Origin of the sequence: Nonomuraea sp. NPDC050643, assembly GCF_040654715.1 — a bacterium.
In the GTDB taxonomy this organism is placed as follows: domain Bacteria; phylum Actinomycetota; class Actinomycetes; order Streptosporangiales; family Streptosporangiaceae; genus Nonomuraea.
This window is the reverse complement of sequence record NZ_JBFAIM010000009.1, coordinates 1-56559: the sequence shown is the minus strand read 5'-3', so window position 1 is coordinate 56559 and position 56559 is coordinate 1. Positions and strand designations below refer to the sequence as shown.

Sequence of the window (56559 nt, the reverse complement as noted above, 5' to 3'; positions counted from 1 at the left end):
TCGAGGAGTAGTAGGGGGCCGAGAACTTGAAGACCTTCTTGCGCGGCTCGGTGATCCCCGTCACGGTGGCGCCGAGGTCGTAGTCCTTGAAGGAGCCGGAGATGTACTGATCCCACGAGAGGTTGCGCACGACCATCCTCCCGAGGCCGGCGCGGTGCGCGATCTCCGCGACCATGCAGAACTCGAAGCCGCTCTTGAGGTTCTCCGGGCTCGTCCCGTTCCACCACCCGGGGTTGGGCAGGGCGGTCACCACCGTGAGCCGGCCGTCGACGGTGGGGTCGATCGTGATGCTGCCGGGCTTGCCCGTCAGCTTGCAGTCGCCGAAGCCCGTCGGGCCGCCGGCGTCGGGAGCCGCGTCGGTCGCCGTGCAGGCGGCGAGGGTGAGGGCGAGCACGGCGGCGAGTGCGACGGGGGTGATGCGTCTCTGCACGTGGGGTTCCTGTCTCTCGGGACGGCCGTGAGGAGTACGGCTCCCGGGGAGCGGCGTGGCCGGATCTGATCCGTGTCACCGCGTCCGGGCCGGGTGACCGGCCGCAGAGCCAGTCTCCGGGAGCCGCCGCGCGCTCCCTATGGGCGAATCGCCCACGTTTGCACCGTCGAGGTGTGGTGAAGCACCCACGGCGTCCGTGACCGGACGATCACCGGAGGTGGTGGGCCGCCGGGTCCGAAACCAGATGGGGGTCCCGTCCGTCCGGCGCGGCGACTCTCGCCTGGTGCCGGCGTGTCAAGGGGAGTTCTGCTCACCCGGCAACGGCCGAACCCTAATGCGCCGCTCGAAAGTTCAATATGTCGGCACTCATTGACATGACGATGGATGGCCGCCTAACGTCCCGGTCTGTCGAAGGCCACCAGAGGCGACGCGCCGCGGCCACGACACGCCCACGACCGAGTGAAGGAGACGACGATGCCAAGCGGTAAAGAGGGAGAGCTGTCCCCGCCCGACAGCGACTACGAGAGCGAGATCGAGGACAGTATCGAGGAGCTCGGCAAGGACACCGACGACCCCGACATGCAGATGGCCCGCAAGCTGGGCGAGGAGGTGGGCGATGACGTCAGCGTCATCGAGCTCGAGACCTTCGACGACCCCGTGGCGCAGAACATCGACGACGGGGTGGTGATCCTGAACTCGAACGAGGCCGTGCTGAACGACGACGGCGTCATCGCCGACCTGCGCGATAAGCTCTCCGCGCTCTCCCTGAAGTTCGCCGAGCAGGAGACGACGCGCAAGTCCTACAACCTGGCCCGGTTCCTGGCCGTGTTCAGCATCGCCAGCACGATCGGCACCCTGGCGACGCTGATCTACAACGCCCTGCGCAACGCGCAGCTCGACAGGTCCCTGCCGCCGCAGATCCCGGCGGACACCGCCGCCAAGATCCGGGACCTGGTCAAGCAGTGGAGCGACGACACCGACCCGTACTACTGGACCAGCCTGGCCGACTACGTCGAGCTGACCGGCAAGCAGGACAAGCCCCTCACACTGGCCGACCAGTTGCTGTTCATGGACTACACGATCGGGCTGTTCCCGAGCCAGCAGGCGTTCCTGTGGGCCTCGGGCAACGACATCGCCGGTTTCGTGGACCGGCTCGTGGCCGAATACCAGGGCAAGGGGAACAGCACGCCGGCGATGTACCGGCTCGTGGCCACCCTGACCTACCACGGAGACCCGCTGCCGCGCGGCGTCGCGGCCGGGCTGCTGCGGTACGCGCTCACCCGCATCCTCGTCCTGCTGACGACACCCGTGCTGGGCGCCGGCGGAAGCGGCGACGAGGGCGAGCTGTCCCCGCCGCCGAGCGAGGAGGAGCAGGAGGAGGCGAGCGACGAGGACGTCGACGAGTTCCGGGAGGAGAACCGATACGCCCAGCAGAACGCCCACACCGCCGACGACATCAGCAACGTCGTCAATGCGCTGACCCTCGTCAGCACGAACACCCAGGGCGTGGACGCGGCGACCAACTCGGTGGTCGACGTGACCAGCAGCGGCGTCATCAACCCCAGCCCCAGCCCCCGCAACGACCAGCTCCAGGACGCGGCCCAGAAGGCGGCCGACAAGACCGCCGACGCGAGCAAGGAGGCCAAGAACAACAACACGCGCCGCTACCTGGCCTGCATCGTGGGCCTGATCGCCGTCGGGTCCGCCGCCGCCGTGATCATGGAGTACCTGATCCGGCAGCAGCGCGGCCAGGACACGGGCGACCTGCCGCCCATCCCCGACGCCACGAAGCAGCAGCTCAAGAGCCTCGTCATGGCGTGGAACGCCCAGCCGGACACGCAGTACTGGAACTCGCTGGCCGACTACGCCGACGCCCACGCGTCGGAGCTCACCGCCGCCGACCAGATCCTGTTCTGCAACTACACGATCCAGCTCACCCAGGCGAGCGGGTTCTTCCTCTGGGACACCCTGAAGGACAAGACCGACACCGTGGACGTGCTCGTCAAGGCGTACAACGACGGGGGGAGCAAGGTCTCCGTCCTGTACCGGGCCGCGACGAAGCTCACGTACAAGAAGCAGCCGATCCCCAGGGCGGACACCGCCGACCTGCTGCGGCTGGCGCTGGCGTGGATCTTCCGGGTGTCGTTCCAGCCCGACGACCAGCTCCGGGCGCCTGATCTGGAGGGCTCGGCGCATCTGCGGCCGCGTGTCCACGTCCCTGCCGTGACGGAGGGGCACAACAGGGACGTGTACGCCCGCGGGCTGCTCCAGCGGCTCTACCCCGATCTGCCCCCGGGCGCCGCCGCCGCGGTCCGGCATCTCACCCTGCCGGACGGCGAGCCGTACGAGCTGCTCGACTCGGCGGCCGTCATGGCGACGCTGCCCCCCGCGGTCCGGGCCAGGCTGGCCGACCAGTACGGGCTCCTGCTGGCCAGGCTCAACCGGGTCTTCCCGCTCGCCGACGGTGAGAGGGTACGGCGCTCCACCCTGACCGCCCTGGCCAAGCCGGTCGGCGACAGCCCCGCCGGCACCGTCGTCCTGGTCCGCGAGACGAACCTGGCCACCGTCCGGTACCTCCTGCCCCACCTCGTCGTGGACGCCGCCACCGGCCGTCCCCGCATGAGGGCACTGCCGGGCGGGCTCGCCGCCGCCTGCCGGCCGGAGCCGCCGGTGAAGGAGCAGGTCGGCGGCGCCGCCGACGTCGCGCTCCAGGTGGCGGGCAGCCTCGTGTGGGGTCTGCCGGAGCCCTGGGGCCCGGTCGCCGCCGCCGGCATCACGCTCATCGAGGCGCTGTTCGGCGGGGCGGACAAGCCCGACCCGTTCGGCGCCGTGGTGACGCGGCTCGAGGACTTCATCAAGCAGCAGGAGATCAACGCCCAGGCCACCGCCATCAAGGGGTTCGCCGACTGGATGGTCCAGGAGCAGGGCGTGCTGGCCAGTACGCAGGGCGACAACTCCGGGTACATCACCGACGCCCTGCTGCCCGAGCTGCGCAAGATGACGGCGCCGGGGGACGAGAGCGTGTACAACGCCGTCTACTCCCTCGAGAACTACCTCGACGTCCCGGGCGCCTTCGACCTGCTGGTGCTCGGCGTCTCGGTGCACCTGCTCGGCCTGAAGATGATCGTCCAGCTCGACGCCCTGCTCGCCTCCACGGCGCGCAAGGCGGGCGACATGAACACCTACAACTCCAACAACCAGCTCTGGCGCAGCGACTACGCCAACTTCTACGCCGCGGTCATGGGCATCCAGGGCAACCCGGGGTGGGTGCAGCGCATCGGCAAGCACATCGCCGACTTCGAGAGCTCCAGGCTCAGCCAGATCACCGAGCCGTACCGGTACGACAACCGCATCTACATCACCGGCCCCGACGGCGTGTACGTCGACAACGACCTGGGCTGGACCTACCGCGACGCGGCCCAGGGCGACGGCGACATGACGCACTTCGTGGCCGACACGTTCGTCTACAGCGGCTGCTGCAACGGCACCTCGACCAGGGTCGAGCACCAGTCGGACGTCCAGGCCGCCCGCGACCAGCACGTGGCGGGGGTGGTCACGGAACTGGACGACCAGTACGGCGGCCACGTCCAGACGGTCAAGGCCTGGCAGTCGGCCATCGACCAGTGGAACGAGCACCTGCCGCCGCAGCGGCCCACGCAGGGGCCGTCCATCGACCAGACCACGTGGCAGTACGACAGCACGCCGCACGGGGCGTACTGGGTGGACGGCAACCAGGTGGCCTACGCCGTGGCGTTCGTCAACTCCAGCGGCCCGTCGCCGATCGGCGTCTGGTCGGACCCGGTCACCATCAAGGGCCACGCGGGCCCGAAGGTGGTCAACCTGCCTGACGACCCGCTGGGGATGTCGGTCTCACGGCAGATCTGGCGCCGGTTCGACCTGGCGGAGGGCGGCAGCAAGATGAGCCTCATCGGGCTGACGACCACCATGAGCCAGCACTCCTTCCAGGACGACGCGTCGACCTGACCACCCCCGGCGCCCCTCGGGGGACACCGCCGGCGAAGGAGATCGGCACGGAAACGGTCTCGTGATCACCTCGATGATCACGAGACCGTTTCCGTGCCGGGACCCGCGTGCCGATCCGGCTCCACCGCCCGGCAACCGCCTCATCGACCAACGCGACCCGGCCACCACCTGACGCCCTGACCTGGGCCGGTGGTGCTCCGGGAGCCAGGCCTCCAGCCTGGTGGGATTCATCGCAGCGGCGGCGAGGGACGACGGCCCGGCATTCGGTCGGTGCGGTCCAGTACTCTGCCGGACGTGCGGCGAATGATCATCTCCCGGAAGTGGTGGCTCGCGCTCGCGGCGGCCCTGGCGGCGGCGGCGATCGTCGTGATCGTACGGTCACGACGGCGCCCGGCCCCCGTCCCGTCCCCGGCGCGGCAGGCCACGACCGGCCCCGCCGTCGCGGGGACGGCGACGGCCGAGGACGGCACCGTCAGGCCGTGGCCCGCCGTCGCAGAGCCGGAGCCGGCCGAGGGCGCCCCTGTCGCCCCGTGGCCTGCCGTCCCGATCCTCGGCGTCCCCACCGCCCGCGACCTCGCCCGCCACACGGCCGGGCCGTCCGTCCTCGACCGGCCCGCGTTCACCCGCTTCGCGGCGGGCGGCGAGCCGAGGAAGCCGCTCACACCGGCCGCCCGCCGCCACCTGAACCGGTGGGGCGCGGTCGGCCTCGCCCTCGTCCTGCTGGCCGCCGGCACGCAGGCGCTGGAGACCGCGGTCTTCTCCAGCGGGCCCGCCGAACACCCGACCGGCTTACGCGCCCCCTGCGACGAGCCGGTCCCGGGCGTTCCGGTCACCTGCGCGGTGTTCGACGTCGAATCGCAGCAGGGCCCTGCCGCCCTGCCCACCGCGTACGGGCAGACTCAGGGACCTCCCCCGGCCGAGCCGTCACCGTCACCCCTCGATGCGGCCTGCGAGCCCCCGAGCACCGAGCCGCAGGTGCGCGAGCCGAGCGCGAAGACGACCCGGGCGGTCAACCGGCAGTGGCGGCGCATCGAGACCTGGCTGCGGGCCAACGCCCCGGCCAGCCACCGCACGCTCGGCCGGCCCGCCACGCCCGCGGCCGTCGCGGCGGCGGAGGCGCAGATGGGCATGAGGTTCCCCGACGACCTGAAAGCCTCGCTGCTGCGGCACGACGGATCTACCGGGTCCGACGACGCCTGGGCGTTCGGCCCGCTGGGGAACGAGAGCCTGTCCGTCGAGGAGATTCGCCGCACGTGGCGGATGCTGTGCGACATCGACGATGAGGACATCACCGACGGGCATTCCACCGATCCCCGCGCGGAGTGGTGGGACGGTCGCATGATCCCCTTCGGGTCCGACGGAGTGGGTGACCACCTCGTGATCGACTCCGTACGCCGTGACGTCGGCGGCACCGACCACGAGGGCTCGATGAGCTTCACGCCGGGAGGGATCCGGATCCGCTCCTACCATGCCCTGCTGAAGGCCACCGCCGACGCCCTGGAGAACGACGGGACCATCGGCCACTGGAAGCCCACGGCGGCCGGCGGCGCGGTCGTCTGGGACGTCGTCGGCTGAATCTCCGGGCTTGAACCCGCGCCGGAAGGATCCCTAGTCTCGATCTGGCCGCGGGCCGACCATCTCGGCCCCGGGGCATGGGAGGTACGGTGACACCGGACTCGATCTCCGCGATGGCGCACATCTCAGCCGGATACGACCCGGACCCTGCGCGGTCGATGTCGTTGCACGCCGATGCCTACACCGATCCGGCGTGGTTCGAGGTCGACCAGCGGGCGATCTTCGCTCGTACGTGGCAGTGGCTGTGCCATGCCGAGAAGCTGCGCGAGCCGGGCGCCTATGTGACGGGCACGGTGGCGGGCATGCCCATCGTCGCCGTCCGGGACGAGGCCCGTACGCTGCGGGCGTTCTACAACGTGTGCAAGCACCGGGCGCACGAACTCCTGTCCGGTTCCGGCGTCCGGCACAGCATCGTGTGCCCTTACCATGCCTGGAACTTCGACCTGACCGGCCGGTTACGGCGCGCGCGCAACACCGGTGACATGCCCGGCTTCGACATCTCCACGGTGTGCCTGGACCGGATCCAGGTCGCCGAGTTCGGCGGCATGGTCTACGTCAACCTCGACCCCGAGGCCGCCGCGCTGTCCGAGCAGGCCGGAGAGCTCGAGGCGGAGATCGAGGCGCGGGCACCCGACGTGGCGAAACTGACCCTCGCCCGCCGGCTCACCTATGACATCGCCTCCAACTGGAAGAACGTCGTCGACAATTTCCTGGAGTGCTACCACTGCCACGTGGCCCACAAGGACTTCGTGTCCCTGGTCGACATGAGCACCTACAAGGTCACCACGTACGGGATCTACTCCAGCCACATGGCCCAGGCCGGCACGGCGGCGAACTCCGCGTACGACGTGTCGGGCGCGACCGTCACCGAGCACGCGGTGTGGTGGCTGTGGCCCAACACCTGCCTGCTGCGCTATCCCGGCCGGGGGAACTTCATGGTGCTGCAGATCATCCCTGACGGCCCCGGACGGACCCGCGAGATCTGGGACTTCTACCTGGAGACCGCGGAGCCCGGCGAAGCCGAACTGGACGGCATCCGGTACATCGACGAGGTGCTCCAGGTGGAGGACATCGCCCTGGTGGAGAGCGTCCAGCGCGGAATGCGCACCCCCGCGTTCACCCAGGGGAAGATCGTCTACAATCCCGGCGGGTCCGGGCTGTCGGAGCACGCGGTTCACCATTTCCACGGGCTCGTCCTCGGCGCCTACCGCTGTGAGCTCGACCGGTCGTCCCGCAGCCCCGGAACACGCTGAGGGCCGGCGTCACCGTGCGCCCCGTCGTCCGCGAGCAGCGTTCGCCGGGCGTCGACCTTGCGAACCGCCCAGATGGTGATCAGGATCGCGAAGAGCGTGAGCGGCCAGCCCATGGCGACCCTGGCGATCCCGAGCCAGGTGGTGTCGTCGTTGACGTACAGCCAGTTCTGGACCGCGAAGCGGATGAAGCAGAGCGCCGTCCAGAACAGTGTCGCCAGGTCGTAGTAGAGGCGTGAGCGCCGATCCGCGCGCCATGAGGTGCCGTGGAGATTGCCGACCGACCAGACCAGGCCGATGAGCGGCCGGCGCACGATGACGGAGACCAGCAGCAGGATGCCGATGGCGAAGGTGATCCAGATGCCCCACAGGTAGTAGCCCTTGGCGGCGCCGACGAGCACGGCCACGGCGGAGGCGAGGACGGCCGTCGGCTTCTCCCTCCGGAGGAGCTGGACGATCCCGACGAGGACCGCCGCGCCGATCGAGGACCAGATCGCGGGCCACATCCCGCCGAGGGCGTTGCCGAGGACGAAGACGACGACCGGGATCGTGGTGAGGATCGTCCCGGAGACTCCGCCGATGTGGCGCCAGGCGAGGACGAGCTGCTCCTGCAACGTCTCCGGCGCCTTCTCGCGCTCCCCGCCGGAGCCCTCCCGCCCGGGGGCCGGGTCCGTGACCGGGCCGTTCATCGTTCCTCCCGCGGCCCGGCCGAACGGTCGCCGCCGTCGGTGAAGAGGCGGTCGAGGTAGGTCTGAAGCATGTGCCGGGAGGCCGCGGCGTCGTAGACGTCCGGGCACGTGAGCATGTAGTTGGCCAGGCCGTCGAGAAAGGCGGTGAGCTGCCTGGCCTCGAGAGCGGCGTCGAGGTGGTCGGGCAGCTCGTCCAGGGTCTGCGCCGCCGCCACGACCCGCTCGAAGCCGGTCAGCTGGTGGTCGACGGCGCCGCGGTGCAGGGCCGCCAGGTCGCCGTCGGTCAAGGTGAGGGGGAGGAACGACGCCCACACCGCGGCCTCGTTGCGCCGCTCGTCGTCCAACGGCAGGAGCGACTCCGCCAGACGGTAGAGCGCCACCCGGAGCGGCCGGACGGCCCTGATCTCGTCGATGCGCTCCTCGGCGCGCCGGCACAGGTGCTCGACGGCGAAGCGCAGGAGCTGGGACTTGGATCTGAAGTGATGCTGCACCAGGCCGACCGAGATCCCCGCGCGCTCGGCCACCGTCACCAGCTTGGCGCCCGCCAGGCCCTGCTCGGCCACCACCTCCAGCAGGGCCTCGGCCACCTGCCTTCTGCGCGTGTCGACGTCCGCTGTGGCTGTCATAGCGACAATATTACCATATTATTGTGAGGTGGCGGCCAGGGCGTCGGGGCGGCGGGAGTCGACCGTCCACCGGTTCAGGCCGGCCGGCCGGGGTGTCCGGCCGGTGTCAAGGCCGTGGCCGGGGTAGGGGTCACCTGACGCGGTGCGTGGCACCGCCGCGAGGGCGGCCGCAGGTTCTTGCGCAGGGGGCTCGCGGGGCGGCAACGGTCGCGGCGAGGGTGGCACCATGCCCGACGACGCCCGCGAACCCGAGTGAGGAGGTCACATCATGGACATGAAACTCGAGGTCATCGTCCTGCCCGTCGCCGACGTGGACAGGGCGGAGAAGTTCTACGCGGGCCTGGGCTGGCGGCTGGACGCCGATCTCGGCACCGACAGCCTGCGGGTGGTGCAGCTCACGCCGCCGGGCTCGCCGTGCTCGATCATCTTCGGTTCGGGCGTCACCACGGCCGCACCCGGCTCCGTCCAGGGCCTGCACCTGATCGTGACGGACGTCGAGGCGGCCCGCGCGGAGCTGGCCGACCGCGGCGTCGAGGTGAGCGAGGTGTTCCACGACGAGGACGGGCTGTTCCACCACGCGGGTACGACCGGGCGGCTGTCCGGCCCGGATCCGGAGCGCCACAGCTACGCGTCGTTCGCCTCGTTCAGCGATCCGGACGGCAACGGCTGGGTGCTCCAGGAGATCACCACCCGGCTCCCGGGAAGGTGATGACATGCCCGTGACGTACGACTCCGCGGCCGACCTGGCCGCGGCGCTGCGGCGCGCCGCCGAGGCCCACGGCCGCCACGAGGCGGAGATCGGCCACGAGGACCCCGACTGGCCGGACTGGTACGCCGAGTACATGGTGCGGGCGGCGACCGCCTTCGGTGGCTGAACGCTGAACTCCCCGCCATGGGATCGGCTCGGCCACTGGACTCTCCCTTACGGGGAGACCCCATGCTGGGGGCATGGACGAGGAGCTGCTGCCGATCGGGCGGTTCGCCAGGCTCGGCCGGCTGAGCGTCAAACAGGTGCGGCACTACGCCCAGCTCGGGCTGCTGGTGCCCGCGTACGTGGACGAGCACACCGGCTATCGCTACTTCCGGCGTGAGCAGGCGCGCGACGCGCTGTCGATCGGGCTGCTGCGCTCGCTCGACGTCCCCCTCGCCGTCATCGCCCAGGTGCTGTCCGGTACGTCCGGTGCCCTGGACGGGGTGCACGAGCGGCTGGAAGCCGAGCTGGCCAGGCGCCGGTCGACGCTGGCCGCCCTGGAGCGCGTCATGGCGGAGGGCCTGCCGTCCACCCCGGTCACGGTGGTCACGGAACCGGCGCGGCGCGTCGCGGTGGCCACGGCGACCGCGGCGGACCCGTCGGCCATCGGCGAGGCCACCTCGGCCGCCGTCGCCAGGCTGCGGGCGGTGCCGTCGGCCGCCGCTCCCGAGCTCATCGGCCTGTTCCCGCTCGACCTCGGCGAGCCCGTCACCGTCGCCGTCGCGTTGGTCAGCGACCAGCCGGTGGCAGGGGCCGAGTTCGACGTGCTGCCCGGTGGCCGGTTCGCCAGGGCCACCCACGTGGGGCCCTACGACCAGATCGGACTGACCGCGTACGCGCTGCTGTCCTGGTGCGCCGAGCGGCTCCACCCCGTCCGCGGCCCGATCCGCGAGGTGTACGTGTCCGACCCGGAAACCACCCCGCCCGACCGGCTGATCACCCACCTGATGATTCCCTTGGAGAAGCCATGACACCGCGATTGGTCCACTGCCCCCCCGTCACCTGCCTCAACGTCACCGGCATGGGCGAGCCAGGCGGCGCCGAGCACGTCTCGGCCATCGGCGCCCTGTACGCCGTGGCCTCCGCCATGGGCGGCCCCGCCGTACCGCTGGAGGGCCGTTGGTGGGTGGAGGACACCTCCCGGCCGCCGCTGGAGGTGCCGCGCGATCAGTGGCGGTGGCATCTGCTGCTGCCGCTGCCCGGCGCACCCGAGCCGGGGGCGGCCGAGGTGGCGCGTGAGCGGGCACGCGCGTCCGGCGCGGCCGTCGACCGCGTCCAGGTGGTCACCTTCGCCGAGGGCGAGTGCGTGGAGTTGCTCCACGAGGGGCCCTACAGCGAGGAGAAGGCGTCGCTCGACGTGATGGAGGCGTTCATGGCCGAGCACGACCTCGTACGCAACGGGCTGCACCACGAGATCTACCTGACCGATTTCACCGATCCCGATCCCAGGACGATGCTCAGGCAGCCGGTGGCACGCCCCACCGGTTGATCATCCAGGCAGCCCATGGTCGCCGGACCAGTGCGGGCGCCGGGGCGGTGGCGTTGAGCGCGGTCACGATCGCCTCCTCCTCGTAGCGGAAAGGGGCTCCAACTGAGCAGCCAGCCGGTCCGGCTCGGCGCGCAGGTGACACCAGGCCAGGAACGACTCCGACCACACCAGGGACACCAGTTCGCCGGAGTCGGTGGCCCGGTAGTCCACCCGCTCGACCTCCCCGGCCAGGACCGCGCCGCGGAGTCCACGCCCCCACACCTACCTCACGAGCGGACGCCACACGGCGCGGTGGGGTCCCCGTGGAACCCCACGCCCTCCGTGCGCCCCCGCGGGAGGCCTCGTTCTAGTCGGACGCCGCGGCCACCCCGCGCTCGATGGCCTCGATGATCCGCGGACGCAGCTCGGCGGCGCCGATGATCGCGTCGACCGAGCCCACCTCGACCGCGCGCTGGATGCTGTGCACCCGGTCGAACTCGGTGGCGACCTCGCCCAGCTTCTCCGCCCGGACCGCGGAGCGCACCTCGGTGAGCCGGGCGTTCAGCGCGGCCCGCTCCGCGCCGGCCGCCGCCGCGACCTGCTGCTGCAGCTCGGTCACGCGCGGGTCGGTCGCGGTGCGGTTGTTCACCTCGCCGGAGAACACCACGGCCGCCGCCGGCGCGCCGCCGAGCACCGAGGCGAACGAGCCCTCCAGCGCCAGCACGGTCATGTTCGGGTTGAGCGCCTTGGAGAACACGACGAACGCGCCGCCGTGGTAGCGGGAGATCACGCAGAACACGATCGGCCCGTCGAAGTTGACGATCGCCCGGCCGATCTCCGCGCCGTACTCGAGCTGGAGCTTGCGCATCGACTCCGGTGAGCCGTCGAAGCCCGACAGGTTCGCCAGCACCACCAGCGGCCGGTTGCCGGACGCCGCGTTGATCGCCCGCGCGGTCTTCTTCGACGAGCGCGGGAACAGCGTGCCCGCGGTGTAGGTGTCGGGTCCGTCGGTGGGAGGGAAGCCGAGCCGCGGCACCGAGCGCGACTCGATGCCGATCAGGCACACCGGCCGGCCGCCGATGTGCGCGTCCAGCACCGCGGAGGTCTCCGCGCCGGCCATGCCCGCCCACCGCTCCAGCACCGGGCGGTCCTGGTCGGACACGGCGCGCATCACCGTGCGGATGTCGAAGGGCTTCTTGCGGTCGGGGTTGTGCTCGGCCGAGAAGATCTGGCCGACGGTGGTGAAGTCGCTGCCCGCGATCACATGCGGGAAGTCGCGGACGTCGCGGTCGGCCGGGTCGGTGGTGGGGGCCGGCCGGGGCGAGGTCTCGCCGGGGGCGACGTAGGTGTGCTCGTAGTGGGCCATCAGCACGTCGCGGGCGGCCGGCAGGTCGGGCGCCCAGTATTGTGCCTGGCCGTTCGGCCCCATGACGCGGTCGTAGCCGCCGATGCCGAAGTTGTCCTCGGCCGACACGCCGCCGGAGAAGTCCAGCGACTGCTTGCCGGTGAGCACCATGGCCGAGTCGGGCGTCATCACCAGGACGCCCTTGGTGTGCATGAGCATCGTGGCCTCGGCGTTCCAGTACGGCTGGGCGCCGACGGTGATCCCGGCGACCACGATGTTGATCTCGCCGCCGCCCTGGGTGAAGGTGACGATGCGCTTGAGCGCCGCCGCGACCCAGTCCATGTTCTCGGTGCCCGAGGTCATCGAGATCCGGGCGCCCGCCGACAGCGCGTACCACTCCAGGGGGACGCGCATCCGCTCGGCGAGGTCGAGCGCGGCGATCACGCGCGAGCACTCCGGCTCCGACAGCGCGCCCAGCGCCTTCGTTGGGTCGCCGAGCAGGACCACGCGGGTGACGCCCTGCGGGTGCCGCTCGGTCGGCGTCGTGACGACGCCCGCCACGATCGCCGCGGTGTTCCTGCCCTTCGGCCGGTCCACCGGCACGAGCGCGCCACTGTCGTCGAGGTCGTGCTCGACGAAGCCGCCTCCCGGGCCGATGAGCAGGCCGGTCAGCTCGTACGGGTAGGCGTGCCCGCGCCGGGTCGCGCGTAGCACCTTCTGGCGGTAGTCGTCGAGCGGCTGCAGCGGCTCCGTCGACGGCTTGCCGACGTCCAGGCGCGCGCCGCGCCCCGGGTCGAGGGTGATCCGGACCGCGACCTCGGACAGCTCGTCGGCGGGGGTGCGCTGGCGGGCCACGAACTGGACCTCCTCCAGCCCCGCGCCCGCCGTCGTCGGCAGGATGCGCTGGACCAGCGCGTTGAGCTCGTCGGTGGACAGCTCGGTCGACGGCCAGACGTACATCATGATCCGGTTGCCGTCGAACCGCTTGTTCCGGGGGCGCTGCGCCTGGATGTTGCGGATGGAGTCGAGGCCCGCGGTGATCGCGTCCTCCACCGCGGGCAGCGCGACCAGCCTGCCGTCGGCCTCGCGCAGCGGCGTCAGATCCCGGACCTGGCCCATGGCGATGAGCCGCTCGTCGGCCGGGTTGCTGCGCGCCACGGCCTTGAACAGGTAGATCTCCTCGTCGGCGGACGGCAGCCGGGTCAGGTCGAACTCGCGCAGCCGCTGGAGCTGCAGGCGCCGCGCGATCTGCGGATGCAGGCCGCGGATCAGCCGGTCTTCGGCGAAACCCGCCCCGTCGGGACGGAAGGTGAAGTGGTGGTGGATCACGGCGCCGCTGGTGCCGGCGATCGTGGTGGTGATGCGGCGCGTGCCCGCCGGCCACGGCTGGTCGGCGAGAATCCGGGCGAGCCGGGTCGCCATCGCGTCGGCGTCGGGCTGATCGTCCCACGTGACGTACAGGTCGGCCACCAGCTCATGGCCGCCGCCGGTGAAGGTGCCGAGGGCGGCGATGGCGGCGGGCAGGGCGGCGATGTCGACGGCGGTGGCGGCCACCCGGGTCACGCCCGCCGGGCCGGTGTGCTCGGCGGTGACGAAACGGCAGCCCTCCACCTCGCGCGCGGTGACCTCGGACAGCCCGCGGTTGCCGTAGTAGCGGCGGGTCAGCACCTCCAGCAGCGGCACGTGGTCGCGGCCCGGCGCGCCGATCCGCTGGCCGATCAGCCGGACCAGCGGCTCGGCACTGGCCACCATGGCCTGGATCCGCTCGTCACGGTCGGGCGCGTCGGGGTGGCGGTCGAGGTGGCGCAGGTGGTCGCGTACCGCGGCGTAGACCTTGGCGCGGTTGCGGCGCAGCAGCGGCTGCGCGAACCAGCGGAACACCACCCCGCGGGCCAGGTCGGACACCGCGGGGAAGCGCACCTGCGTGGCCTCGATCACGTGCTCGAGGGTGATCCCGGCGCGTTCGCCGAGCGGCTCCAGCGGCGGCACGCCCGCCAGCCACTGGCGCAGCAGCTCCGACACGATCGCGACGCCGGAGCTCGCGTGCTGCTGGGCCAGGAAGATGCGGAAGACCGCGGCCTCCAGCTCCGGCGTACGGTCGAGCCCGGCGACGCCGTAATGGGCGAAGACCTGGGTGAGCTTGGCCCGGAAGCTCTCGCTCACCCCCGCCCGCTCGGCGTCGAGGCTCTGCAGGTAGCTGTGGAAGAACTCACGCGGGCTGTGCACCTGGCTGTCGGACTCGGCGTCGAGCGCGCCGTCGGGCCGGTTGCGGGTCAGCTCGGACAGGTCGGCGAACACGGTCAGCAGGTCGAGCTCGCCCTCGAGCGGCCGCCCGCCCAGCTCGGCGCGCGCGGCCAGGTAGGCCGCCAGCGCCCGCTCGGGCTCGTGCGGGTCGGCGTCGAAGCCGAGCAGCAGGCTGCGCAGGTCCTGCAGGCCGCGCTCGGCGCGCTCGGCGGCGGACACCCCCTCGGGCTCCGCGGGCAGCTCGATCTCGACGCTCTCGCCGTCCGGCTCGGCCACCTCGGCGGCCTCGTCGGGCAGCGGCTCCAGCCGCATCAGCGGGGCGCCGGTCTCGACCTGGCCGCCCACCGACACCGGGCACTCACGGACGCGGGCGCGGAACGGCGCGCGCAGCACCGTCTCCATCTTCATGCTCTCCAGGACGAGGAGCGGCGCGCCCGGCTCGACCTCGTCGCCCACCGACAACGGCGTCGCGACCACGAGGGCCGGCGCGGGGGAGCGGACGACTCCGCCCTCGTCGCGGCTGATCCGGTGCGTGACGCCGTCGATCTCGACCAGGTGGATCGGCCCGTGCGTGTCCGACACCAGCCGGAATCTGTGGCCGTTGACCACGAGCCGGCCGCTGTGCTCGTCGAATCGCTCCAGCTCGACGTCCGCCGGATGGACGTCGCCGCCGCCACGGACGCCGACCCGGAACCGGCCGGGCCCGACCGCGGCCACGCTCACCCGGTAGCCGACGCCGCGGAGCTTGAGCTCCAGGGGGCGGCCGGGCTCGTGCCGAGCCTGCGGGCGCCCGCCGTGCGCGGTGGACAGCAGCCGGCGGCGGCTGACCTCCTCCTCGTCCTCGTAGGCCTCGATCGCGGCGGCGGCCAGGGCGATCGCGGAGTGCCGGTGGCTGACCAGACGGCCCTCGGCGCGCACGCGGTCGATCCAGCCGGTGTCGGCGCTCGCGTCGACGACCTCGGGCTGGTCGAGCAGGTCGAGCACGAAGCTCTTGTTGGTGGCGCCGCCCTTGATGACCACCGTGGTCTCGGCCATGGCGCGGCGCAGCCGCCCGAGCGCCTGCTCGCGGTCGCGGCCGTGGGCGATGATCTTCGCGATCATGGAGTCGAAGTCGGCGGGGATGGTGTCGCCCTCGCTGACGCCGGTGTCGACGCGGATGCCGGGGCCGGTGGGCAGCACCAGGCGGGCGATGCGGCCCGGGGCTGGCGCGAAGTCGCGGTCGGGGTCTTCGGCGTTGAGCCGGGCCTCGACGGCGTGGCCGCTCTCGCCCGGCTGCGGGCCCTCCAGCCTGCCGCCGCTCGCCACGTGGAGCTGCAGCCGGACCAGGTCGGTGCCGGTCGTGATCTCGGTGATCGGATGCTCGACCTGCAGCCGGGTGTTGACCTCGAGGAAGGCGAACAGCTTCTCGCCGGGGTGGTAGAGGAACTCGACGGTGCAGGCTCCCCGGTAGCCGACGGCCACGGCGAGCCGCTCGGCCGACGCCTTCAGCTCGGCGGTCTGCTCGCACGTCAGGACGGGGGAGGCGGACTCTTCGATGATCTTCTGGTTGCGCCGCTGCACCGAGCAGTCGCGTACGCCCAGCGCCCACGCGGTGCCCTGCCCGTCGGCGATGACCTGGACCTCGACGTGCCGGGCGCCGGTGACCAGCCGCTCCAGGAACAGCACGCCCGAGCCGAACGCGCGCAGCGCCTCCTGGCTGGTGCGCTCGTAGGCGTCGGCCAGGTCCTCCTTCGAGGCGACCATGCGGATGCCGCGCCCGCCGCCGCCCGCGGTCGCCTTGAGCATCAGCGGGTAGCCGATCGCGTCGCCGGCCCGCAGCGCGTCGTCCAGGGTGGCGACCTCGCCGCGGCTCCACGGCGCGACCGGGACGCCGACCTCCTCGGCGAGCAGCTTGGCGCCGATCTTGTCACCGAGCCTGCGCATCGCCTCCGGGCTCGGCCCGATGAAGGTGACGCCGAGCTTGTCGCACAGCTCGGCGAACGCCGGGTCCTCGGCGACGAAACCCCAGCCCACCCACGCGGCGTCGGCCCCGGTCTCCAGCAGCGCCCGCTCCAGGACGGCGTGGTCGAGGTAGGGGCGCGCGGAGGCGGGGCCCAGCGGGTAGGCGACGTCCGCTTCCCGGACGAAGGTCGCGTTGCGGTCGGCGTCGGTGTAGAGGGCGACTGTCTCGATTCGCGCCCCGGTCTCCGCGCACAGATCCCGGACGGCGTGAATGAGCCGCATCGCGGCCTCTCCACGGTTGACGATGGCGACACGACTGAACACCGGCTGAGCCTCCCAAGCACCACCCCGCGAAGCAGGCGACGCCCGCGTCGGGGGGCGCCGCCTGCACCTGCTAACTAGACCTTGCTCGATCAACGGCGTGTACACCAATGTCCGGATCGCTCATGGCTGCGTCGTTGCGTTGTAGGGATCCTACAAAGGAGGGTGACGGCTGCCCCGACCGCCCTGCGCTTCACGCGAGGTCTGCCACAAAGGGCAGCGTGCTCCCAGGGGATCGTCGAGCGCCCCTTCGTGACGAACGCCGGGCCGGTCTCGAACCCGGCCGCCGGCTCGCCGAACGACCGGACTACAATGGCGGCGGCTCCAGGAAGCCTCCGGTCCGCGGGAATGGGCTCAGCCCACCTGGCGTGAGCACCTCGTGTCACCATCGCGCTCCTTTCGGCCTGACCGAGCGGACATCAGGCACACGAGAGGAGGCCATTGTGCCGACCCTGGACATGCCCGACCGTCCCCACCTCGACAGCTTCCGCCGGCAGGCCCGCGCCCTGCAGCGGGCCGTCCGCACCGGCGACCCCGACGCCGCCGCGCGGGTGGCCCGCCACCATCCCGGCGGACTGCCCGGCGACGCCGGGGACTTCCGGCTCAGCGCGGCGCAGTTCGTCGTCGCCCGCGAATACGGGTTCGCGAGCTGGCCGCGGCTGACGCACTACCTGGAGACCGTGGCCGAACACGGCTGGGACGGCAGGCTGCGGGCGGCGTCCGCGGATGATCCGGCGGAGGAGTTCTGCCGCCTGGCCTGCCTGACGTACGGCCGTGAGGACGGGCCGGCGCGCTGGGCGCAGGCCCGTCACCTGCTCGCCCGGCATCCCGATCTGACCACGGCGAACATCTGGGCCGCCGCGGCGGCCGCCCGCCCGGAGGACGTCGACCGGCTGCTCGCCGAGCGGCCGCGGCGGGTGGCCGAGCGGGGCGGCCCGTTCGGCTGGCGGCCGCTCTTCTATCTCGTCTACTCCCGCTGTGACCCGGACGTGCCGGCCGAGCGGGTGCTCGCGGTCGCCCGGCGGCTGCTCGACGCCGGCGCCGACCCCGACGAGGGCTACCTCTTCGATGCCCTGCCGTCGCCGTTCACGCTGCTGACCGGCGTGTTCGGCCACGGCGAGCTGGGGCTCCGGAGCCAGCCCGCCCACCCGCACTGGCGGGAGCTGGGCCGGCTGCTGCTCGACGCGGGCGCCGACTCCAACGACGCCCAGGCCCTGTACAACCGCATGTTCGAGCCGGACGACGCACACCTGGAGCTCCTGTTCGAGTACGGCCTCGGCACCGGCGACGGTGGTCCGTGGAAGAGACGGATCGGGGAGCTGAGCACGCCCGCGCAGATGCTGCGCGTCCAGTTGCGCTGGGCCGTCGAGCACCACCAGCGCGACCGGGTGCGGCTGCTCGTGGAGCACGGCGTCGACTTCCGCTCGCCGTTCGAGGACGACGGGCCCGCGTGGAGCCCCGGCGACGGCCGGACACCGGTCGAGCTGGCCACCCTCAACGGCGACACCGAGATCGCCGGCTACCTCGTCGCCCAGGGCGCCGCGCCGCCCGATCCCGACCCGGTGCACGAGCTGATCGCGGCGGCGTTCCGCGCCGACCGGCCCGCGCTCGACCGCGTCCGCGCCGAGCACCCCGGCGCGGTGGCGGAAGCCCGCCGCACCCGCCCCGGGCTCATCGTGTGGGCCGCGGCCCAGGCGCCCGTCGAGACGGTCGTGCTGCTGGCCGGGCTCGGCTTCGACGTGAACGCCTACGGGCGCGGCGACGCGCCGGTCGAGGAGCCGTGGGAGACCGCGCTGCACCACGGCGCCGCGGCCGGCGACGTCGAGCTCACCCGCCGGCTGCTCGACCTGGGCGCCGACCCCGACCTTCGCGACCGGCGCTTCGACGCCACCCCGCTGGACTGGGCCCGCCACCTCCACCAGCCGTCGACCGCCGCGCTGCTCGAACCCGTCACGACGCCCCCGGCGAGCGGCGCATGAGCGCGGCGCGGCGGACGGACCTCGGTGCGCGTCCGGCCGGAGACCAGCCGTGCCGCACGTTCGCTCAGACGCGGCTACTCGGTGATGACGGCGTCCCGCGGGCCTCCGTACACGGGGTTCTTGTCGTAGCGCCGGTCGGTGACGAGCAGGCGGATGACGCCCTTGGCGTTCTCCTCCGCCTCCCAGACGATCCAGTCGTCGCCGACGGGCTCGGTCCGCGTACGCCCCTCGCCGAACCCCCCGGGGTTCCCCGGCGGGATGACCATGGTCATGAAGACGACCTTCCTGCCCCTCTTCCTGAGCTCCGGCAGGACCTCCCCGACGGTCTTCTCGTCCACACGGAGCCCCTCCAGCGAGCGCCCCTTGAGGGTCGCCGTCCGGAACTCCTGCTCGACCGCCTTCTGCGTGGGCCTGGGAACGGGTTCGCAGGGGGCCACCGGGCCCTCCATGAGATAGGTGCTGGTGCTGCTGCTCCCCCCGCTCGCAGGTGCGCTGATGGTCCAGACGAAGGTCTGGCCCGGCCGGAACAGCTTGGTGTTGATCCGCATCTGCCAGCCCCGCTTCTCGCCCGGGACGTTCTCCGGCAGGCTGTACAGGCCCCGGGGGATGTCGTCCACGTGCCTGCCACGCGGCTCCCGGCACCGCTGCCCCCAGGGAACGAAGTCGACGATGGCCGGAACGTCGAGGTCCCGCAGCCGTGTCTCCAGCCCCGCCGCGTCGCGGAAGTCGCGGACCTTGATGGTCACCATCCCGTCGGCGGCGGTGACGGCCCACGACGCCGGCACCCCGGAACCGTTCTCCAGCAGGCTCGGCCCCACCACCGCGCCCGCGCCGAGGACGACCGTGGCCGCCAGACCCAGGGCCGGCCGCCGGTAGGCGCGCGTGCCGGTCTTCGCCGCGGTGCCGGGGTCTTCCGAGGTGATGGCGGCCAGCAGCGCCCGCGCCTCCGCGTCGGACGGGTCGCCTCCAGGCGTTCCGGGCGCGACCCGGGCCAGCGCTCTCGTCGTCGCGTCGATCTCGTCGGTGTTCTTCACAGCGACCCCTCCGCCGGCGCCAGCCGGCTCTCTGGCGTGTTCCGGATGCCCGCCTCGGCGAGCGCACGGGCGAAGCGCCTGCGGGCGCGGTGCAGCTTGACGCGTACGACGTTGCGGGACAGGCCCAGCGCCGTGGCGATCTGCTCGCGGTCCAGCTCTTCCCAGGCCACCAGCGACAGCAGTTCGCGGTCGTCGTCGGACAAGGCCCGGAAGACCTGGGCGATCGCCTCCAGTTCGGCCTCGCCGCCGGGGGAGTCCGCGTAGAGGTCGGCCATCCTGGCGTCGAGCCCGACGCTGCGGGCCTGGCGGCGGCCCTCGCTCCGGTGGTGGTTGGCCAGCACCCTGCGCGCCACGCCGTACAGCCACAGGATGGCCTCGTCGCCTGGCGGCAGTTCGTCCATGCGCCGCCAGGCGACGGTGAAGGTCTCCGCCACCACGTCCGCGGCGTCCTGCGGCGAGTCGCAGCGGCGTGCGGCGTACGCCATGATCCGGCCGTACGCCTCCCGGTAGACGGCCTCGAACCTCGCCGGGCGTTCGTCATCCACGGGCAGTTCCCATGAGCGGTTTCCTTTGTCGGTACGAAAGACGGACAACCTCCCTATGTGCGGAGCAACGCCATCATTACGCCCCGACTCCAAGAAATTTCCGCATCCGGGCAGACCCGGCAAGCCCGGCCAGGGCGCAAAGTTGGCGGCGACGTCACAGATGGGCCGGCCACCCTGTCTTAGCTGGGCAGAGAGTCCGATTCGGCGCCCTGGTGAGAGAGGACGGGCCATGACTGTTGCAGATCGCCGGATGGTCACGGCGACGCGGAGCCTCACGCCATGACGGGCGGCGGGAGGATGTCGGCGGGCCTGCGCGCGCTTCCCCGTCCCGTGGCGGTGGCGGTGGGCGGCGGGGGAGTGCTCGGGGCTGCGCAGGTCGGCATCGGGTACGCCCTGGAGCAGCGAGGATTCGTCCCCGACCTGGTCATCGGAACCTCGGTGGGCGCCCTCAACGGGGCGATCGCGGCCGCCCACCCCGGCGAGGCGGCACCCTGGCTGGATCGCGTGTGGACCCGGACGCGTCGCCGTGAGGTGTTCCCGCTGGGCCTCCTGTCCTCGCGGGCCAGCATCTTCGCCGATCACGGCCTGCGCAGGCTGATCGCCCGGGCCGGGCTGCCGTCGCGGATCGAACAACTCCGGATCCCGTTCACCGCCGTGGCCACGGACCTGGTCACCGGCGCCCAGGCGCTGCTCGACCACGGCGATCTCGAGTCCGCGCTGCTGGCCAGCGCGGCCATTCCGGGGGTCCTGCCCCCGGTGGACCGGGACGGCCGGACCCTCGTCGACGGCGGGGTGATCGCCCTCGTCCCGGTGCGGGCGGCCCTGCAGGAAGGGGCGGCCAGCGTGCTGGTGCTGTCGACCGGGCCGACGAGCCGGCCGCTGCGCCCGGTCGTCACGCCCCGGCGGGCCGGCGCGGTCGCCGCCAGGGCCGGGCTGCTGCTGTGGCACAACCAGATCGAGCGCGACCTGCACGAGGTGTCGCGGCACATCCCGACCGTCGTCCTGCCGACCGGCGTCGAGACCTGGCCCGCGCCGTGGGACTTCCGCCACTCCCGGCGGCTGATCAGCACCGCCTGCCTCGCGGCCGGCCGCTTTCTCGACGGGCTGCGCATCAGCGGACCCGGCCTCTACCGGGCCGAACCGCCCCCCGCGGCAGCGGCCGGCCTGGGCACGACACGCACCGCGTCCATTTTGGAGGGCGGCCGATGAGCACCATAGCGTTCCTCAACATCGCCATGCACGGGCACATCAATCCGACGCTGCCGGTGGTGGCCGAACTGGTCCGTCGTGGCCACTCCGTCACGTATCACACCTCACCCGCGTTCGCGGAGGAGATCGAGGCCACCGGCGCGGCCGTGTGCCTCTACCCCGGGGGCGACCGGCCCTTCGCCGGGCCGCCGATGGCGGTCACGATGCTGGACGGGCTCGCGCGCACCGCCGTCGGCGTCCTGCCCGCCGTCCTCGCCGACCTGCGGCGCGTCCGGCCCGACCTGATCGTCCACGGCGCCGCCTGCCCGTGGGGCGCGGTCGCCGCCCGCGAACTCGAGGTGCCGGCGGCATCGCTGTTCACCACGTTCGCGTTCAACCGGTACGCCCCCAGCCCCACCCGCGCTTCCTGGGAGCTGCTGGCCGAGGCGGTGGCCCGGCCCCGCAACGTCCAGGGCTACCTGCGCGCGCGGTGGGAGCTGCACCGCCGCTACCGCACCGGTGGGCTGCCGCTCTTCGACCTGGCCAACGCCCGCCAGCCGCTCAACCTGGTCTTCACGTCGAGCGCGTTCCAGCCCGGCGCCGACGCCTTCGACCGGACGTACCGCTTTGTCGGCCCCAGTCTCGGCGCCCGCCCACCCGACCCCTCGTTCCCGGCCGATCGCCTGCGGGACCCGGTGCTGTACGCCTCGCTGGGCACGGTGTTCGACGCCGGCCCGCGGCTGCTGCGCACCTTCGCCACCGCGCTGGCGCCGCTGGGCGGCACCGTGGTCATCTCCACCGGGCGCACGGACCCGGCCGCGCTGGATCCGCTGCCGGACAACGTGCTCGCCCGCCGCTCCGTACCGCAGCCGGAGGTGCTGGCCCGCGCCGCGCTGTTCGTCACCCACGGCGGGATGAACAGCGTCAACGAGGCCATGCACGCCGGGGTCCCGATGCTGGTGGTCCCGCAGGGCGCGGACCAGCCGCTGGTGGCCCGGCGGGTCGTCGAGCTCGGCGCGGGGTTGTCGATCCGTACCCAGGACGCCGCCGTCGGGTCTGTGAACGCCCTTGCCCGGCGCCTGCTCGGCGAGCCACGCTTCCGGGCCGCGGCGGCCACCCTGCAGATCGCCCAGCGGGCGGCGGGCGGCCATCTGCGCGCCGCCGACGAGCTCGAACACCACCTGCGCCGGGCCGGCCGCGTCGGCGGGCCGGCTCCGGCGGACGCGTCGCGGGAGCGCTGACCGATGTCCGCCGCCGTCGTCGTCCTGCTGCTGCTCGCCGGGCTGTCCGAGTCCGCCGGGCGGATCCTGCCCCTGGTGGCCCGCCGGGCCGGCGTGTCGCGGCCCAAGGCGATCGTGCTCGTGCTGACCGGCGCCGTGGTCGAGGGCTCGGTGTTCGCGCTGTGGCCGCTGACCGCCTGGACCCTCGCCGAGCTGGTGGTGTCCGCCCCGGTGTCGGGCGTCGCCACACTGACCTGGACACCCGGCCAGGTCGCCCCGCTGCTTCTCGCCGCCGTCCTCGCGTTCCCGCTGCTCGGGCCCCTGCTGCACCTGCTGCTGTTCGTGGGGGTCGGCGCCGGTCTGGCCGCCCCGCTCGCGGCGACGACGGGGCTGGGCTGGTGGGCCGCCGCGGGCTGCCTGGCCGTCGCCGGCATCGGGCTGGCCGCCGCCGTGGACGTCATTCGCCGCCTGGTCGTGAAGATCAGCACCACCGGGGTGCGGGGGGCGCTCATATGACCGAGTTCCCGCTGCTCGTCCTGGTGCTGGGTCCGGTCCTGCTCGCCGAGGCCCTGCTCGCCCGGTACGAGGTGATGGCGTACACGACCGGCTGGCGGACGCTCACCACCGAGCTTCCCCACGGCATGCCCTACGCCCGGGGCGCGGACCCCGACCGTCCTCCGGACGCCTACCTGGTCTATCTGGACGGCATCGGGAAACGCCGCTTCCGGGACACCCGTGACGGGGGCCTGCTGGTCAAGGCCCTGATCGCCGGAGCGCCTGAGCTGCGGCTGCTGGGTCAGGTGCAGCCCTACTCCCCGCTGGCCGACCCGCTCGTGGACCGGCCCGTGTGGGCGTGGCTGCGCCGCCGCATCGCGCTGCTGCTGTTCCTGCACAACGTCATGCAGATCTTCGTCGCCGCCGACCGCCGGTACCGCCCGCTGTACAACCGCGCCGTCGGCGCCCAGATCGCCGTCCAGCTACGCCTCGCCGGTTACCGGGCCGGCAGCGGCATCCCCGTGGTGCTGCTCAGCTACAGCGGCGGCGCCCAGGTCGCCACCGGCGCGGTCGACGAACTGCACACCCAACTGCGTGCCCCGCTCCTGCTGATCACCATCGGCGGGTTCCACAACGGCGCCAACGATCTCACCCACGCCCTTCACCTGCATCAGCTCACCAGCGCCGGCGACCGGATCGAGCGGGTCTCCCGCTGGATGTTCCCGCAGCGCTGGCGGCTGTTCCGGCGCAGCGGATGGAACCGGGCCGTACGCGCCGGCAAGATCACCGTGCACCGGCTCGACCCGGCCACCCACGTGGGGCCGCGCAGCTACATCAGCCCGGAGACGCGGTTGCCCGACGGCCGCAGCCACCTCGCACGGACCGCCGACACCGTGATCGCCCTCATCCGCGCCCACCGCGCCGCCGATCCGCCGCCCTGAGGAGCCGCCCGGCGCGACGGCCCTGGCAATCAGACGTCGCCGAACATCCGCTGTTTGTCGCCCTCCGGAACGTCAAGAGCATGGAGGGCGCGGTTCAGGGAGCCTTCCTCGAAGCCGAAATGGGCCTTCATGGCGGCCTTGATGTCATTGATCTGCTCGAAAAGCCGCTGCGGCGATGATTGCGGGGAGTCGAGGCTCGTCTGGAAGTCGGCGAGAAGCCGCGCGAGGACTTGGTGCTCGCGACCCAGGCGTGTGATCGTGGGCTCGAGCTCGGGCATCTGCTTCAGCAGGGCCGGGAAGAAGTCGGAGTCCTCGCTGCGGTGATGGCTCCCCAGGGCGGAGCAGAAGGTGTGGCAGAAGTCGCGGAGCTCGGGCGCGAGGGCCTGGGCGCTCCTGCCGGAGCGGATCGCCTTCCGGGCCTCCTCCAGGGCCTTCTCCAGCCGGTGATGAACATTCTGCAACTCCCGATGCCAGGCGAAGACACGGTCACGAAGCACGATGGGTTCCGCCTCCCGTGGGGCCGGCCGCGCCGGTGGGCGGTGCGGGAGTGCGGCTGCCGCGCTCGCTCAGGGGGAGCAGGTGCGGAAGCTGCTCCAGCAGGCTCTCGTGCCAGGCGATCTCGGCCCGCAGCCGTGCCGTGGTGTGGTCGAAGGTCATCGGCTCCAGCCCGCGCAGGTACGGCTCGGCCTGCTCACGCTGGTGCCGCCAGGCGGTCAGCCGGGCGGTCAGCGCGTCGCGCCGATGGCCGATCATCGCCCGCAGGTCCTCCTCGGTGAGATCCTCGGCGTAGTGCAGCGCGAGATCGACCGGGTCGGGCCGCAGCCGGACCTCGCGCAGCATCCGGTCGCGCAGCGCGATGAACTCCTCACGTCCCGCCGCGGTCAGGGCGTACACCGTCCGCGCCGGGCCCCCGGCCTTCTCGGTGCGGACCACCTCGATCGCGCCCTCGGCGACCAGCCGGTGCAGTGCCGCGTACAGCGAGCCCACCTTGATGTCGGTCCACAACTCGGTGCGGTCCAGTTGCGCCTGCCGGCGGATCTGATGGCCGTGCATCGGGCCCCGGACCAGGGCGCCGAGGACGAACACTCGTACGTCACTCACCCAACTACTCAAGCACGAGTAGTTTCGACAAGTCAAACACGAGTAGTGTGCCGGGCGAACCGGTATCGTGCGCCCATGATCGGTCCTGCGCGGCGTCCGCTGCTCTTCCTCGATGTCGACGGACCCCTCATTCCCTTTGGGGCAGCCTCGGGCCGATATCCGACTTTTCACACGATTTCCGAACTATCAGGGGTCGGCTCGAATCCCCTGCTGGCCAGGATCGATCCCGCGCACGGACCCCGTCTGTCGGCACTGCCGTGTGATCTGGTCTGGGCCACGACCTGGATGGACGATGCCAACGAGTGCGTCGCGCCGCGCCTCGGCCTGCCACGGCTGCCCGTGGTGATCTGGCCGGAGCCGTCCGACACCGACCTTCAGGACGAACGGGACGGGCTGCACTGGAAGACCCGCGCCCTCGTCGACCGGGCGGCGGGGCGCGCGTTCGCCTGGGTCGACGACGAGATCACCGACGTCGACCGGGCCTGGGTGTCCGCACATCACCGAGGACGGGCCCTGCTCCATCGTGTCGACCCCCGCTGCGGCCTGGTCGACGCCGACTACGCCGTACTGGAGGAGTGGTCGCGATAGTTGGTTGCAATTCGTGATGCTTTGCACACGCCCTGAGGGAAACAGCCGTAAGCTCCCAGAGCATCACTCGTGTCATGATCCTTGACCGATGTGACGAGCGGAGCAGCGATCAGAAAGGCAGTTCATCCCGTGACGCAAGGCCCATGGTCCCAGCAGCCCCCCGTAACCACGGCACCGCTTACCGCCGAACCACTGCTGACCAGGGATTACGACGCCGACCCCGCACTCGTGCACGAAAGGCTGCGCAAGACGTACGGCCCCGTCGCACCGGTCGACCTCCTCGGGGTGCCGGTCTGGTTCGTGGTGGGTTACGAGGAAGTGCTCCGCGTCCTGCAGAACAACGAGGGGGTGTGGAGCAAGCGCCTGGACAAGTGGAAGGCCAACGTGGAAGGCCGGATCCCGGCCGACTGGCCCCTGCTCCCCGTCTTCCAGGTCAACAACTCGACGTTCCAGGAAGGCGCCGCGCTGAACCAGTTGCGGGGCGCCTGGACCAGCGCGCTCACCCCCTTCCAGGACCAAGGCCGGCCCCAGGCGCAGCGGCTGGAGCAGGCCGTCGTGAGCTACGCCGACGACCTCATCGGCCTGCTGTCGGAGGGCAGCGCCACGGGATGGGCGGACCTGGCCGCGCAGTACGCGCGACCGCTCCCGCTGATGGTCGCCAACCGCATGCTCGGCTTCCCGGCCACCCGGGGCGAGGACGTGGTGATGGACATCTGGCGCATCCTCGACGCCGGCCCCGACGCGGCCGCGGCGTTCGAGCGGGTGTACGCCGCCATGACCGAGCTGGGCGCCGCCAAGCGGGAACGCCCTGGTGACGACCTGCCGTCCTACATGATCAGCGCCATGCCGGACATCACCCTGGACGAGCTGGCCCGCGAGCTCCTCATGCTGCCCGGCCTGCTCGACTTCACCGCCAGCCTCGTCTGCAACGTCGTCGTCGAGGTCGCCTCCAACCCGGACGTGCGCGAGAGCCTGTCGGTCGGGGCCATCGACGAGACGGTGAACAGGGTCGCCCTGCTCAACCCGCCGATGGCCAACCTGACCTTCCGGTACGCGCTGACGGACGTGCGGATGGGCAACTTCACCATCTCCGCCGGGGATCCCGTGATGCTCTCGGTCGCCGCGGCCCACGGCGACCCGCGCTTCGCGGGGGCGATCGACTGGCAGGCCATCCGCAGCACCCGCGCCCACCTCGCCTGGGGAGCGGGGCCGCACAGTTGCCTCGGCCAGTTGCTGGCGACCCGGATCGCCACCATCGCCGTGCACCGGCTCTTCAAGCAGTTCTCCAAGGTGCGACTCGCGCTCCCGGCCGACCAGTTGCCCTGGCGGCCCTCTCCCTTCATGCGGGCGTTGCGGGCGCTGCCCGTCCAGTACGAGCTCGCCAGGCCTCCGGTGCCCTCGAACGGCACCCCCGCCGGCGAGGAGCCCGCCACGCAGGCGTCCCCGGCCCCGGCGGCCGAAGCGGCCGGGAAGCCGGCCCGTTCGCCGCTCTGGAACTTCCTGCGCGGGCTGCGCCGCCCGCGTTGAGAGGCGGCCATCCGGCCGAGGTTCCCACCGGGCGCCGGGGGAGGCACGGCGATTCCAGGTCGCGGCGCGGCTCGGCCGCGACCTGGGGGTCAGTGGACCCCGCCGAGGAAGGTCTCGCTCTCGGGGTCTCCTTCGAGGTAGTACCTGAGCCAGGCCGCCTGGTATTCCTCGCGGGAGATGATGTCGTCGCCGTCGGTGTCGATGTCCGCGGCGGTCCGGCGGGCCTCCTCCTCCGCGAGGCCGACGCTCTCCAGGAACGCCTGGAGCTCCGCCCGGTCGACCGTGCCGTCGTCGTCGGCGTCGATCACCGCGAACTCCGCGCCGATCGCGTCGGTGAGGCTCTCGGTGAACGGCGCTCCGCTGCTCGTGCCGTTGCTCATCGCGTTGATGAACTCCTCGCGGGTCACCTTGCCGTCGGAGTCCGTGTCGGCGTGCCGGCTGAGGACCTCCCAGAAGCGCCGGTAGGCGGCGTGGATCGCCTGGCTCTTGGCGGAGCCTGCGGGGACCTTCCCGGCCTGCACGACGCCGGTGGCCAGCGCCGCCAGGTCGTCCGGCCCGATCACCTCGTTGCCGTTGGCGTCGAACAGGTCGAAGGTACGGCCGTACCGGAAGGCCGCGGTGTCACTCATGCTGTCCCTCTTTCACGTCACCAGGACATTTACCGAAGGTGACTTTACCGTCACCGAGCGTCTCCGAAGGCCACGCCGCCTACCACCGGGGACGTCACGGCCGGCGTGATTGAATCGGCACTCGTCCGACGATGAGGAGAGTTGCCATGGCGGTGGACCGTGAGCGGAGCGTGGTGTTCGGCGAAGCAGTCGAGCAGTACGAGTCGGCCAGGCCCGGCTATCCCGAACAGCTCGTCACCGAGGTGCTGGAGTACGCGCCCGCCGGGCCGGCGCTGGAGGTGGGGGCGGGGTCGGGCAAGGCCACGACCGGGTTCGCCGCCCGCGGCGTCGACCTGACGTGCGTCGAGCCCGATGCCAGGATGGCGGTGGCACTGGCGGCGAAATGTCCGGGCGTGCGGGTGGTGAGCGGGATTTTTGAGGATTACGTCCCTGACCGGCGGTTCGCCCTGCTGTACTCGGCGCAGGCCTGGCATTGGGTGGACCCGGAGCGCCGCTGGGACCTGGCCCACGCGGCGCTGGCCCCTTCGGGCGCGCTGGCGCTCTTCTGGAACCGCTACCTCGTCACCGACCCCGGCCTGCGGGCCTCCCTCGCCGCCGTGGCCCACCGCCACGGCGTGTCCAGCGTCGGCCTGCACCAGGACGAGGTGGACCGGACCGAGGAGTCCCATCACCTGCTGGCCGGCGACCCGCGCTTCACCGACCTGGACGAGCGCGCCTACACCTGGACGGAGTGGTACGACGCCGGCCGCTACCTGGACCTGGCCGGCACCATCTCCGCCTACCGGATCCTCGACCCGGGCCTGCGGGAGCTGGTGCTGCGCGAACTGGGCGCGCTGCTGGGCGACGGCGTGGACATGACCTTCACCGCCGCCCTCTCCCTGGCCGAAGAGCCGACTGACCCGGCTGGCCCGGCAGACCCGACTGGCCCGGCTGGCCCGGCTGGCTTGGTGCCCGGTCAGCCGGCGCCCTCGAGAAAGCTCTTGATCCCGTTCGCCAGCGCGCCGGCGATGCGCTTGCGGAAAGTGGCGTCGGACATCTTGGCCGCGTCGCCCGCGTTGCGCATGTTGCCGCACTCGATGAACACCGCCGGGCGCTTCGACAGGTTGAGCCCGCCCAGGTCGGTGCGGGACCGCAGGCCGTCCTTGCCCCGGTAGTTCGCGTACGGCAGGCCGGTGCCGGCCCAGTACGCGTCGCGGATCGCCAGCCCGAGCCGGCGGGACGGCTTGACGACCTCGTCGTTGTGCCCGGGGATCAGCCCGGGGACGACCACGTGGAACCCGTGCCCGCTCGGCTCCCCGCTGTCGCCGTGGATGGACACCACCGCGTCCGCCCTGGCGTCGTTCCCGATGGCGGCCCGCTCGGTGACGCACGGGCCCACGCCCTTGTCGTCGGGCCGGGTGAGCACGACCTCGGCGCCCATCTCCTCCAGGAGCGGCTTGAGGTGCTGGGCGACGCTCCAGGCGAAGGCGTTCTCCTGGTATCCGGCGGCGGTCTCGAAGCCGACGGCGTTGCAGGCCTTGCGCTGGGTGATGATGTCGACCTGCCGGTCGATCTCGGAGCGGTTTGCGGCGTTCCCGCCGTTGTGCCCGGGATCGATCACCACCACCTTGCCCGCCAGCGCTTTCGGGGGCGGGGACGGTGGCGCGGGCAGCGTCGCCGCACGCGGGTCCGGCGCGGCGGCGCCGCACCCACCGGACAACGCGGCCAACATGATGATCACCACGAACCCGGATCGATCAACGCGCATGGTCCGACCGTATCGGGCGAGCACCCGTCAAATCCTGAAATCTCGCTCGCTGCGGCGCTCGCCACCGCGGCTCAGATCTGGATCGCGCCGCCGTCGACGAAGATCTCCGCGCCGGTCATGTAGCTGCTCTCGTCGGAGGCCAGGAACAGCACGACGGCCGCGACCTCCTCCGGACGCCCGGATCGCCGCATCGGCACCGCCTGCCCGCGCTGCTTGTGGAAGTCGGCCGCGAGGTCCGGCGTCGGGGCGAGGGTGGCCAGTCCGGGGGTGTCGATCGGGCCCGGGCTCACCGTGTTGACGCGGATGCCGCGGCCCACGAGTTCGCCCGCCCACGTACGCCCGAACGAGCGCACCGCCGCCTTCGTCGCGTTGTAGACGCTCGACCCCACCGCGCCGCGGCTGCCGTTGATCGAGGAGGTCACCACGATCGCGGCGCCGTCCTTGAGCAGGGGCAGGGCCTTCTGGACCGTCAGGGCGGTGCCCCTGATGTTGATGGCCAGCATCTCGTCGATATGGTCCACCGTCAGCGACTCCAGCGGGCAGGACTTGGCGATTCCCGCGTTGGCGAACAGCACGTCGATCTCCAGGCCGCGGTCCGCGATCGTCCTGTAGAGGTGATCGACGTCGTCGGGCTTGCTGACGTCGCCCTGTACGCCCGTGGCCTGGCCGCCCATCTGCTCGACCGCGGCGTCCAGCTCCGCCCGGCGGCGGCCGGTGACGAACACCTGCGCCCCCTCGGCCGCGAACGCCTTGGCGCTGGCCAGCCCGATGCCGGTCGTCCCGCCCGTCACCACGACCGTCTTGCCGGTGAACCTGCCCACAGCACAACCCCCTTGTCGACGTCAGACCAGGCGGACCTGATCACCTGGAGAGAACCCACCCGCGCCCGGGCGGTCTCACTCGGCCCACCGGTCACGAGCGGTTCTTTCGCGATCGCAGGAACTCCAGCAGGTCGGCGTTGAACCGCTCCTTGGAGCCAGGGACGAGGGCGATGCCGTGGGAGCCGCCTTCGTACACCTTGTAGGTGCAGTTCGGGATGATCTTTGAGGATTTGTCGCCAGAAGCAGCGATGGGCACGATCTGGTCGTCATCTCCGTGAATGACCAGAGTGGGGATGTCGAACTTCTTCAGATCCTCGGTGAAGTCGGTGGCGGAGAACGCGTCCACGCAGGCCACGCCCGCCTGGATGTTCTCGGCCATGCCCATGAGCCAGAAGGCGTCCTTGTTGCCCTGCGTCACCGTGTTGCCCGGGCGGTTGGCGCCGAAGAAGGCGTCCGCGCTGTCGCGCCAGAACTGCGAGCGCTCGGCGAGGATCCCGGCCTTGATGCCGTCGAACACCTCCTGGGGCGTCCCTTCGGGGTTGGCGTCGGTCTTGAGCATCAGCGGCGGGACCGCCGCCAGCAGCACGGCCTTGTTCAGGCGGGAGGTGCCGTGCCGGCCGATGTAACGGGCCAGTTCGCCGCCGCCCATGGAGTGGGCCACCAGCGTGACGTCGTTCAGGTCGAGCGTGGTGATGAGGTCGTTCAGGTCGTCGGCGAAGGTGTCGAAGTCGTAGCCGTCCCAGGGCTGGCTGGAGCGGCCGTGCCCGCGCCGGTCGTGCGCGATCGCCCGGAAACCGTTGTCGGCCACCGTCTTCATCTGGTCGTGCCAGGCGTCGGCGTTGAGCGGCCAGCCGTGGATGAAGACGACCGGCGGGCCGCTGCCCCAGTCGTAGAAGAAGATCTGGTTGTCGTCGCGTGTGGATACGTACGGCATCGGTGCGCCCCCGAGGGGTTGATGGTGCTGTCGGTGGACTGCCGGGTGCATGCACCCATGCGTCGGACACATCACCCACAACGGGGCACTACCGCAGTTCGCTCTTCTACAAGGCCAAGGCCCGGCCAACAGGTCTTTACCGCCACCCGCTCCATGCGGGCGCGCGGCGAGCGGCGGTCAGTGGACGCGGCGGTCGCCGCCTTCGCGCGGTGCGGTTACGCGGGGTGGGGGTCCGCGACATCGCCCGGAGCGCGGGCGTGACCGCGATGCTCATCAACCGCTATTTCGGATCGAAGGAGCAACTGTTCGCGGAGGCCGTGGACGTGGCCTTCGCCCCGCGCACGGTGATCGCCGGCACGGGCGCGGAACTTCCCGGTGAGACCGCGCGCGCTCTGGTGGCGCGTACGTCGCCGGAGGCGGAGGAGCTCGGCCCGTTCCTGCTCATGCTGAGGTCGGCGGCCAATCCCAGAGCCGCCCAGATCATGCGCGAGGCGATCGGCCGGCATGCCGGGCGCCACCTCAAGGAGGAGCTGTCCGGAGACGGAGCCGGGATCCGCGCGGAACTGATGCTCGCCGTCCAGGCGGGGGTGTGGCTGATGCGCAGCGTCCTGCGTACGCCGGCGTTGGCCGAAGGGGAGCCGGAGGAGCTTGCCCGGCGCATTCGATCGCTCTTCCACGTGCTGCTGTGAGTGCGGCGTTCGAGAATCCGCGTCATGGGCTCGACCTTTGACGCCGCGTCGGCCCTCCGTGCCGACGTGTTCCGGAGGCGCCGCCGCCTGGGCCCGGCGGCGCTCATCTAGGCGACGAGGCGGCGGACGGCCTCGACGACCGCGGCGCGGTGCCGCTCCACGTCCTGGCCGCCGGCGGCCATGGGGCTGGTCGGCATCCAGGCGCTCGCCAGCGCCAGGGTGAAGACCAGCAGGTCCTCGGCGGTGAAGGCGGCCGGGACCTGCCCGCCGGTCTGGGCCCGCGCGATCGCGTGCGTCTTCTGGCGCATCGAGGTGCGCAGCCCGTCGGGCTCGTGCCCCGTGCTCGGCCGTTCGAGGCGGTGCCACGTGGCGAGGCGGAGCTGGTGGGGGTTGGCGAGCAGGAAGTCGAACAGCCGCCCGGCGTAGCCCGGCAGGTCCCCGGGGGTGAAGGGGACCTCGTCGAGGACGCGGGTGACGTGCGTGTCCATGACCGCGTCGAAGAGCTGCTCCTTGTTGCCGAAGTAGGTGTAGATGAGGGCCTTGTTGGCCTTCGCCCGGACGCCGATGCGGTCGACGCGGGCCCCGGCGATGCCGTGGGCGGCGAACTCCTCCGTGGCGGCCTGCAGCAGGCGAGCCCTCGTCGCCTCGGCGTCACGGGTCCTGGCGGGATCGGCCTGCTGCGACATGCGCCCAGGATAAACCAACTAACCGTTTATTTGACAACCGGCCCGTGGCGGGCGCAGCATATAAATGAACGTTTAGTTAGCAGGAGGCGTGTTCCCATGACCAAGACCTGGCTCATCACCGGCGGCTCCCGTGGCTTCGGCCTGGCGCTCGCCCATGCCGTGCTCGACCGCGGCGGGCGAGCCCTCGTGACCGCCCGCCGCCCCGAACAGCTCGACGACCTCGTGCGGCGCTACGGCGACCGTGTCCGCACCACGGCCCTCGACGTCACCGACGTCAAGGCCGCCCACGCCGCCGTCCAGACGGCGCTCGACACCTTCGGCGGTCTCGACGTCGTGGTCAACAACGCCGGCTACGCCACCAGCGCCCCCATCGAGGAGATGCCGGACGAGGAGTTCCGCGCCCAGATGGAGACGAACCTGTACGGCGTCGTCAACGTCACCCGGGCCGCCCTGCCCGTCCTGCGCCGGCAGCGCTCCGGCCACTTCATCCAGTTCTCCTCCATCGGCGGGCGCGTCGGCGGATCGCCGGGCCTGGCGGCCTACCAGACCGCGAAGTTCGCCGTCGAAGGCTTCTCCGAGGTGCTCAACGCCGAGGTGAAGCCCTTGGGCATCAAGGTCACCATCGTCGAGCCCGGCGGCTTCCGTACCGACTGGGGCGGCTCGTCGATGACCGCTCTGCCGGTGGGCGCGGACTACGAGCGGACGGTCGGCGAGATGAACCGCTACCGCGAGTCGACCGTCGCCACCTGGCGCGGCGACCCGGTCCGCGCCGCCGAGATCATCACCGACATCGCCGACCTGGACGAGCCGCCCCTGCGCCTGCTGCTCGGCGCCGGGGCGGTCACGATGGCGCAGGAGTCCTCCGAAGCCCGCGCGGCCGAGGCCGAGCGGTGGGCGCAGGTCAGTCGCTCCGCCGACTTCCCGCCCGGGGAGTAGCGCCGTCAGGAGGTGTCTCGTGCGCCGATCCCGGTTCGAGCCCGGAGATCCGCTGAGGACGCTGGAGGTCAGGCCGTTGGCGAGAGCCAGCAGGCCGGCGACCTCGGTACGCGGGTCACGATCGGGGGCGATGTCGCCGGCCTGCTGCGCGGCGGTCAGCCCGCACGGCCGGTGGCGTCTCCTCGGGAGGCGGCGGGGACGTCCGTGTCCTTGGAGCCGAGCCCGTGAACCCCGCCAGGTCCGCCTGCTCGTCACCCCTGACGACGGGCCTGACCGGTGAGCCGCCTCAGGGCCTCAGGCCGCCGGGGAACCCGGTCCAGCGCAGGTCGGGCGGGAGGTGGCTCATGTCGTTGAACATCACGACCGTGGGCGGCAGCCCGTCGCGGTACTCGATGACCGTCAGCGCGGTGTTGGCGCTGTTCAGTCCGAGCCACCGGGACGGCGGCGCGTCCAGCGCGTGCCGCAGCAGCCACGCGATCGGGTAGGCGTGCGTCACCAGCACGTCGTGGGTGTCGGTCCGGTTCCCTTCCCTGGTCGGGCCGGGGACCTTCGCGAACCGGGCGACCAGGGCCTCGGCGAGCCTGTGGCCCGAGGCGGCCTCGGCGGCGTCGTAGCCGTCGAAGAAGCCGGCCCAGGACGGGGGCGTCTCGGCCGCGCTGGGCACGTAGGGCACGTGGTCGATGAGTTCGGGGGCCTCGGCCACGGGCACGTCCGGCAGGTGCCGGGCGAGTTCGTACGCGCTCGCCGTGGCGCGGGGCAGCGGAGAGTGCCATACGGCGTCGACCGGCACGCCGGCCAGCCGTTCGCCCAGCAGGCCCGCCTGCCGGCGGCCGACGCCGGTGAGCTCGCCGAACGCGTCGGCCGCGCCGTGGCGTGCCAGGTAGAGGTGTCGTGTTGTCATAGGTGGTCCGGGGCACGGCGCCCGTGCGGGCCCGTCTCCCCTCTCCGTTCGATCCGTAGGCGGGGGTCGTGGTCCGGCAGAGGCCGTTCGAGGCCGGGGCTCCCGGCCGGGGGCGGAACGTGGTCGATCACGCGCTGGCCGCCGTGACGGTGCCGCTGGTGCCGTCGATGGTGACGAGGGTGTCGTCGTGGAGCCTGCTCGTCGCGCCCGGGACGCCGAGGACGGCGGGGATCGCCTGCTCGCGAGCGACGATCGCGGCGTGGGAGAGCACGCCCCCGATCTCGGTGACGACACCGGCGGCGATGCGCAGCAGCGGCGTCCAGGCGGGGTCGGTGAAGGGGCAGACGAGGATGTCGCCCGGCCGCACGCGCGCGAAGTCGCCGGGGCCACGGACGATCCTCGCGGTGCCGGTCGCGGTCCCGCGGCTGCCCGGCGTACCGGTGAGCGCGCCATCCGGGGGGCCGGAGCGCGACGGTGGCGGTGGCGGGAGCGGTGACGGTGGCGGGGCGGTGACCGGCCGTGCCTGCAGGATCCAGGTACGGCCGCCGGCGACCGCCCACTCGACGTCCTGCGGCCCACCGAGTACGGCGGCGATCTCCGTGCCCAGCCCGGCCAGCCGCGTGGCGGTCGCGTCGTCGATCGCCGGCCGGTGCCGGGACTGGGCGGCCACGTCGCCGGCGACGAGCCGCGTGCCGCGCCGGTCAAGGCGGGTCCGCTTGTCCGCGACGGTGCGGGTGACCGAGCCGTCCTGGGCGACGCGGAAGGCGTCTGGGGTGACCGTGCCCCCGACGACGCTGGGGCCAAGACCCCAGGACGCCTCGATCCCGGTCGCGTCGCCCAGGCCGGCGGGGGTGAACATGACCCCCGACGCCTCGGCGTCCACGTGGCGCTGGACGATGACGGCCATCACGAGATCGTCGCGGCCGCGGGCGCCCCGGTAGTCGATGGCGCGCGGGGAGTACAGCGAGGCCCAGCAGGCGCGTACGGCATCGGCGACCCGGCCGGTGCCGTGCACGGCGAGAAAGCTGTCGTGCTGGCCGGCCGCCGAGGCCTGACCGGTGTCCTCGGTCGCCGCCGACGACCTCACCGCCACCGGCGGATCGCCGAGCTCGTCGAGCGCGCGTCCCAGCGCGTCGACCACGGTGGTGTGGACCGGTCGGGCCTCGATCGCCTGAGCCGCGGATCGCCCGAGGTCCAGGTCGCGGACGGCGTCGAGGTAGCCGGCGAACGAGACCACGAAACCGTCAGGAACCGGCAGGCCCGCGCGCAGCAATGCGCCGAGCGCGGCGGCCTTGCCCCCGCAGGTATCGGCGGCGGCCTCCATGAGGGGTATGATCATTCACCTTTGACCTTTCAACGGATTGTTGACAACATTTTGTTGATTGTGCATCATGATTCGCATGCAGCGCAAGCAGGACATCGTTCACGCCGCACAGGCCGACCACGCCGAGGCCCACCGGGAGCGGGACGCGCGTGAGCGCCTTCTGAGCCTGGGCGCGGACGCGCTCGACGCCCGCCCGTGGCGGCCCGCGCCCGCCCCGCTGTCGGCGGTCGACCTCGCGCAGTTCGCCGTCTGGCGCAGCGCCGACCTGGACACGGAGGGCCTGCTGAGCGCGCTCGCCCTCCTGCCCGCCGCCCGCGCCGAGGTCGACGGGCTCGAGGCCGCCCTGCTCTTCACGGCCCGCGGCGCCGGGCTGACCTGGGGCCAGATGGCGCACGCGATGGGGTTCAACTCCCCGCAGGCGTGCCAGCAGCACTACACCCGCCTGGCCGCACGGCAGGACGACGGCTCATGACGCGGGAGTCGGCGCCCGACCTCCTGGTCCTGCACGCCGTACGCATCACCGGCTTCGCCGACACCCCGGCGATCGCGCATCGATACGAGCTCGACGCGGCCATGACGCAAGAGGCGCTGCTCGACGCCGAGGCGCGCGGCTGGGTCGGGCACTCCGCCTTCGCCGGCGCCGGAGGCTGGTCGCTGACCGAATCGGGCCGGGCCGAGAACGAGCGCCTGCTCGCGGCCGAGCTCGCCGACGCCGGCGGCGCCGACGAGGTCCGCGACGTCTACCGCGCGTTCCTCCCGCTCAACGCCCTCCTGCAACGAGCCTGCACCGACTGGCAACTCCGGCCCGCCGCCGGCGATCGGCTCGCCACCAACGACCACTCCGATCCCGCCTGGGACGCCGCGGTCCTCGACGGGCTCGCCGGCATCGACCGCGCCCTCACCCCTCTCGCGGAGCGGCTCGGGAGCGTCCTCGCCCGGTTCCGCGGATACGACACCCGATTCGCCACGGCCCTGGGGCGTGCCCGGACGGGGGAGGGCGGCTGGGTCGACCGCACCGACGTCGACTCCTGCCATCGTGTCTGGTTCGAGCTCCACGAAGACCTCATCGCCACCCTGGGCCTCGACCGGCACGCGGAGCCCTGACCCCACCGCTTGATCGACTTCCTCGCACCCCGCCCCAGCGCGTCCTGCTGGAGATCAGGCTGACGGCCCGCCCCCGTCGGCCTGCACCTGCCGGCCAAGCCCCGGCACCACCTGCTCGTCAAACCCGTGCCGGTGCTGGTCGGCACCGTCGCTCAACTCGCCGCCGCCTGGCAGCTCGCCGGACCCATCGACGACACCGGCCGGCGGTGGATCCTCCTGGCCATCGCCTTCAACGTGCCGCTGCGGTGAGCTGGACCGGCGCCGCGCTCGCCCTGTGGCGGAGCACCGCAGCCGGCGACAGGATCGCCTACCGGCTCTACACGTCGGACAACGCCGCCCTCATGTGTGCCGTGCCGATTCTTCGAGAGTGGTGCCCAGGAGCTTGCCGAGGAGCGCGGTGAGCTGGTCGCGCTCCTCCGGGCTGAGCGGCTGGAAGGTGCCGTCGAGGAAGGCCGGGATCGATTGCTCGGCCTCGGTGAGGCGGCGCCGGCCGGATTCGGTGACGGTGACCGCGTAGGAGCGCCGGTCGCGGGGGTTGCGCTCGCGCCGGACCAGCCCGGCGCGCTCCAGGTCGTCGCAGACCGTGACCATGACGCTGCGGTCGATGCGCAGTTCCTCGCTGAGCGTCTGCTGGGAGCACGGGCCGACGGCGGCGAGCATCTTCAGCACCAGGTGCTGGCCGACCCCGAGACCCTGCGCGGTCGCGTGGGCCTCGGCCGCCCGCGCCACCGACGCCGAGGCCCGGCACAGCGCGATGTCCAGCCGTTCGGCCGCCAGACGCGGGAAATAGGTCGGCCTGGCGGGCCGGTTCGTCGTCGGCATCGGATCTCCTCGGTGAGCGGTAGGGATCAGCCTACCAAATCCGTCTTTATGCCGATTGTTTGACAGTGGATGATTTCAGCTCATACGGTCGTAATAGTCTGACCGCAGATCGTCTGACCGCAGATGGATGGCGAGCATGGCGCATCCCACCCGCACCGACCTGGAGACCTGCCCTGATGACCCTGGACCTGACACCCGACCAGTTGCTGTCCACCACCCGCGCGGTGCGCAAACGCCTCGACCTGGACCGGCCCGTCCCGCGTGAGCTGATCGCCGAATGCGTGGACCTGGCCACCCAGGCGCCCACCGGGCGCAACCGGCAGCGCTGGCACTTCCTCGTCGTCACCGAGCCGGAGCAGCGGCGGGCCGTGGCCGACATCTTCCTGCGCGCCATGCCCCTGGCCACCGGGCAGCCGCTGACCGAGCGCGACCTGTGGCGGATGAACTACCACGCCGGCTCCACCGAGCGGGTCTTCGACGGCCTGCGTCACCTGGCCGACAACATCCACCGGGTGCCCGCCTTCGTCGTCCCCGGCATCGAGGGACGGACCGACCATGCGCCGGTCGCCGTACAGGCGGGGGCGTGGGGGTCGATCCTGCCCGCGGTGTGGAGCTTCATGCTGGCCGCCAGGGCGCGCGGGCTGGGCACGGTGTGGACCACGGCCCAAGGGCCGCTCGAACGCGAGCTGGCCCAGGTGCTCGGCGTGCCGTACGAGGAGGTCATGCTGGCGGCGTTCATCCCGCTGGCCTTCACCATCGGCACTGACTTCAAGCCCGCTCCCCGAATCCCCCAGGAGCGGGTCCTGCACTGGGACCGCTGGTAGAGCCCGGTGACGTCAGGGCGTCACTGCCAGTCCAGAGAGCCCCGTGCCGCCCAGTAGGTCTCGGGATCCTCGGCCAGCGCGGCGAGAGGATCGTCCAGGTCCGTGTCCCAGCCGAGGGAGGCCGCGGCCAGATTGCTGTGGAGCTGTTCCACCGAGGCGGCCCCGCTCAGCACCACCCCGGCCCACGGCTGGGCCAGGACGGCGGCCAGGGCCAGCGTGTCCGGCGTGACGCCGCGCTCGCGGGCGGCGGAGGCGAGCGCGGGCGGGGCACTGCGAGCGGTCAGGCGGCCGTTCGCCACGGCCTCCTTGACGATCACCCCCATGCCGGACCGGTACGCCCTGCTCAGGGCCGGACCCGCGGACCGCTCGAGCAGGTTCCAGGTCACCTGGACGGTGTCGAACAGGCCCACCTCGACGGCCCGGTCGATGGTGTCCGGCTGACGGGGGCCGGTGGTGGACAGGCCGATCGCCACGCCGGTGGCCCGCAGGTCGCGCAACTCGGCGAGGACGGCCGCGTCGTCGAGCACGCCGCTCTCCACGGTGGCCGAGTGGATCTGGTAGAGCGACAGGTGCTCGCCCAGCAGCTCACGGGTCTCGCCGAGCTGGCGTCGCAGGTGGCCGGCGGACAGTTCCTTCACCTCGTGCCGGTCGGCGTCCATGCGCCAGTCGCCGACGTAGGCGTAGCCCCACTTCGATCCGACGGTCACCGTGCCGGGGCGGACGGCGCGCTCGCGCAACCAGCCGGCGAGGAACTCCTCGGCCCGGCCGTAGGAGCGGGCGACGTCGACGTACCGTACGCCGGCCGCCAGCGCCGCGTCGAGGACCGCCCAGGTTCGCGCCCGCATCGCGGCGACGTCGCGATCGGCGCCCAGGTCCCGGTCCCGGCCGAGGGTGATGTAGGCGGGGCGGCCGAGCGCGGCCAGCCCGATTCCCACGGGGGTCACCCGCAACCCGGTCCGGCCCAGCGCGCGCACGCTCAGTTCGTCGCTCTGGCCACGCGTCCCCGCTTCTCCGGTCATGCCGCCAGTTCATCACACGCCCTGGACCGGCCTCCCCGCCGGTCTCGCCGTCCCAGACCGGTCAGAAGAGCTCGGCGAGGACCTCTTCCATCACCTGCAACGCCGCGGCGTTGGCGGCGCGGCGGCGCTTGCGCTCCACCCAGTAGACGGTCCGCTCGGGCGGCTCCTCCGTCACGGGCGCGGTGCGGCAGCCGGTCTTGGCCACCAGGTCGGCGACCATGAACGCGGGCACGAGGGCCCAGGTGCCGGGCGCCCGGAGCACGGGGGCCAGGGAATGCGCCCTGGTGACGATGTGGGCGGGCTCGCCGAGCAGGTGCCGCTCCCGCCACAGGTCGTAGTCGGGCCCCCAGGGCAGATAGATCTCGTCGCCGTCCGCCAGGCGGGTGAGGGAGACGGCCGAGCCGGGGTCCAGCTCCCTGAACACCGCCACCATGGGGTAGCGGGCCAGGACGCGGACGTGGAGATCGGTGTGGAACGGCTCGTAGAAGACGAACGCCACGTCGAGGTGGCCCGACACGACCCGGTCGCACAGCTCGCCGCCCCGGCCGGTCTCCAGCGTGAGGTGCAGCCGCGGGGACCGTTCGAGCAGCCGGGTGATGAGCGTGTCGAACAGGTAGATGTTGATCGCGTCGGAGCTGCCCACGGACAGCGCCGCCTGCCGGTCGGAGCGGATGCGCGCCGCCTCCCCGACGAGGTGCTCCCATTGCTCGGCGAGGTCGAGGTAGCGCCGCCCGGCCGGCGTCAGGCCGATCCCCTTGGTGCCCCGGGCCCGTAGCACCAGGGTCTGGCCCAGGCGTTTCTCCAGGCAGTCGAGGCGGTAGCTGACCGTCGACTGCGAGGCGTGCACGATGCGCGCCGCCTGGGTCAGGCTGCCCGATCGGGCGATCGCCAGGAACGTCTCGACTTCCTCGATCACGAACATCGTCCCGCAATATTCGATCGCATCGATATTTGATGTCAAGAAGTTCGACGTGACGAACATCTCCACCTCGCCTTAGCTTGGGGGTTCATCGCGGCGGCACGTCAGCGTCCGGCGATGTTCCATCCCCCATCCAGCAGGCACGACCTGCGTGAGGAGGTGAGAGGCCGTGGGTCAGAAGATCCCCCTGGACGACCTGCCGACTTCTCCGTTTCACCGCAAGGTGGCGTTCGTCGCCGCGGGCGGCCCGGTCATCGTCACGCTGTTCATCGTCTTCAACGTCGCCGAGGCCGCCGGCTCCGGACTGCAGTTCGTCTACCCGAACGAGCTGTTCCCCACGGAGCTGCGCGGCACGGGCATGGGGCTCGCGACCGCCCTGAGCCGCCTCGGGTCGGCGGCCGGCACGTTCCTGCTGCCGGTCACCACCGCCACGTGGGGCTCCTCCGTCGCGCTGTTCATCGCCGCCGGCATCGGAGCCGCCGGCCTGCTCGTCTCCTGGCGGATGGCGCCCGAGACCCGTCACCTGGCCCTCGCCCAGGCCGGCGCCCGCCACGGATCCCCGGCGGGCCCGCCTGGCGCGCAGGCCCGTCAGCCGCTGTGACCGTACCCGCACCCGTACCCGCACCGCACACGAATCGGAGCACTCCACACATGCAGACCTCCGCCCACCACGTCGTAGTCGTCGGCGCCGGCATCCTCGGCACCGCGCTGGCCAGGCAACTGGCCCTGCGCGGCGCGCGGGTCACGGTCCTCGACCGGGAGGCCCCGGCGGCGGGAGCGACCAGCGTCTCCTTCGGCTGGCTCACGAACCAGACCTACTTCCGCAACGGCGACTCGCTGCCCGACACGTCCTCGCGCCACTACTTCGGCCTGCACCGGTTCGCCCTCGGGGCCTGGCGGGCGCTGCACCACGCCCTCGGCGACTCCCTCGGGGTCCGCTGGCACGGCGCCGTGCAACTCGCCCCCGCCCGGGGCGCCGACCGCGACCTGCTCGAAAGCGACCTCGCCAGGCGGCTGGCCTGGGGCAGCCCGTCCTACCGCGTCGACGCCACGCAGGCCCGCGCGCTGCTGCCCGGCGCCGTCGTGGCCGATGGCACCACCGGGTTCCACACCCCCGACGAGGGCTCCGCCGACCCCAACGCCGCCGTCGCCGCCCTGGTCGAGGCCGGGCGGAAGCTGGGCGTACGGTACGTCACCGGCACCGAGGTCCGTGCGGTGGAGGGCGACGGGGGCAGGGCCTCGGCGGTCGTCACCGGAGACGGGCGGATCGCGTGCGACGACGTGGTCATCACGTGCGGGGCGGACTCCCCGGCGCTGCTCGAACCGCTGGGCATCCAGGTGCCGCTGGCCGAGTCGTACGGGTCGATCGTGCACCTGACCGCCGTACCGCTGTTCCTCGGCCCGGTCCTGCTCTCCTCCGACATCCACGCCATCCAGCGCACCGACGGGCGCGTCGTGGTCGCCCGCCACTACTCGGGCAGCCCCGTCGGGGATCCGGACGGCCTCGACAGCGAGCGCCTGCACGCCGACGCCGTCGCCGTCCTGCCCGCCCTCCGCGCCGCCGCGATCGAGAAGGTCACGGTGGGCCGCCGGATCGTCCCCGCCGACGGCCTGCCCGTCATCGGGCACAGCCCGCGCTACGCCAACGTCCGCAGCGTCACCACGGACTGACGACCTCGCGACCGCGGCATCCCCCCGCGGATGAGGAGACAGCGTCGCGGTCGGCCCTTCCGGGGGCAGCGTCCACGTCCTACCGGCGGCGGGCGTTGCGAGCGACGGCCGTGACGACGTCCGGCCAGAGCTCCTGGGGCAGCTCATGGCCCATCCCGGAGTAGACGTGCAGCTCCGATCCCTCGATCGCCGTCGCCATCGCCACGGCGGCCCCCCAGTGCAGCGAGGAGTCGTCGCGCCCGTGCATGATCACCGTCGGGAGGGTCACGCCGCGCAGGCGTTCCAGCCGGTCCGTCGCACGGAGCAGCGCCGCCCACTGGCGGGGGAGCCCGTCGGGCGCGTAGCACCGGTCGTAGGCGACACCCGCCGCCTCACGCACCCACGCCTCGTCCCACGGGCGATCGTCCGAATGGTAGGGCCGCTGGACGGCCACGCTCTCCTCGATCGCCTCCGCCCGGGACCGGCGCGGCTGCACGACGGACATCGCGGCCGACAGGTCCTGGAGGACGTAGGCCGGGTCCTGGCCCGGGATCGTGGACAGCAGGGCGAGGCTCCGCAACCTCTCGGGGTGGTCGAGGGCGATGACCTGGGCGATCATGCCGCCCATCGAGTAGCCCAGCACATGGGCCCGGTCGATCTCGAGCGCGTCCAGGACGCGGAGCACGTCCTCGGCCATGTCGGTCAGTTCGTAGCCGCCGTCCAGATCCTCCGGGCCGCCGAACTTCCGCGACTTGCCCACGTCCCGCAGGTCCAGCCGGATGACGCGGAACCCCTCGGCGGCGAACAGGTCGCAGAGCTCGTCGCGCCAGCCGATGAGCTGCGCGCCGAACCCCTGGACGAGCACGAGCGGCGAGTCCGCCGGATCGCCCGTCACCTCGTAGTAGATCTCGACGTCTGGGGAGACCGCGTACGGCATGAGGAGCCCTCCTTGGGAAGTCCGGACGGCTACCAGACTGGCTACGCCGCCCGTCCCCACACCAGGGAGCGATCGCACATCCGATCCCCGGCACGGTGGGCGATGAGCCCACACCGTCTCTTCACGCGGTGGCGTACCGGTGGCCCGCCTCTCCCCGGAGCTGTCCGGGCGGCAGCTTCCGGCCGTAGGCGAGCAGGAGGAGATGCTGCGCGGAGCCGGTCAGGGGAGTGCCGGTGCCGAAGAACTTGAGGGACCGAGGGGTGACGCGCTATAGGAGGAGGCGCACGCGGTCTTCCGGGACGCGGCGGCCGATGCCGAAGGCGAGGGTGATGTCCAGGCGGTCGACGTGGCCGCCCGCCTTGAGGAGTTCGAGCAGCATCCTGGGCAGCCGGTGGCGGAAGCGGCGGTGAGGTGCATGGTGGTGCTCTTTCCGTGGGGCCGGCGGCGGGCTGCAGGTACGGCAGGCCGCTCATCAGGGCGCCACCCGTTCCGTCAGGTGGGAGGCGGCGGTCAGGATGGCGCCGAGCTGCACCGCGATCATCCTGCGCGGCTCGATCGGCGGGCCAGGGCGGTCGGTCTCGGCCTGGTCGCACCACTGGTCGAAGCACTCGGCGAACAGGTGGCGCTGCCGCCGGATGGCGGGCGTGAGGTTGCCCGCGGCCAGTTCGGCGTCCAGCATGCGCAGGAACACCCCCAGCAGACGCAGCCGCAGCAGGTGCAGCGTCTGGCGGTGGGAGAACTCCTCGGCGACGGTGGCCGGCCGATCGAGCTCGGGCAGGGCCTCCTCCTCGAGCTCGGCGAGCCTGCGGAAGGTCTCCAGCGTGCTCTCGGTCGAGCGGCGAAAGGGTGAGTGCACGGTCAGGTCGTCGGCGACGGCCCGCATGCCCGCCCGCAGCGTTTCGATGAGCTCGCGCCGTGCCACCGCGCCTTCGGCGGCCACCTCCCGGTACGTACGCCCGGTCGCCCCCTGGTCGGCCACCCGCAGGTCGGCCCAGGAGGGCACCTCGGTCACCAGGTGGAGCGCGCCGAACCTGGCGGCGTAGTCGGCGCTGCTGCCGCCCGCCCTGAAGGCCGCGCCCACCAGGGCCCCCTCCGGCGTCAGGTAGACCGCTGGCGCGATCGGCTCCGCGCCGGGCAGCTCCGGCTCGCCGTGGTGCAGCGGAAGGTCCTCCACGTCCGGCAGGCCGGAAAGCCGCCCGGCCAGGACGGCGTCGTGGCGGTTGAGGTAGAAGAACGCCCCCTGGTATTCGCCGTTGTGCAGCGAGCAGACCAGCGACGGGCGTACCTCGTCCATCAGCCGCATGAGCGCGGCCGTCTCCGGCAGCGGCCGCTCGAACCGGTAGTCGCCGCTGACCAGCGGGAAGGTCCATTCGACCTGGTCGGCCAGGTCGGGGCGGTAGAAGTGCTCGGCGTAGGTGCGGCGGTCGCCCGGCGTGGCGTACCAGCCCTCGTTGAGCCGTGCGCCGTCCGGGTCGGCGCACGCGACGATGTGCCAGCGATGGCCGAGCGAGGCCGGGTCCTGGCACAGCAGCCGGATCAGGGTGAGGGCGGTCAGGGTGCCGGCGGGTTCGTTGGGATGCGGTCCGGCGATGACGACCGCGTCGGCCGGGCCGTCGCCGACGGTCAGGGCGCGCAGCGGCTCGCCGAGCCGTGAGACGCCGATGCGGCGCAGCCGCACCAGGCCGGGGTGGGCGGCGGCGATCTCCTCCAGCTCGGCCTGCACGGCGTCGACCGACGGGAACGCGGCGTGTCCGGGGACGCGGTTCATGTACTCCTCGATATTCATAACGAGATTACTGTAATAATAAGATTATGAGAGTGACAAGGGCCGAGGCCAAGGAGCGGAACCGGCGGGCGCTGCTGGACGCCGCTCGCTGGATCGTGGCCAAGGACGGCCATCGAGCCAGGCTGGAGGAGATCGCCGACCGGGCCGGGCTGACCACCGGCGCCGTCTACTCGCTGTTCGGCAGCAAGAACGGCCTGTTGATCGCCCTCGTCACCGACTACCTCGGCCCGCACTACGACGGCATCGAACAGACCGTCTCCACCGCCCTCGACCTGGACGAGGCGGTGCGGGCCTTCGCCCGCCACTACCGCCGCCTGTGCGACGACCCCGACGCGCTGAGCCACCTGTCGTTCGAGATCAGCCTGCAGGACCTGGCGCTACGCGACCCCGAACTGCGGCCCAGGCTCGCCGCCTCCGTCCTGGCGCACGAGGAACGGCTGGCCGCGCTGCTGGCCGGCCGGCGCCACGACGGGGCCGCGCTCACCCCGCGCCAGGCGCAACGCCTGGCCACCGCGCTGCGGGCGCTCCTGGTCGGCCTCAGCCAGGGCGTCATCCTGGGCCTGGCCCACACGGCCCCCGAGCACTACTTCGCCGACGCCGCCCGCGCTCTGGTCACCCCCGACGTGCTCGGCCCGCCCTGACCTGCCGAGCACCACCGGCGTCGCGCAATTCGGTTGCGCCACGCGAAGAGGGTGATCGACCATCACCCGGTGAGCGATCACCCTTCTCGTGGAACGGCGGTCCCGCCGCCGGAGGCCGTCGCCTACGTGCGCGACCTGCTGGCCGGTTTCGGTCCCGCGTGGTGCCTGTGCGGTGGCTGGGCCGCCGACGCCTGGCTCGGCCGGCAGACGCGCGATCACTGCGACGTGGACATCGCCGTCTTCCACCGTGACCAGCACGCCGTCTTCGAGCACCTCCCCGGCTGGGCGCTGGTGGCCCACGACCCCAACGTCCCCGACGACACCACCCGGCAATGGAACGGCCGGCGCCTCGACCTGCCCGCCCACATCCATGTCCCCAGGCTCGGCAGCCCGCTGGCCACCTCGGCGACCCTGACGCACACGGCCGTCGAGTTCGAGTTCCTGCTCAACGAGCGCTCCGGCCACGACTGGGTCCTCAACCGGGAACACGGCATGGCCGTCCCCCTGGAACGTTGCGTCCGGCCGTCCCCGTGGGGGCTGCCGACGGCGTCCGCGGAGGTCGTGCTCTTCTTCAAAGCCGGGGGAAACCTCACCGCCGCCGAGGCGGAGACCTCGACCGACATACTCCGGCCGCACGACGAGCAGGACTTCTTCGCTCTCCTCCCGATCCTCACCGCGGCGCAACGCTCATGGCTGCGGGAGTCGCTCGGCACGGCACAGCCCGACCATCCGTGGCTGAGCCACCTCCGGGGCCGCTAGCGGGGAGGGGAGCTCCTGACGATCTCCCGCACGTCGTCGGGCAACGTCGGCGCCTGCCATGACGCGTAGCGCAGCGGCGCCCAATCGTGCGAGAACGGTCCTTGGCGCGCTTCGAGCAACCCGACGATCTCCTGGCGGGCCTCGGCGACGCGGCGATGCACCCGATCGTCCACCAGCCCAGCTCCCACGTGCCTGAGGCGAGTTCGCGGATCGCGCGGTCCCGATGGCCGCCGCCGGTCCGCAACGAGTCGATCCACGTGGTCGACGCCAGGCCGCGAAGCCCCGGCCAGCCGGCCACCACCAGATACTCCTCGGTGTCGTGGAGGACGCGGTAGGGGACCGCCGTCCAGACCTTCTCTTTCCAGACATGGCGCCGCACGGCTGTCGCCCCGGCCTCGAAGCGGTGGTGGGTGTCGATCTCCATGACCTGATCTTGCACTACCCCCGCCCGCGAAGCCGCGGTCACCTTCCCGGCACCCTTTGCGCACCCCCCGAAGCTAGCGTCCCTTCCCACGGCCCCGTCGCGGACCTGTTCGAACCGCCCGCCAAGGGCGCTCCGAAAGACCGATCACCGCATCCGGCAGGAGTTCACCATGACCAAGGCGTCCGCACAGGTCGATGGCGCCGGGCGCGTCGCCGGCCCGCAGAACGCTTCCAGACGCGGCAGACGCCTGGGCGCCGCGCTCGCCGGCGGGCTCGGCGCCCCCGCACTCGTCCTGAGCATGTCGAACGTCGCCCGGGCCGACGTCATCCCGAGAACGCAGCACATCGTCTACGCCGACTACTTCGGAGAAGGACGGCCCATGACAATCAACCTTCCCTCTTTTCCCGTCGCGGGCGAACACCCGCTCGACACGTGCCTCCGCCTCCGGGAGATCGCTCCTGTGGTCGAGGTGGCGTTCGCCGGGGGCGTGCCCGCCTACCTGGCCCTGTCCCACCAGGCCGTGCGGGAGGTCCTCGCCGGGGACGACAAGACCTTCCTGCGCGGTCCGCGGCACTGGCCCGCCCTGCACGACGGGTCGATTCCGGCGAACTGGCCGATGCGGACCATCATTCAGGGCGATCACATGGCCGCCATGGACGGTGCCGATCACCGGCGGTTGCGTGCCCTGATCGGCAGGGCGTTCACGCCCGCCCGGGTGCAGGAGCTGGAACCGCGGATCCAGGAGATCATCGATGGGCTGCTGGACGAAGTGGTGGCCGCGGGCGACGGCGTGGACCTGGTGCCCGCCTTCACCGAGGCGCTGCCGATGTGGGTCATCTGCGAGTTGTTCGGGGTGCCCGTCGAGGACCGGCGGCTGCGTGGCTGGACGGCCGCGCTGCTGGCGCACGACACCTCGCCGGAGGCGGTGTTCGCCACGCAGAACGACCTTCAGACCTTCCTGCACGCGCTGGTGGAGAGCAAGCAGCGGGAACCGGGCGACGACCTGACCTCCCGCCTGGTGCAGGCGCGCGACGAGGGTGACCGGCTGTCCACCGAGGAACTGGTCGGGGTGCTGTGGATCATGCTCATCGCCGGCCACGAGACCACCGTCCATCTGCTCGGGTACGCCATCGTGGCGCTGGCCCGGGACCCTGGACAGCTCGCCCTGGCCACGGCCGGGGACCGGTGGGCCGACGTGGTCGAGGAGACCCTGCGCTACCGGCACTCGGTGATGATGAGTACGTTCCGGTTCATGGCGCAGGACGTGGTCGTCGCCGGGGTGCCCATCGCCAAGGGGCAGGCGGTGGGCGTGGTGTACCAGGCGAGCGGGGTCGATCCGGCGCAGTACGGCCCCAGCGCGAACGAGTTCGACCTCACCCGTGACCAGAGCGGGCAGCTCGGCTTCGCCTACGGCCCGCGCTATTGCCTCGGGGCGCCGCTGGCCCGGCTGGAGAGCCGGCTGGCGCTCGCCTCGCTGTATCGGCGGCTGCCGGGGCTCGGCCTCGCGATCGACCCCGACGACATCGCGTACTCCCCGTCGTACTTCACGATCGGGCCGCTGTCGCTGCCGGTGAACCTCGTCATCGCCAGGCCCTGACCCGCCATCGCCCGGCGGCCCATGGCCGCCGGGCCGGACCCGTCTGTTCTCGAACGGCGGGAACGGGAGGTGGCGGCCGGTTCGAGGCGGCCGGTCGCCCGTGCCTAGAATCGGAGGCCGACCAGCGATCCGGGGGGAGCAGGAGGCCAGGGTGGAGCCGACCGGCACGTTGGCGGCGGCCGACTGGGAGGCGCATCGCCCCGCGGTGTTCGGGGCCGCCTACCGGATCCTCGGCAGCGTGGCCGAGGCCGAGGACGTGACGCAGGAGGTCTGGTTGCGCGCGTCCGCCGCCGACCTGTCCGAGGTGCGGGATCTGCGGGCCTGGCTGGTGACCCTGTCCGCCCGGACGTCCTACAACGTGCTGAAGTCGGCGCGTGTCCGCCGCGAGTCCTACGTCGGGCCCTGGCTGCCCGAACCGCTGCTGACCGGCCCCGACGTCGCCGCCCAGGTGCTCATGGACGAGTCGGTGAGCACCGCGATGCTGGTGGTCATGGAGACGCTGACCCCCGCCGAACGCGTCGCGCTGGTGCTGCACGACGTCTTCGACCTCCCGTTCGGCCAGATCGCCCAGGTGCTCGGCGGCACCCCCGCCGCCAGCCGCAAGCACGCCTCCCGCGCGCGGGCGCGGGTCGCCGCGGTCAAGGAGCGGCCCCAGGCGTCCAGGGCCGAGACCGAACGCGTGCTCACGGCGTTCAAGGCGGCCGCCGACGCGGGGGATCTGGCCGGGCTCGTCGCGCTGCTGCACCCCGAGGCCGTCTATGTCGCCGACGGCGGCGGCAGGGTGACCGCCGCGCGCCGGCCGGTCCGGGGCGCGGAGACCATCGCCCTGCTGGCGGTCCGGCAGATCGAGCTCAGACGGCCCGACACGTACGAGGTCATCGAGGTCAACGGGCACCCGGCCCTGGCGACGTACCAGGGCGGCGAGCTGGTCTGGCTCGACACCGTGGAGATCGCCGACGGGCGGATCACGGCGTACAGGAGACTGGCCAATCCCGAGAAGTTCGCCCACCTCGGTCACATCTGACGCCGCCCTGTTGTCTCCCTGCCGAACCCCTCGAACACCGGGGGGAGAGGCTGAGAGAGGACGACAGGACATGGCACACGTGGTGATCATCGGAGGCGGCTTCGCGGGCGTGTGGAGCGCGGCGGGAGCGGCGCTGGCCCGCGGGGACGCGGACCTGCGCATCACGCTCATCGCGCCGGACGAGCACCTGGTGCTGCGGCCGCGCCTGTACGAGCCGGAGCCGGACCTGGCCAAGGTGGAGCTCAGCAGGATCCTCGGGCCGATCGGCGTCGAGCACCTGCGGGCCTCGGTGAGCACGATCGACACCGCCCGCCGCGTGGTGGTGGCCGGCGGCGAGGAGATCGGCTACGACCGCCTGGTGCTGGCTGCGGGCAGCAGGCTCGTCCAGCCCCACGGCCTGCCCGGCGCCGAACGGCTCTTCGACATCGACACCTTGGACGCGGCCCGGCGGCTCACCGACCACCTGCGCGACCGGCAGGACTACTCCGCCGTGGTGGTCGGCGCCGGATTCGTCGGTTTGGAGGCCGCGACCGCGCTGGCGGGCCGGGGCCGGGTGCTGCTGGTGGACCGGTCGGACGTGGTCGCGCACCAGCTCGGCCCGGGCCCGCGCCCGGAGATCGAGGCGGCGCTGGACGAGCTGGGCATCGAACGTCGCCTCGCCACGACGGTGACGGAGGTCGGCGACGGCTACGCCGTCCTGTCCGACGGCACGAAGGTCGAGGCCGACGCGGTGGTGTGGTCCGTGGGGATGCGGGCCAGTGAGCTCACCCGGCAGATCTCCGGTGACCTCGACCACCTCGGCCGGGTGCCGGTGGACCGGCGGCTGCGCGCCCTTCCCGAGGTGTTCGTCGCCGGGGACACGGCCGCGGCGGCGTTCGACGACGAGCACCTGGTCATGCAGGCCTGCCAGCACGCCAGCCCGCTCGGCAAGGTCGCCGGGTACAACGCGGCGGCCGACCTGCTCGGCGTGCCGCTACGCGACTTCACCCCCGGCCCGTACGTCACCTGCCTGGACCTGGGCGGCGCCGGTGCGATCTTCAGCCGGGGCTGGGACCGCAGGGTGATGGCCTCGGGCGCCGCCGGCGCGGCCGTCAAGAAGCAGATCAACCAGCACATCCACCCGCCGGTCGACGACGCCGCGAAGATCCTCGCCGCCGCCGACCGCGTCTACCTCGAGCTCCCCTTCTTCCCCCGCGACGACGAGGAGGCCGCCCCTGCCACCTGAACCCCGCACCCCCCTCATGGCCCGGAGGACGGGACGGCGTGATGTCCCGGCTCAGGAACGGGATGGAACGCCTGACGAGCAGATACGCGCTCCGCGTGTCACAAGATTCGCAACAGCTCAAAAGGAGCGAATGTGCGCAGACTGCTCTTCTCCATCATCACCGGGCTGACGATGCTGCTGTCCCTGGTGCTGACCCCATCGGCGGCCCAGGCCGCCGACTTCCCCTTCGCGACGATCCCCAGCAACGCCATCGCCGCCTCGAGATGCTTCGGCCCGCTCAATGGCGGCACGGCCGACGGCACCCCCATAGTGCTGATGGACTGCAATCAGCTCTGGCACGGCTTCGCGCACGTCACCTTCACGGACAACTCGATCCGTCACTTCAGTGGCAAATGCCTCAGCATGGCCAACACCAGCTCTCCGGTGCCCATCGGCACCCGGCTGGTGCTGCGGGACTGCAGCCGGGTGGCCCTGGGTGACCAGCAATGGATCTTCTGGGCGGTGACTCCCGGTGGCCTGGACGGCATCTGGGTCCTGCGCAACCCGGGATCCCTGAGGTGCGCGGGCCTGAACAACAACGGCACGGCCATCGGCACCCCGTTGGTCGTCCAGCCGTGCGACTTCCGCCTGACGCAGCAGTGGCTGCTGCCGGACCGGCCGTCCAGGTTCGGGTTCGGCTTCGACGACGGAACGACCGTCTGATCGGCCGGGATCGCAGGGGGCGGTCGTCCGCCCACGTGTACTGACGGTCACGAACGCGCCGCGATGCCGATCGAAGGCATCGCGGCGCTGCACGTCTGCCTCGGCTGTCAGTCTGGCTTGACAAAGGCGCTCCTGTCAAGCCAGACTGACAGGAGCCGAGCCCCCTTCGTCGAAGAAGGACCGATGCGCCTCAACAGCCCACTCAGAGCACGCTCCCCGTTACTCCTGTGCGGTGTGATCGGCGGACCCCTGTTCGTCATCGCCTTCCTCGTCGAGGGCGCGTTCCGCCCCGGCTACGACCCCCTCCGCCATCCGGTCAGCTCGCTGGCCCTGGGCCCGTCCGGGTGGACGCAGATCGCCAACTTCGTCATCACCGGCCTGCTGATGCTGCTGTTCGCCATCGGCCTGCGCCGGGCTCTTCACGCCGCCGGGCGCCCCTCGACCTGGGGGCCGCTGCTGGTCGGGACGTACGCGATCGGGCTGGTCGGAGCGGGCGTCTTCGTGACCGATCCGGTGAGCGGCTACCCGCCCGGCACGCCCGCCCAGGGCGTCCACACCTGGCACGGCGCGCTCCACGACATGCCCTTCTCGCTCCTGGTCTTCGCCTCGCTGGCGGCCGCGTGCTTCGTCTTCGCCCGGCGCTTCGCCGGTTGGGGCGAACGAGGATGGGCCGTCTACTCTGCCGTCACCGGCGCCGTCTTCCTGATCGGCTTCTTCCTGGCCGGAATGGGTTTCGCGCAGGTCGACGGCCTCGTCGAAATCGGCGGTCTCCTGCAGCGCCTGACCATCGTCGCCGGCTGGGGGTGGCTGACCCTCCTGGCGATCCACCTGGAACCTGCCGCCTCTCCGGGTCCCCGGCCATGAGGCGACAGGTCAGAGCTTGATGCGGGCCGCGACCGGCAGATGGTCGCTGCCGGTGACGGGCAGGTTCCAGGTGGTGACAGGAGTCGCCGCGCGGGTCATGACGTGGTCGATCCGGGCGACGGGGAACGCGGCGGGCCAGCTGAAGCCGAAACCCGCCTCCGCCGGGGTCATCCGGGAGATGACGGGGGCCAGACCGCGATCGTCGAGGGTGCTGTTGAAGTCCCCCAGCAGGATGACCCTGTCCAGCCTCTCCGCGGCGACGGCCGCGCCGAGGGCGGTGGCGCTCTCGTCCCTCCAGCCGGTGCCGAAGCCGTCCGGCAGCCGGATGCGGACCGAGGGCAGGTGGGCGACGTACACGGCCACGTCGCCGGCCGGCGTCCGCGCCGTGGAGCGCAGTCCGCGGTTCCAGTCGCCCTCGACTTCTCTGGGCCTGATGTCCACCGGCCGGGAGTCCGCGAGCGGATATCGGGACCACAGTCCCACGGTGCCCACGACCGTGTGGTGAGGGAGGGCGGGCGCGAGGGCGGCCTCGTAGACGGGCAGCGCGTAGGGCGTCAGCTCCTCCAGCGCGACCAGGTCGGCCCCGGCGCGGGCCAGGGCCCGTGCGGTTCCCGCCGGGTCGGGGTTCTCGTCGTTGACGTTGTGCTGGAGCACGGTCAGGTCGTGAGCCGCCGCCCGATCGGCGGGCAGCAGCCGTTCGCCGAAGAGGGCGGCCCAGACCCCCGCAGGCAGCGCCAGCGCCACGGCCGCGACGGCCGAGCGACGCAGCGACGCCAAGGCCATCAGCACGGGAACGGCCAGGCCCGTCCAGGGCAGGAAGGTCTCCAGCAGGCTGCCGGCATTGCCCACGGTGTTGGGGACGGCGCCGTGAAAGGCCGGCAGCACGGCCATCAGCACGGCCACCGCCGCGAGCACCCGCCCGCGCGTCCAGGGTGTCCGGGCCGGCGTGTCCCCGCCCCGGCTCCGGCGGCCGATGCGACCGGAGGGCCTTTCCGTGGCGCGGACGGTCCGATCTTCGATGTCCATGAGCCCGACGGTACGGGCCGCCGTCCGTCCCTGGGCGCCTCGGGCACGGAGCGGATCCCCGAGGGCTCCGAATGGCTTCCGGCATGGCGGGTAGTTGGCGACAGCAGGGCACGAATCACCCGCCAGGAGGGTCGCGGCGGTGGGGGATCCCGCCGTCGTGTCACGTCGCCCGCGGGCGTCCTGGCGCCAGGAGGTGATGCGCACTTCCGTGACACGACCACACGTCGCGTACGAGGGAAGGAACGTCATGCCTGGAAACAGAGCCGTCGTTTACGAAGGCCCGGGCAAGGTCGAGGTGCACGAGACCGACTACCCCGAATTCGAGCTCAAGGACGGCCCAGGGGTCAACCCGGCCAACGTGGGACGCAAGCTGCCGCACGCGGCGATCCTCAAGACCGTCGCCAGCAACATCTGCGGCAGCGACCAGCACATGGTCCGCGGCCGGACCACGGCTCCGCAGGGCCTCGTACTGGGGCACGAGATCACCGGTGAGGTCGTCGAGACCGGACCGGATGTCGAGTTCATCAAGACCGGCGACCTCGTCTCGGTTCCGTTCAACATCTCCTGCGGGCGCTGCCGCAACTGCAAGGAGCGCAAGACCGGGGTCTGCGAGAACGTCAACCCCGACCGGCCGGGCTCGGCGTACGGCTACGTCGACATGGGCGGCTGGGTCGGCGGGCAGGCGGAGTACGCCCTGGTGCCCTATGCGGACTGGAACCTGCTGAAGTTCCCCGACAGGGACCGGGCCATGGACAAGATCCTCGATCTGGCCATGCTCTCGGACATCTTCCCGACCGGCTACCACGGCTGCGTGACCGCCGGTGTGGGGACGGGATCGACCGTCTACATCGCCGGCGCCGGCCCTGTGGGGCTGGCCGCGGCCGCCTCCGCGTTCCTGCTCGGGGCCGCCGTGGTCATCGTCGGCGATCTGAACAAGGAGCGGCTGGACCAGGCTCACAGCTTCGGCTGCGAGACGGTCAACGTGGCCGTGGGCGACCCGAAGGACCAGATCGAGCAGATCCTCGGCGTTCCGGAGGTCGACTGCGCCGTGGACGCGGTGGGCTTCGAGGCGCGCGGTCATGGGCAGGAGTCGTCGGAGGAACGCCCGGCCACCGTGCTCAACACGCTCATGGAGATCACCAGGGCGGGTGGCGCGCTGGGGATCCCGGGCCTGTACGTGACCGGCGACCCGGGGGCACACGACGAGGCCGCCAAGCACGGGTCGCTGTCGATCCGGTTCGGCCTGGGCTGGGCCAGGTCGCACAGCCTGGCCACCGGCCAGTGCCCGGTCATGAAGTACAACCGCGAGCTCATGATGGCGATCCTGCACGACCGGGTGCAGATCGCGAAGGCGGTCAACGCCACGCCGATCCCGCTGGACCAGGCTCCGCGCGGCTATCACGAGTTCGACGAGGGCGCCGCCCGCAAGTACGTGCTCGACCCGCACGGACTGCTGTCCAGGTCGTCCTGATCCGTCGCACGCCGTTTCGAGGCGTTCGACCGGGCCCGTGCCTCCGCCGCCGACGAGGCCGTCTGGGGGCCTGCCTCGGGTGGCGCGGGCCCGGCTGGATCCCCGGTGCGTCAGGCGGCGCGAACGCTCCGCGAGTGCCGGGCGGCGAACAGGATGTGGGTCCCGCCGTCGAGGGCCCCGGGTTCCTGGCATGCGGCGATCTCGTGCTCCAGGAAGCGGGCCCAGCGGTCGGGATCGGCCTCCAGTACGGCCAGCGCGTCCAGGTCGCCGAGGGAGGCCCAGTTGCTGGCGGCGGCGGCCACCATCTCCCCACCGGCGGCCCGGATCAGGTCACCCAGGTCGCGGGAGCGGAACATCTGGCAGACATGGTCCTGTCCGCCCTGCGCCGGCCCGTGGCGCAGGTCTCCGGTGCGCAGGATCAGGTCGTTGGCGTCCTCGCCGGCGGTGTGAGCCGATCCCACTCGGCGTCCCCGAAAGCGTCGAAGTAGGTGCGCACCCGCTCCCGCGACTCGATCGTCATGGCGAGCATGATGGCAACGAAGGGGAACGACGGTCGACCGAATATCCGGCCCGTCACACGCCCTGGAATCCGCAACTGGAGAGCCTGCCGCGCGGATACACATAGGCGGCCCCGTCGTAGAAGCAGAACCACCCGGTCGGGCAGTCGGGCGACGCCGCGACCGAGATCGGGCCGGTGGAGGACGGCAGGGCGTAGGTGACGACGAACGTCCGTCGCCGTAGGTGACCTCGTTGGGGGCGGTCTGCGTGCCGCCCGGCGCGAGTTCCAGCTGTAACGCGATCTGCCGGCGGAGCTCCTCGTCCGATCGGGCCTGCCGGTGCAGCAGGGGGTCGTCGGCGGCACTCGGCGCCGGCGCGTCGCCGGCGCCGGTCGCTGCCGTCGCGGCACCGGCCGCTCCCCATCGTCATGGCGGTGACGAGGCCGAGAAGCATCAGGAGCCTGGCGAACAGCGTTTTATGGTCGTGCCCAGGCGGGGGAGCGCCGTACGGCGTCCCCGCGCGCCGGTGGTGGGCATGCCCGTTGGCTTCATGACGTTCCTTTCCAGCGGATGGATGGGTCGTCGCCGGTGTCCGAAGCGGCCGGTGGGCTGCACGGATCGTTCTGGCTCGGCAAAAACGTGGCTGCCGGAGATCAGGCCCCCCGTGACAGCGGCCCCGTGCCGTCGTGACCGGTTTCGCCGGCAGAATTAGGTCGGCCCGGGTTGTCCGGCAACGTTCTCCGGCGCTGAACAAACTAAATCGGGACGGCATTCATCGGTCGCGCATTCCCGGTGCCAGAAAGGCTTTTCACACCGGCGGCGCCGGCGGATCCGGGTCGGCCTCCGCGTGCCGGCCCAGGGAACGGGGCAGGCGCCGTGGCCGACGTTCAGGGGCCGCGGTGGGACGCGAATACCCGCAAATCCCGCGTCCGAGCTGTTGATCTCTGCCAAGGTTGTCGATGAAACACCTGTTGGTCTCCTTTGTCCTCGGAGCAGGCGACCCGCCGAACCGGTCCGGCACCTCGCCGGCAGGTTCCGGGGACGTGGTCCATGACGGGAGCCGGGCCCCGGCGTGACGGGGTGCGGCTCTCCGCCTGCCGATGACGTCGTAGACCACGTCGCCGGATGACTGAACAAGGACCCGTGAGTAACAGCAGCCATGACCCGGAGCCGACCGGCCGCCCTCAGCACACCGAGGGCCGGCCCGGCGCGTCGGCTCGTCCGGGGAGGCGTCATCGCCCGCCTCAAGGAACCACGCCCAGCCACGACTCCTCCCCTGCCGTGAACCCGGAACGAGCGCCGCATCTGCCGCGAGGGCGACCCCGACTGGTCCACCGGCGTCCCGGTGCGCGAGGAGAC

Annotated in this window: 54 protein-coding genes and 1 pseudogene (1 of these 55 only partly in view); 31 read left to right on the top strand and 24 right to left on the bottom strand. The window is 72.0% G+C overall.

From position 1 onward, the window contains the following. A protein-coding gene (locus AB0I15_RS13885) for an ABC transporter substrate-binding protein (RefSeq protein ID WP_358094508.1) crosses the window boundary here: on the bottom strand, positions 1–430 show its start. Its footprint begins 443 nt before the window's first position; only the first 430 of its 873 coding nucleotides appear in the window; it begins with the start codon at positions 428–430; its stop codon lies off the left edge, out of view. Positions 431–904: 474 nt separating this feature from the next. Between AB0I15_RS13885 and AB0I15_RS13880 the strand changes: the two genes are divergently transcribed. The 3 genes from AB0I15_RS13880 to AB0I15_RS13870 all read left to right on the top strand — a co-directional run bounded on the left by AB0I15_RS13880 (position 905) and on the right by AB0I15_RS13870 (position 7242). After that, positions 905–4414, top strand: coding sequence for a hypothetical protein (locus AB0I15_RS13880; RefSeq protein WP_358094506.1), 3510 nt, complete (start codon positions 905–907; stop codon positions 4412–4414). A gap of 303 nt (positions 4415–4717) precedes the next feature. Continuing rightward, complete coding sequence (locus AB0I15_RS13875) at positions 4718–5989, top strand: SMI1/KNR4 family protein (protein WP_358094862.1); 1272 nt, start codon at positions 4718–4720, stop codon at positions 5987–5989. Positions 5990–6078: 89 nt separating this feature from the next. Continuing rightward, complete coding sequence (locus tag AB0I15_RS13870; protein ID WP_358094504.1) at positions 6079–7242, top strand: SRPBCC family protein; 1164 nt, start codon at positions 6079–6081, stop codon at positions 7240–7242. Here the strand turns inward: AB0I15_RS13870 and AB0I15_RS13865 are convergent. Together AB0I15_RS13865 and AB0I15_RS13860 are read right to left on the bottom strand one after the other, a co-directional pair. Beyond that, positions 7194–7928 (bottom strand): DUF3159 domain-containing protein, encoded by a 735-nt coding sequence (locus AB0I15_RS13865; RefSeq protein WP_358094502.1) that lies wholly within the window; start codon positions 7926–7928, stop codon positions 7194–7196. The two genes, AB0I15_RS13870 and AB0I15_RS13865, sit on opposite strands and share 49 nt — an antisense overlap. Continuing rightward, complete coding sequence (locus tag AB0I15_RS13860; protein ID WP_358094500.1) at positions 7925–8554, bottom strand: TetR family transcriptional regulator C-terminal domain-containing protein; 630 nt, start codon at positions 8552–8554, stop codon at positions 7925–7927. Before AB0I15_RS13860 ends, AB0I15_RS13865 begins: the two co-directional genes overlap by 4 nt. A gap of 268 nt (positions 8555–8822) precedes the next feature. On the opposite strand from AB0I15_RS13860, the gene AB0I15_RS13855 reads away from it, so the two are divergent. The 4 genes from AB0I15_RS13855 (at position 8823) to AB0I15_RS13840 (ending at position 10794) form a co-directional block, all read left to right on the top strand. Further along, a complete protein-coding gene (locus AB0I15_RS13855; RefSeq protein WP_358094498.1) occupies positions 8823–9263 on the top strand; it encodes a VOC family protein in 441 nt (146 codons plus the stop codon). 4 nt (positions 9264–9267) lie between these two features. Next, the gene (locus tag AB0I15_RS13850) at positions 9268–9429 is read left to right on the top strand and encodes a hypothetical protein (RefSeq protein WP_358094496.1); all 162 of its coding nucleotides are present in this window, start codon (positions 9268–9270) and stop codon (positions 9427–9429) included. Between the two features lie 73 nt (positions 9430–9502). Next, on the top strand, positions 9503–10276 hold the full coding sequence (locus AB0I15_RS13845; RefSeq protein WP_358094494.1) for a GyrI-like domain-containing protein: 774 nt from the start codon (positions 9503–9505) through the stop codon (positions 10274–10276). Then, complete coding sequence (locus tag AB0I15_RS13840) at positions 10273–10794, top strand: hypothetical protein (RefSeq protein WP_358094493.1); 522 nt, start codon at positions 10273–10275, stop codon at positions 10792–10794. Before AB0I15_RS13845 ends, AB0I15_RS13840 begins: the two co-directional genes overlap by 4 nt. Before the next feature lie 63 nt (positions 10795–10857). On the opposite strand, the gene AB0I15_RS13835 is transcribed toward AB0I15_RS13840, so the two are convergent. Continuing rightward, positions 10858–11055 (bottom strand): hypothetical protein, encoded by a 198-nt coding sequence (locus AB0I15_RS13835; protein ID WP_358094492.1) that lies wholly within the window; start codon positions 11053–11055, stop codon positions 10858–10860. Between the two features lie 85 nt (positions 11056–11140). Beyond that, positions 11141–16627 (bottom strand): carboxyl transferase domain-containing protein, encoded by a 5487-nt coding sequence (locus AB0I15_RS13830; RefSeq protein WP_358094490.1) that lies wholly within the window; start codon positions 16625–16627, stop codon positions 11141–11143. 440 nt (positions 16628–17067) lie between these two features. On the opposite strand from AB0I15_RS13830, the gene AB0I15_RS13825 reads away from it, so the two are divergent. After that, entirely contained in the window at positions 17068–18603 is a 1536-nt protein-coding gene (locus AB0I15_RS13825; RefSeq protein ID WP_358094488.1) for an ankyrin repeat domain-containing protein, read from the top strand. Between the two features lie 74 nt (positions 18604–18677). On the opposite strand, the gene AB0I15_RS13820 is transcribed toward AB0I15_RS13825, so the two are convergent. Together AB0I15_RS13820 and AB0I15_RS13815 are read right to left on the bottom strand one after the other, a co-directional pair. Further along, on the bottom strand, positions 18678–19637 hold the full coding sequence (locus AB0I15_RS13820) for a hypothetical protein (protein WP_358094486.1): 960 nt from the start codon (positions 19635–19637) through the stop codon (positions 18678–18680). Further along, positions 19634–20182 (bottom strand): sigma-70 family RNA polymerase sigma factor, encoded by a 549-nt coding sequence (locus tag AB0I15_RS13815; protein WP_358094484.1) that lies wholly within the window; start codon positions 20180–20182, stop codon positions 19634–19636. The genes AB0I15_RS13820 and AB0I15_RS13815 overlap by 4 nt, the downstream gene beginning before the upstream one ends. Positions 20183–20461: 279 nt before the next feature. On the opposite strand from AB0I15_RS13815, the gene AB0I15_RS13810 reads away from it, so the two are divergent. From AB0I15_RS13810 to AB0I15_RS13795, 4 genes are read left to right on the top strand one after another with little or no spacing between them, the layout of a single operon-like run. Further along, complete coding sequence (locus AB0I15_RS13810; protein ID WP_358094482.1) at positions 20462–21391, top strand: patatin-like phospholipase family protein; 930 nt, start codon at positions 20462–20464, stop codon at positions 21389–21391. Then, on the top strand, positions 21388–22611 hold the full coding sequence (locus AB0I15_RS13805; protein WP_358094480.1) for a macrolide family glycosyltransferase: 1224 nt from the start codon (positions 21388–21390) through the stop codon (positions 22609–22611). Before AB0I15_RS13810 ends, AB0I15_RS13805 begins: the two co-directional genes overlap by 4 nt. Positions 22612–22614: 3 nt before the next feature. Beyond that, the gene (locus tag AB0I15_RS13800) at positions 22615–23106 is read left to right on the top strand and encodes a hypothetical protein (RefSeq protein WP_358094479.1); all 492 of its coding nucleotides are present in this window, start codon (positions 22615–22617) and stop codon (positions 23104–23106) included. After that, positions 23103–24026: a hypothetical protein gene (locus AB0I15_RS13795; RefSeq protein ID WP_358094477.1), complete on the top strand. Its 924-nt coding sequence runs from the start codon at positions 23103–23105 to the stop codon at positions 24024–24026. The genes AB0I15_RS13800 and AB0I15_RS13795 overlap by 4 nt, the downstream gene beginning before the upstream one ends. 29 nt (positions 24027–24055) lie before the next feature. On the opposite strand, the gene AB0I15_RS13790 is transcribed toward AB0I15_RS13795, so the two are convergent. Both AB0I15_RS13790 and AB0I15_RS13785 read right to left on the bottom strand, forming a co-directional pair. Continuing rightward, entirely contained in the window at positions 24056–24523 is a 468-nt protein-coding gene (locus AB0I15_RS13790) for a hemerythrin domain-containing protein (protein ID WP_358094476.1), read from the bottom strand. Next, a complete protein-coding gene (locus AB0I15_RS13785; RefSeq protein WP_358094474.1) occupies positions 24513–25127 on the bottom strand; it encodes a PadR family transcriptional regulator in 615 nt (204 codons plus the stop codon). Before AB0I15_RS13785 ends, AB0I15_RS13790 begins: the two co-directional genes overlap by 11 nt. Between AB0I15_RS13785 and AB0I15_RS13780 the strand changes: the two genes are divergently transcribed. Both AB0I15_RS13780 and AB0I15_RS13775 read left to right on the top strand, forming a co-directional pair. After that, positions 25068–25715 carry an HAD domain-containing protein gene (locus tag AB0I15_RS13780; protein ID WP_358094472.1) on the top strand — a complete coding sequence of 216 codons (648 nt, stop codon included), beginning with the start codon at positions 25068–25070 and terminating at the stop codon, positions 25713–25715. The genes AB0I15_RS13785 and AB0I15_RS13780 overlap by 60 nt on opposite strands. A 228-nt stretch (positions 25716–25943) precedes the next feature. Continuing rightward, positions 25944–27242 carry a cytochrome P450 gene (locus tag AB0I15_RS13775; RefSeq protein WP_358094470.1) on the top strand — a complete coding sequence of 433 codons (1299 nt, stop codon included), beginning with the start codon at positions 25944–25946 and terminating at the stop codon, positions 27240–27242. An 89-nt stretch (positions 27243–27331) separates the two neighbouring features. On the opposite strand, the gene AB0I15_RS13770 is transcribed toward AB0I15_RS13775, so the two are convergent. Beyond that, entirely contained in the window at positions 27332–27871 is a 540-nt protein-coding gene (locus AB0I15_RS13770) for an EF-hand domain-containing protein (RefSeq protein WP_358094468.1), read from the bottom strand. A gap of 131 nt (positions 27872–28002) precedes the next feature. On the opposite strand from AB0I15_RS13770, the pseudogene AB0I15_RS13765 reads away from it, so the two are divergent. Next, a pseudogene (locus tag AB0I15_RS13765) lies at positions 28003–28398 on the top strand (class I SAM-dependent methyltransferase); the annotation flags it as partial. A gap of 428 nt (positions 28399–28826) precedes the next feature. Here the strand turns inward: AB0I15_RS13765 and AB0I15_RS13760 are convergent. From AB0I15_RS13760 to AB0I15_RS13750, 3 genes are all read right to left on the bottom strand, one after another. After that, on the bottom strand, positions 28827–29618 hold the full coding sequence (locus AB0I15_RS13760; protein WP_358094466.1) for an N-acetylmuramoyl-L-alanine amidase: 792 nt from the start codon (positions 29616–29618) through the stop codon (positions 28827–28829). Between the two features lie 71 nt (positions 29619–29689). Then, a complete protein-coding gene (locus tag AB0I15_RS13755) occupies positions 29690–30439 on the bottom strand; it encodes an SDR family oxidoreductase (RefSeq protein WP_358094464.1) in 750 nt (249 codons plus the stop codon). 91 nt (positions 30440–30530) lie between these two features. Then, positions 30531–31373, bottom strand: a complete 843-nt coding sequence (locus AB0I15_RS13750; protein ID WP_358094462.1) for an alpha/beta hydrolase — start codon at positions 31371–31373, stop codon at positions 30531–30533. A gap of 209 nt (positions 31374–31582) precedes the next feature. Between AB0I15_RS13750 and AB0I15_RS13745 the strand changes: the two genes are divergently transcribed. Continuing rightward, positions 31583–32062, top strand: a complete 480-nt coding sequence (locus tag AB0I15_RS13745) for a TetR family transcriptional regulator (RefSeq protein WP_358094460.1) — start codon at positions 31583–31585, stop codon at positions 32060–32062. A 107-nt stretch (positions 32063–32169) separates the two neighbouring features. Here the strand turns inward: AB0I15_RS13745 and AB0I15_RS13740 are convergent, their stop codons facing one another. Then, complete coding sequence (locus tag AB0I15_RS13740; RefSeq protein WP_358094458.1) at positions 32170–32748, bottom strand: TetR family transcriptional regulator; 579 nt, start codon at positions 32746–32748, stop codon at positions 32170–32172. Positions 32749–32844: 96 nt separating this feature from the next. Between AB0I15_RS13740 and AB0I15_RS13735 the strand changes: the two genes are divergently transcribed. After that, the gene (locus AB0I15_RS13735) at positions 32845–33684 is read left to right on the top strand and encodes an oxidoreductase (RefSeq protein WP_358094456.1); all 840 of its coding nucleotides are present in this window, start codon (positions 32845–32847) and stop codon (positions 33682–33684) included. Positions 33685–33970: 286 nt separating this feature from the next. On the opposite strand, the gene AB0I15_RS13730 is transcribed toward AB0I15_RS13735, so the two are convergent. Continuing rightward, on the bottom strand, positions 33971–34585 hold the full coding sequence (locus tag AB0I15_RS13730; protein ID WP_358094454.1) for a histidine phosphatase family protein: 615 nt from the start codon (positions 34583–34585) through the stop codon (positions 33971–33973). Positions 34586–34712: 127 nt separating this feature from the next. Further along, the gene (locus AB0I15_RS13725) at positions 34713–35924 is read right to left on the bottom strand and encodes a PEP/pyruvate-binding domain-containing protein (RefSeq protein WP_358094452.1); all 1212 of its coding nucleotides are present in this window, start codon (positions 35922–35924) and stop codon (positions 34713–34715) included. Between the two features lie 61 nt (positions 35925–35985). On the opposite strand from AB0I15_RS13725, the gene AB0I15_RS13720 reads away from it, so the two are divergent. The 3 genes from AB0I15_RS13720 (at position 35986) to AB0I15_RS13710 (ending at position 37262) form a co-directional block, all read left to right on the top strand. Continuing rightward, a complete protein-coding gene (locus AB0I15_RS13720) occupies positions 35986–36381 on the top strand; it encodes a DNA-binding protein (protein WP_358094450.1) in 396 nt (131 codons plus the stop codon). Next, positions 36378–37013: a transcriptional regulator gene (locus AB0I15_RS13715; protein WP_358094448.1), complete on the top strand. Its 636-nt coding sequence runs from the start codon at positions 36378–36380 to the stop codon at positions 37011–37013. The genes AB0I15_RS13720 and AB0I15_RS13715 overlap by 4 nt, the downstream gene beginning before the upstream one ends. Before the next feature lie 126 nt (positions 37014–37139). Then, positions 37140–37262 carry a hypothetical protein gene (locus tag AB0I15_RS13710; RefSeq protein WP_358094446.1) on the top strand — a complete coding sequence of 41 codons (123 nt, stop codon included), beginning with the start codon at positions 37140–37142 and terminating at the stop codon, positions 37260–37262. 90 nt (positions 37263–37352) lie between these two features. On the opposite strand, the gene AB0I15_RS13705 is transcribed toward AB0I15_RS13710, so the two are convergent. Further along, positions 37353–37835: a MarR family winged helix-turn-helix transcriptional regulator gene (locus AB0I15_RS13705; protein WP_358094444.1), complete on the bottom strand. Its 483-nt coding sequence runs from the start codon at positions 37833–37835 to the stop codon at positions 37353–37355. A 176-nt stretch (positions 37836–38011) separates the two neighbouring features. On the opposite strand from AB0I15_RS13705, the gene AB0I15_RS13700 reads away from it, so the two are divergent. Then, a complete protein-coding gene (locus tag AB0I15_RS13700) occupies positions 38012–38659 on the top strand; it encodes a nitroreductase family protein (protein WP_358094442.1) in 648 nt (215 codons plus the stop codon). A 20-nt stretch (positions 38660–38679) separates the two neighbouring features. On the opposite strand, the gene AB0I15_RS13695 is transcribed toward AB0I15_RS13700, so the two are convergent. Next, positions 38680–39678 (bottom strand): aldo/keto reductase, encoded by a 999-nt coding sequence (locus tag AB0I15_RS13695; protein ID WP_358094440.1) that lies wholly within the window; start codon positions 39676–39678, stop codon positions 38680–38682. A gap of 61 nt (positions 39679–39739) precedes the next feature. Next, positions 39740–40600 (bottom strand): LysR family transcriptional regulator, encoded by an 861-nt coding sequence (locus AB0I15_RS13690; protein ID WP_358094438.1) that lies wholly within the window; start codon positions 40598–40600, stop codon positions 39740–39742. 166 nt (positions 40601–40766) lie between these two features. Here AB0I15_RS13690 and AB0I15_RS13685 point away from each other — a divergent pair, with 166 nt between their 5' ends. Together AB0I15_RS13685 and AB0I15_RS13680 are read left to right on the top strand one after the other, a co-directional pair. Further along, on the top strand, positions 40767–41198 hold the full coding sequence (locus AB0I15_RS13685) for an MFS transporter (RefSeq protein ID WP_358094436.1): 432 nt from the start codon (positions 40767–40769) through the stop codon (positions 41196–41198). A gap of 50 nt (positions 41199–41248) precedes the next feature. Further along, on the top strand, positions 41249–42268 hold the full coding sequence (locus AB0I15_RS13680) for an FAD-dependent oxidoreductase (RefSeq protein WP_358094434.1): 1020 nt from the start codon (positions 41249–41251) through the stop codon (positions 42266–42268). Positions 42269–42347: 79 nt separating this feature from the next. Here the strand turns inward: AB0I15_RS13680 and AB0I15_RS13675 are convergent, their stop codons facing one another. Together AB0I15_RS13675 and AB0I15_RS13670 are read right to left on the bottom strand one after the other, a co-directional pair. Continuing rightward, positions 42348–43184, bottom strand: coding sequence for an alpha/beta hydrolase (locus AB0I15_RS13675; RefSeq protein WP_358094432.1), 837 nt, complete (start codon positions 43182–43184; stop codon positions 42348–42350). A 472-nt stretch (positions 43185–43656) separates the two neighbouring features. Further along, positions 43657–44970, bottom strand: coding sequence for a M14 family zinc carboxypeptidase (locus AB0I15_RS13670; protein WP_358094430.1), 1314 nt, complete (start codon positions 44968–44970; stop codon positions 43657–43659). A 26-nt stretch (positions 44971–44996) separates the two neighbouring features. Here AB0I15_RS13670 and AB0I15_RS13665 point away from each other — a divergent pair, with 26 nt between their 5' ends. Further along, positions 44997–45611 carry a TetR/AcrR family transcriptional regulator gene (locus AB0I15_RS13665; protein WP_358094428.1) on the top strand — a complete coding sequence of 205 codons (615 nt, stop codon included), beginning with the start codon at positions 44997–44999 and terminating at the stop codon, positions 45609–45611. Positions 45612–45680: 69 nt separating this feature from the next. Further along, a complete protein-coding gene (locus AB0I15_RS13660) occupies positions 45681–46370 on the top strand; it encodes a hypothetical protein (RefSeq protein WP_358094427.1) in 690 nt (229 codons plus the stop codon). Here the strand turns inward: AB0I15_RS13660 and AB0I15_RS13655 are convergent. After that, entirely contained in the window at positions 46367–46543 is a 177-nt protein-coding gene (locus AB0I15_RS13655) for a hypothetical protein (RefSeq protein ID WP_358094425.1), read from the bottom strand. The two genes, AB0I15_RS13660 and AB0I15_RS13655, sit on opposite strands and share 4 nt — an antisense overlap. A 420-nt stretch (positions 46544–46963) precedes the next feature. Between AB0I15_RS13655 and AB0I15_RS13650 the strand changes: the two genes are divergently transcribed. From AB0I15_RS13650 to AB0I15_RS13630, 5 genes are all read left to right on the top strand, one after another. Continuing rightward, positions 46964–48391, top strand: a complete 1428-nt coding sequence (locus AB0I15_RS13650; protein WP_358094423.1) for a cytochrome P450 — start codon at positions 46964–46966, stop codon at positions 48389–48391. A gap of 151 nt (positions 48392–48542) precedes the next feature. Then, entirely contained in the window at positions 48543–49415 is an 873-nt protein-coding gene (sigJ, locus tag AB0I15_RS13645; protein ID WP_358094421.1) for an RNA polymerase sigma factor SigJ, read from the top strand. Between the two features lie 70 nt (positions 49416–49485). After that, entirely contained in the window at positions 49486–50640 is a 1155-nt protein-coding gene (locus AB0I15_RS13640; protein WP_358094419.1) for an FAD-dependent oxidoreductase, read from the top strand. A gap of 132 nt (positions 50641–50772) precedes the next feature. Then, positions 50773–51342, top strand: a complete 570-nt coding sequence (locus tag AB0I15_RS13635; RefSeq protein ID WP_358094417.1) for an RICIN domain-containing protein — start codon at positions 50773–50775, stop codon at positions 51340–51342. Between the two features lie 234 nt (positions 51343–51576). Then, the gene (locus tag AB0I15_RS13630; protein ID WP_358094415.1) at positions 51577–52206 is read left to right on the top strand and encodes a DUF998 domain-containing protein; all 630 of its coding nucleotides are present in this window, start codon (positions 51577–51579) and stop codon (positions 52204–52206) included. Positions 52207–52215: 9 nt separating this feature from the next. On the opposite strand, the gene AB0I15_RS13625 is transcribed toward AB0I15_RS13630, so the two are convergent. Next, a complete protein-coding gene (locus AB0I15_RS13625; protein ID WP_358094413.1) occupies positions 52216–53232 on the bottom strand; it encodes an endonuclease/exonuclease/phosphatase family protein in 1017 nt (338 codons plus the stop codon). A 247-nt stretch (positions 53233–53479) separates the two neighbouring features. On the opposite strand from AB0I15_RS13625, the gene fdhA reads away from it, so the two are divergent. Continuing rightward, positions 53480–54703 carry a formaldehyde dehydrogenase, glutathione-independent gene (fdhA, locus tag AB0I15_RS13620; RefSeq protein ID WP_358094412.1) on the top strand — a complete coding sequence of 408 codons (1224 nt, stop codon included), beginning with the start codon at positions 53480–53482 and terminating at the stop codon, positions 54701–54703. A 110-nt stretch (positions 54704–54813) separates the two neighbouring features. Here the strand turns inward: fdhA and AB0I15_RS13615 are convergent, their stop codons facing one another. Next, the gene (locus AB0I15_RS13615) at positions 54814–55164 is read right to left on the bottom strand and encodes a hypothetical protein (protein WP_358094411.1); all 351 of its coding nucleotides are present in this window, start codon (positions 55162–55164) and stop codon (positions 54814–54816) included. Positions 55165–56559: the final 1395 nt, after the last annotated feature.

Coding starts and splice junctions, on each gene's coding strand:
- AB0I15_RS13880 (WP_358094506.1), top strand. CDS start 905: ATGCCAAGCGGTAAAGAGGGAGAGCTGTCCCCGCCCGACAGCGACTAC.
- AB0I15_RS13875 (WP_358094862.1), top strand. CDS start 4,718: ATGATCATCTCCCGGAAGTGGTGGCTCGCGCTCGCGGCGGCCCTGGCG.
- AB0I15_RS13865 (WP_358094502.1), bottom strand. CDS start 7,928: ATGAACGGCCCGGTCACGGACCCGGCCCCCGGGCGGGAGGGCTCCGGC.
- AB0I15_RS13860 (WP_358094500.1), bottom strand. CDS start 8,554: ATGACAGCCACAGCGGACGTCGACACGCGCAGAAGGCAGGTGGCCGAG.
- AB0I15_RS13855 (WP_358094498.1), top strand. CDS start 8,823: ATGGACATGAAACTCGAGGTCATCGTCCTGCCCGTCGCCGACGTGGAC.
- AB0I15_RS13850 (WP_358094496.1), top strand. CDS start 9,268: ATGCCCGTGACGTACGACTCCGCGGCCGACCTGGCCGCGGCGCTGCGG.
- AB0I15_RS13845 (WP_358094494.1), top strand. CDS start 9,503: ATGGACGAGGAGCTGCTGCCGATCGGGCGGTTCGCCAGGCTCGGCCGG.
- AB0I15_RS13840 (WP_358094493.1), top strand. CDS start 10,273: ATGACACCGCGATTGGTCCACTGCCCCCCCGTCACCTGCCTCAACGTC.
- AB0I15_RS13810 (WP_358094482.1), top strand. CDS start 20,462: ATGACGGGCGGCGGGAGGATGTCGGCGGGCCTGCGCGCGCTTCCCCGT.
- AB0I15_RS13805 (WP_358094480.1), top strand. CDS start 21,388: ATGAGCACCATAGCGTTCCTCAACATCGCCATGCACGGGCACATCAAT.
- AB0I15_RS13800 (WP_358094479.1), top strand. CDS start 22,615: ATGTCCGCCGCCGTCGTCGTCCTGCTGCTGCTCGCCGGGCTGTCCGAG.
- AB0I15_RS13795 (WP_358094477.1), top strand. CDS start 23,103: ATGACCGAGTTCCCGCTGCTCGTCCTGGTGCTGGGTCCGGTCCTGCTC.
- AB0I15_RS13780 (WP_358094472.1), top strand. CDS start 25,068: ATGGCCGTGCATCGGGCCCCGGACCAGGGCGCCGAGGACGAACACTCG.
- AB0I15_RS13770 (WP_358094468.1), bottom strand. CDS start 27,871: ATGAGTGACACCGCGGCCTTCCGGTACGGCCGTACCTTCGACCTGTTC.
- AB0I15_RS13760 (WP_358094466.1), bottom strand. CDS start 29,618: ATGCGCGTTGATCGATCCGGGTTCGTGGTGATCATCATGTTGGCCGCG.
- AB0I15_RS13750 (WP_358094462.1), bottom strand. CDS start 31,373: ATGCCGTACGTATCCACACGCGACGACAACCAGATCTTCTTCTACGAC.
- AB0I15_RS13740 (WP_358094458.1), bottom strand. CDS start 32,748: ATGTCGCAGCAGGCCGATCCCGCCAGGACCCGTGACGCCGAGGCGACG.
- AB0I15_RS13735 (WP_358094456.1), top strand. CDS start 32,845: ATGACCAAGACCTGGCTCATCACCGGCGGCTCCCGTGGCTTCGGCCTG.
- AB0I15_RS13730 (WP_358094454.1), bottom strand. CDS start 34,585: ATGACAACACGACACCTCTACCTGGCACGCCACGGCGCGGCCGACGCG.
- AB0I15_RS13725 (WP_358094452.1), bottom strand. CDS start 35,924: ATGATCATACCCCTCATGGAGGCCGCCGCCGATACCTGCGGGGGCAAG.
- AB0I15_RS13720 (WP_358094450.1), top strand. CDS start 35,986: ATGCAGCGCAAGCAGGACATCGTTCACGCCGCACAGGCCGACCACGCC.
- AB0I15_RS13715 (WP_358094448.1), top strand. CDS start 36,378: ATGACGCGGGAGTCGGCGCCCGACCTCCTGGTCCTGCACGCCGTACGC.
- AB0I15_RS13705 (WP_358094444.1), bottom strand. CDS start 37,835: ATGCCGACGACGAACCGGCCCGCCAGGCCGACCTATTTCCCGCGTCTG.
- AB0I15_RS13700 (WP_358094442.1), top strand. CDS start 38,012: ATGACCCTGGACCTGACACCCGACCAGTTGCTGTCCACCACCCGCGCG.
- AB0I15_RS13695 (WP_358094440.1), bottom strand. CDS start 39,678: ATGACCGGAGAAGCGGGGACGCGTGGCCAGAGCGACGAACTGAGCGTG.
- AB0I15_RS13690 (WP_358094438.1), bottom strand. CDS start 40,600: ATGTTCGTGATCGAGGAAGTCGAGACGTTCCTGGCGATCGCCCGATCG.
- AB0I15_RS13680 (WP_358094434.1), top strand. CDS start 41,249: ATGCAGACCTCCGCCCACCACGTCGTAGTCGTCGGCGCCGGCATCCTC.
- AB0I15_RS13675 (WP_358094432.1), bottom strand. CDS start 43,184: ATGCCGTACGCGGTCTCCCCAGACGTCGAGATCTACTACGAGGTGACG.
- AB0I15_RS13670 (WP_358094430.1), bottom strand. CDS start 44,970: ATGAATATCGAGGAGTACATGAACCGCGTCCCCGGACACGCCGCGTTC.
- AB0I15_RS13665 (WP_358094428.1), top strand. CDS start 44,997: ATGAGAGTGACAAGGGCCGAGGCCAAGGAGCGGAACCGGCGGGCGCTG.
- AB0I15_RS13650 (WP_358094423.1), top strand. CDS start 46,964: ATGACCAAGGCGTCCGCACAGGTCGATGGCGCCGGGCGCGTCGCCGGC.
- AB0I15_RS13640 (WP_358094419.1), top strand. CDS start 49,486: ATGGCACACGTGGTGATCATCGGAGGCGGCTTCGCGGGCGTGTGGAGC.
- AB0I15_RS13625 (WP_358094413.1), bottom strand. CDS start 53,232: ATGGACATCGAAGATCGGACCGTCCGCGCCACGGAAAGGCCCTCCGGT.
- fdhA (WP_358094412.1), top strand. CDS start 53,480: ATGCCTGGAAACAGAGCCGTCGTTTACGAAGGCCCGGGCAAGGTCGAG.